Origin of the sequence: Pseudomonas sp. KBS0707, from assembly GCF_005937945.2 — a bacterium.
GTDB lineage: Bacteria > Pseudomonadota > Gammaproteobacteria > Pseudomonadales > Pseudomonadaceae > Aquipseudomonas > Aquipseudomonas amygdali.
This window is the reverse complement of the sequence record NZ_CP041754.1, coordinates 5,636,374-5,694,044: the sequence shown is the minus strand read 5'-3', so window position 1 is coordinate 5,694,044 and position 57,671 is coordinate 5,636,374. Positions and strand designations below refer to the sequence as shown.

Annotated in this window: 45 protein-coding genes and 8 pseudogenes (2 of these 53 only partly in view); 28 read left to right on the top strand and 25 right to left on the bottom strand. The window is 55.5% G+C overall.

Annotated features, from left to right (window positions below; all coding sequences use genetic code 11):
- Together FFH21_RS27465 and FFH21_RS27460 are read right to left on the bottom strand one after the other, a co-directional pair.
- Nucleotides 1-809: the 5' portion of an aldo/keto reductase gene (locus FFH21_RS27465; RefSeq protein ID WP_011169888.1), read on the bottom strand. It extends 199 nt beyond the left edge of the window; only the first 809 of its 1,008 coding nucleotides appear in the window; its start codon is at nt 807-809; the stop codon falls past the left edge of the window.
- Nucleotides 810-829: 20 nt separating this feature from the next.
- Entirely contained in the window at nt 830-1,519 is a 690-nt protein-coding gene (locus FFH21_RS27460; RefSeq protein WP_004660956.1) for an HAD-IA family hydrolase, read from the bottom strand.
- 153 nt (nt 1,520-1,672) lie between these two features.
- Between FFH21_RS27460 and FFH21_RS27455 the strand changes: the two genes are divergently transcribed.
- Entirely contained in the window at nt 1,673-3,154 is a 1,482-nt protein-coding gene (locus FFH21_RS27455; protein ID WP_004660953.1) for a YdgA family protein, read from the top strand.
- 63 nt (nt 3,155-3,217) lie between these two features.
- Here FFH21_RS27455 and FFH21_RS31205 read toward each other — a convergent pair.
- The 4 genes and pseudogenes from FFH21_RS31205 to FFH21_RS27440 form a co-directional block, all read right to left on the bottom strand.
- Nucleotides 3,218-3,574, bottom strand: a pseudogene (locus FFH21_RS31205) (methyl-accepting chemotaxis protein); the annotation flags it as partial.
- 555 nt (nt 3,575-4,129) lie between these two features.
- Nucleotides 4,130-5,236, bottom strand: a pseudogene (locus FFH21_RS31200) (FIST signal transduction protein); the annotation flags it as partial.
- Nucleotides 5,237-5,338: 102 nt separating this feature from the next.
- Entirely contained in the window at nt 5,339-6,151 is an 813-nt protein-coding gene (locus tag FFH21_RS27445; protein WP_011169885.1) for a mechanosensitive ion channel family protein, read from the bottom strand.
- A gap of 172 nt (nt 6,152-6,323) precedes the next feature.
- Nucleotides 6,324-6,560, bottom strand: coding sequence for an acyl carrier protein (locus FFH21_RS27440; protein WP_004660945.1), 237 nt, complete (start codon nt 6,558-6,560; stop codon nt 6,324-6,326).
- A gap of 279 nt (nt 6,561-6,839) precedes the next feature.
- Here FFH21_RS27440 and FFH21_RS27435 point away from each other — a divergent pair, with 279 nt between their 5' ends.
- Both FFH21_RS27435 and FFH21_RS27430 read left to right on the top strand, forming a co-directional pair.
- Entirely contained in the window at nt 6,840-7,322 is a 483-nt protein-coding gene (locus FFH21_RS27435; protein ID WP_004666581.1) for a hypothetical protein, read from the top strand.
- Entirely contained in the window at nt 7,315-9,759 is a 2,445-nt protein-coding gene (locus FFH21_RS27430; protein WP_011169884.1) for an alpha/beta fold hydrolase, read from the top strand. The genes FFH21_RS27435 and FFH21_RS27430 overlap by 8 nt, the downstream gene beginning before the upstream one ends.
- Before the next feature lie 292 nt (nt 9,760-10,051).
- Here the strand turns inward: FFH21_RS27430 and FFH21_RS27425 are convergent, their stop codons facing one another.
- From FFH21_RS27425 to tssI, 11 genes and pseudogenes are all read right to left on the bottom strand, one after another.
- Entirely contained in the window at nt 10,052-10,603 is a 552-nt protein-coding gene (locus FFH21_RS27425; RefSeq protein ID WP_011169883.1) for a hypothetical protein, read from the bottom strand.
- A 63-nt stretch (nt 10,604-10,666) separates the two neighbouring features.
- The gene (locus tag FFH21_RS27420; RefSeq protein ID WP_011169882.1) at nt 10,667-11,377 is read right to left on the bottom strand and encodes a hypothetical protein; all 711 of its coding nucleotides are present in this window, start codon (nt 11,375-11,377) and stop codon (nt 10,667-10,669) included.
- A 291-nt stretch (nt 11,378-11,668) separates the two neighbouring features.
- Nucleotides 11,669-12,397: pseudogene (locus FFH21_RS27415) on the bottom strand (RHS repeat protein); the annotation flags it as partial.
- A gap of 380 nt (nt 12,398-12,777) precedes the next feature.
- Nucleotides 12,778-13,098: a hypothetical protein gene (locus FFH21_RS27410; protein ID WP_004666577.1), complete on the bottom strand. Its 321-nt coding sequence runs from the start codon at nt 13,096-13,098 to the stop codon at nt 12,778-12,780.
- 390 nt (nt 13,099-13,488) lie between these two features.
- A complete protein-coding gene (locus FFH21_RS27405; RefSeq protein ID WP_230383579.1) occupies nt 13,489-13,905 on the bottom strand; it encodes a hypothetical protein in 417 nt (138 codons plus the stop codon).
- Between the two features lie 349 nt (nt 13,906-14,254).
- Nucleotides 14,255-14,674, bottom strand: a pseudogene (locus tag FFH21_RS27395) (type IV secretion protein Rhs); the annotation flags it as partial.
- Between the two features lie 186 nt (nt 14,675-14,860).
- Nucleotides 14,861-15,211 carry a hypothetical protein gene (locus FFH21_RS27390; RefSeq protein ID WP_004666572.1) on the bottom strand — a complete coding sequence of 117 codons (351 nt, stop codon included), beginning with the start codon at nt 15,209-15,211 and terminating at the stop codon, nt 14,861-14,863.
- 11 nt (nt 15,212-15,222) lie between these two features.
- Nucleotides 15,223-19,428, bottom strand: a complete 4,206-nt coding sequence (locus tag FFH21_RS27385; protein ID WP_004666571.1) for an RHS repeat-associated core domain-containing protein — start codon at nt 19,426-19,428, stop codon at nt 15,223-15,225.
- Nucleotides 19,429-19,432: 4 nt separating this feature from the next.
- Entirely contained in the window at nt 19,433-19,897 is a 465-nt protein-coding gene (locus FFH21_RS27380; protein WP_002551405.1) for a DcrB-related protein, read from the bottom strand.
- Nucleotides 19,898-19,927: 30 nt separating this feature from the next.
- Nucleotides 19,928-20,509, bottom strand: coding sequence for a hypothetical protein (locus FFH21_RS27375; protein WP_004661657.1), 582 nt, complete (start codon nt 20,507-20,509; stop codon nt 19,928-19,930).
- A gap of 1 nt (nt 20,510) precedes the next feature.
- On the bottom strand, nt 20,511-22,370 hold the full coding sequence (tssI, locus tag FFH21_RS27370) for a type VI secretion system tip protein VgrG (RefSeq protein WP_011169879.1): 1,860 nt from the start codon (nt 22,368-22,370) through the stop codon (nt 20,511-20,513).
- A gap of 653 nt (nt 22,371-23,023) precedes the next feature.
- On the opposite strand from tssI, the gene FFH21_RS27365 reads away from it, so the two are divergent.
- The 8 genes and pseudogenes from FFH21_RS27365 to FFH21_RS27325 all read left to right on the top strand — a co-directional run bounded on the left by FFH21_RS27365 (nt 23,024) and on the right by FFH21_RS27325 (nt 29,502).
- Nucleotides 23,024-24,490, top strand: coding sequence for a polymorphic toxin type 46 domain-containing protein (locus tag FFH21_RS27365; protein ID WP_011169878.1), 1,467 nt, complete (start codon nt 23,024-23,026; stop codon nt 24,488-24,490).
- Nucleotides 24,487-24,813 carry an immunity protein Tsi6 family protein gene (locus FFH21_RS27360; protein WP_004661649.1) on the top strand — a complete coding sequence of 109 codons (327 nt, stop codon included), beginning with the start codon at nt 24,487-24,489 and terminating at the stop codon, nt 24,811-24,813. The genes FFH21_RS27365 and FFH21_RS27360 overlap by 4 nt, the downstream gene beginning before the upstream one ends.
- 23 nt (nt 24,814-24,836) lie before the next feature.
- A pseudogene (locus FFH21_RS31195) lies at nt 24,837-25,353 on the top strand (hypothetical protein).
- 360 nt (nt 25,354-25,713) lie between these two features.
- The gene (locus FFH21_RS27350; protein ID WP_054073228.1) at nt 25,714-25,992 is read left to right on the top strand and encodes a hypothetical protein; all 279 of its coding nucleotides are present in this window, start codon (nt 25,714-25,716) and stop codon (nt 25,990-25,992) included.
- Nucleotides 25,993-26,421: 429 nt separating this feature from the next.
- On the top strand, nt 26,422-26,727 hold the full coding sequence (locus FFH21_RS27340) for a hypothetical protein (protein WP_019741723.1): 306 nt from the start codon (nt 26,422-26,424) through the stop codon (nt 26,725-26,727).
- A 693-nt stretch (nt 26,728-27,420) separates the two neighbouring features.
- Nucleotides 27,421-28,520 (top strand): annotated as a pseudogene (gene tri1 / locus FFH21_RS27335) (ADP-ribosylarginine hydrolase Tri1).
- 76 nt (nt 28,521-28,596) lie between these two features.
- Nucleotides 28,597-29,151 carry an HD domain-containing protein gene (locus FFH21_RS27330; RefSeq protein WP_004663106.1) on the top strand — a complete coding sequence of 185 codons (555 nt, stop codon included), beginning with the start codon at nt 28,597-28,599 and terminating at the stop codon, nt 29,149-29,151.
- 3 nt (nt 29,152-29,154) lie between these two features.
- Nucleotides 29,155-29,502: a hypothetical protein gene (locus FFH21_RS27325; protein WP_011169876.1), complete on the top strand. Its 348-nt coding sequence runs from the start codon at nt 29,155-29,157 to the stop codon at nt 29,500-29,502.
- Nucleotides 29,503-29,665: 163 nt separating this feature from the next.
- Here FFH21_RS27325 and FFH21_RS31190 read toward each other — a convergent pair whose 3' ends face one another.
- Together FFH21_RS31190 and FFH21_RS27315 are read right to left on the bottom strand one after the other, a co-directional pair.
- Nucleotides 29,666-31,603 carry a DUF2345 domain-containing protein gene (locus tag FFH21_RS31190; protein WP_011169875.1) on the bottom strand — a complete coding sequence of 646 codons (1,938 nt, stop codon included), beginning with the start codon at nt 31,601-31,603 and terminating at the stop codon, nt 29,666-29,668.
- Between the two features lie 63 nt (nt 31,604-31,666).
- Nucleotides 31,667-32,164 (bottom strand): annotated as a pseudogene (locus FFH21_RS27315) (DUF6396 domain-containing protein); the annotation flags it as partial.
- On the opposite strand from FFH21_RS27315, the pseudogene FFH21_RS27310 reads away from it, so the two are divergent.
- From FFH21_RS27310 to FFH21_RS27290, 4 genes and pseudogenes are all read left to right on the top strand, one after another.
- A pseudogene (locus tag FFH21_RS27310) lies at nt 32,164-33,129 on the top strand (IS256-like element ISPsy17 family transposase); the annotation flags it as partial. The pseudogenes FFH21_RS27315 and FFH21_RS27310 sit on opposite strands and share 1 nt — an antisense overlap.
- A 342-nt stretch (nt 33,130-33,471) precedes the next feature.
- A complete protein-coding gene (locus tag FFH21_RS30905) occupies nt 33,472-35,019 on the top strand; it encodes a M10 family metallopeptidase C-terminal domain-containing protein (protein WP_011169873.1) in 1,548 nt (515 codons plus the stop codon).
- Nucleotides 35,020-35,461: 442 nt separating this feature from the next.
- Nucleotides 35,462-35,827 (top strand): histone-like nucleoid-structuring protein, MvaT/MvaU family, encoded by a 366-nt coding sequence (locus FFH21_RS27295; RefSeq protein ID WP_002555840.1) that lies wholly within the window; start codon nt 35,462-35,464, stop codon nt 35,825-35,827.
- A 147-nt stretch (nt 35,828-35,974) separates the two neighbouring features.
- Nucleotides 35,975-36,274 (top strand): hypothetical protein, encoded by a 300-nt coding sequence (locus tag FFH21_RS27290; protein WP_004659550.1) that lies wholly within the window; start codon nt 35,975-35,977, stop codon nt 36,272-36,274.
- 129 nt (nt 36,275-36,403) lie between these two features.
- Here FFH21_RS27290 and FFH21_RS27285 read toward each other — a convergent pair whose 3' ends face one another.
- Complete coding sequence (locus FFH21_RS27285; RefSeq protein ID WP_004667174.1) at nt 36,404-37,294, bottom strand: hypothetical protein; 891 nt, start codon at nt 37,292-37,294, stop codon at nt 36,404-36,406.
- A 460-nt stretch (nt 37,295-37,754) separates the two neighbouring features.
- Between FFH21_RS27285 and FFH21_RS27280 the strand changes: the two genes are divergently transcribed.
- The 3 genes from FFH21_RS27280 (at nt 37,755) to FFH21_RS27270 (ending at nt 40,285) form a co-directional block, all read left to right on the top strand.
- The gene (locus FFH21_RS27280; RefSeq protein ID WP_011169872.1) at nt 37,755-38,429 is read left to right on the top strand and encodes an HAD family phosphatase; all 675 of its coding nucleotides are present in this window, start codon (nt 37,755-37,757) and stop codon (nt 38,427-38,429) included.
- Nucleotides 38,430-38,660: 231 nt separating this feature from the next.
- Nucleotides 38,661-39,797 carry an XRE family transcriptional regulator gene (locus tag FFH21_RS27275; RefSeq protein ID WP_004663135.1) on the top strand — a complete coding sequence of 379 codons (1,137 nt, stop codon included), beginning with the start codon at nt 38,661-38,663 and terminating at the stop codon, nt 39,795-39,797.
- Complete coding sequence (locus FFH21_RS27270) at nt 39,797-40,285, top strand: DUF4411 family protein (RefSeq protein ID WP_019740645.1); 489 nt, start codon at nt 39,797-39,799, stop codon at nt 40,283-40,285. The genes FFH21_RS27275 and FFH21_RS27270 overlap by 1 nt, the downstream gene beginning before the upstream one ends.
- Here FFH21_RS27270 and FFH21_RS27265 read toward each other — a convergent pair.
- Nucleotides 40,282-40,536, bottom strand: coding sequence for a hypothetical protein (locus tag FFH21_RS27265; protein ID WP_011169870.1), 255 nt, complete (start codon nt 40,534-40,536; stop codon nt 40,282-40,284). The two genes, FFH21_RS27270 and FFH21_RS27265, sit on opposite strands and share 4 nt — an antisense overlap.
- Before the next feature lie 83 nt (nt 40,537-40,619).
- The gene (locus FFH21_RS27260; RefSeq protein WP_002555835.1) at nt 40,620-41,090 is read right to left on the bottom strand and encodes an Lrp/AsnC family transcriptional regulator; all 471 of its coding nucleotides are present in this window, start codon (nt 41,088-41,090) and stop codon (nt 40,620-40,622) included.
- 352 nt (nt 41,091-41,442) lie between these two features.
- On the opposite strand from FFH21_RS27260, the gene FFH21_RS27255 reads away from it, so the two are divergent.
- From FFH21_RS27255 to FFH21_RS27210, 9 genes are all read left to right on the top strand, one after another.
- Nucleotides 41,443-42,597: a cysteine desulfurase family protein gene (locus tag FFH21_RS27255; protein ID WP_004663138.1), complete on the top strand. Its 1,155-nt coding sequence runs from the start codon at nt 41,443-41,445 to the stop codon at nt 42,595-42,597.
- A 1,195-nt stretch (nt 42,598-43,792) separates the two neighbouring features.
- Nucleotides 43,793-44,587 (top strand): energy transducer TonB, encoded by a 795-nt coding sequence (locus FFH21_RS27245; RefSeq protein ID WP_162233784.1) that lies wholly within the window; start codon nt 43,793-43,795, stop codon nt 44,585-44,587.
- Nucleotides 44,588-44,661: 74 nt separating this feature from the next.
- Nucleotides 44,662-45,348, top strand: a complete 687-nt coding sequence (locus tag FFH21_RS27240; protein WP_003435083.1) for a MotA/TolQ/ExbB proton channel family protein — start codon at nt 44,662-44,664, stop codon at nt 45,346-45,348.
- The gene (locus FFH21_RS27235; RefSeq protein WP_011169868.1) at nt 45,348-45,749 is read left to right on the top strand and encodes a biopolymer transporter ExbD; all 402 of its coding nucleotides are present in this window, start codon (nt 45,348-45,350) and stop codon (nt 45,747-45,749) included. Before FFH21_RS27240 ends, FFH21_RS27235 begins: the two co-directional genes overlap by 1 nt.
- Before the next feature lie 99 nt (nt 45,750-45,848).
- Nucleotides 45,849-48,674, top strand: coding sequence for a TonB-dependent receptor (locus tag FFH21_RS27230; protein ID WP_041924679.1), 2,826 nt, complete (start codon nt 45,849-45,851; stop codon nt 48,672-48,674).
- A gap of 142 nt (nt 48,675-48,816) precedes the next feature.
- Complete coding sequence (locus FFH21_RS27225) at nt 48,817-50,700, top strand: extracellular solute-binding protein (protein WP_041924678.1); 1,884 nt, start codon at nt 48,817-48,819, stop codon at nt 50,698-50,700.
- Nucleotide 50,701: 1 nt separating this feature from the next.
- Nucleotides 50,702-51,769, top strand: a complete 1,068-nt coding sequence (locus tag FFH21_RS27220; RefSeq protein ID WP_005745742.1) for a microcin C ABC transporter permease YejB — start codon at nt 50,702-50,704, stop codon at nt 51,767-51,769.
- On the top strand, nt 51,769-52,791 hold the full coding sequence (locus FFH21_RS27215) for an ABC transporter permease (protein WP_004663151.1): 1,023 nt from the start codon (nt 51,769-51,771) through the stop codon (nt 52,789-52,791). The genes FFH21_RS27220 and FFH21_RS27215 overlap by 1 nt, the downstream gene beginning before the upstream one ends.
- 1 nt (nt 52,792) lies before the next feature.
- Entirely contained in the window at nt 52,793-54,376 is a 1,584-nt protein-coding gene (locus FFH21_RS27210; protein WP_011169865.1) for an ABC transporter ATP-binding protein, read from the top strand.
- Between the two features lie 15 nt (nt 54,377-54,391).
- On the opposite strand, the gene FFH21_RS27205 is transcribed toward FFH21_RS27210, so the two are convergent.
- On the bottom strand, nt 54,392-55,888 hold the full coding sequence (locus FFH21_RS27205; protein WP_011169864.1) for a methyl-accepting chemotaxis protein: 1,497 nt from the start codon (nt 55,886-55,888) through the stop codon (nt 54,392-54,394).
- A 397-nt stretch (nt 55,889-56,285) separates the two neighbouring features.
- Between FFH21_RS27205 and FFH21_RS27200 the strand changes: the two genes are divergently transcribed.
- Nucleotides 56,286-56,744 carry a transposase gene (locus FFH21_RS27200; protein ID WP_011169863.1) on the top strand — a complete coding sequence of 153 codons (459 nt, stop codon included), beginning with the start codon at nt 56,286-56,288 and terminating at the stop codon, nt 56,742-56,744.
- Between the two features lie 37 nt (nt 56,745-56,781).
- Here FFH21_RS27200 and FFH21_RS27195 read toward each other — a convergent pair whose 3' ends face one another.
- Together FFH21_RS27195 and FFH21_RS27190 are read right to left on the bottom strand one after the other, a co-directional pair.
- Complete coding sequence (locus tag FFH21_RS27195) at nt 56,782-57,270, bottom strand: Lrp/AsnC family transcriptional regulator (protein ID WP_002555947.1); 489 nt, start codon at nt 57,268-57,270, stop codon at nt 56,782-56,784.
- A gap of 47 nt (nt 57,271-57,317) precedes the next feature.
- Nucleotides 57,318-57,671, bottom strand: partial view of an HAD family hydrolase gene (locus tag FFH21_RS27190; RefSeq protein WP_005782377.1) — the 3' portion only. It continues 303 nt past the right edge of the window; the window shows 354 of its 657 coding nt (coding positions 304-657); its start codon lies off the right edge, out of view; it ends in the stop codon at nt 57,318-57,320.

The following is a 57,671-nucleotide window of genomic DNA, read 5'->3' as shown; positions in this document are numbered from 1 at the left end:
ACCCAGGCAATGGCGAACTCGACAATACCTACACCCTTGTCCTGCACGTACTCTTGAATTCGCTGCGCAATACACAGCGATTCCACGCGCCATTCGGTTTCCAGCAGCCGCTTGTCCTGACGTCCGGCCCGGCTTTCACTGTCGGGGGCGATGTCCGGTGCGTATTTACCGCTGAGCACCCCGCGTGCGAGCGGGCTGAAAGGCACCACCCCCAAGCCGTGATACGCCGCTGCCGTGATCTGCTCGACTTCGGCCTGACGGTTGACGATGTTGTACAGCGGCTGGCTGATGACCGGCTTGTCTACGCCCAGGCGCTGCGCGACGTTGACGATTTCAGCGATTCGCCAGCCGCGAAAGTTCGACACACCCCAGTAGCGGATCTTGCCCTGACGGATCAGATCGCCAATGGCCGAGACGGTCACTTCAAGTGGTGTGTCCTGATCTTCCTTGTGCAGGTAGTAAATATCCACATAGTCGGTGTCCAGACGCCGCAGGCTGTTCTCGATGGCATTGAAGAGGTGCTTGCGGTTCAGACCGGCGCGATTGGGTAGGCCGTCGGCTGGCCCGATGGCGACTTTGGTGGCCAGTACCCAGTCGCTGCGCTGGGCAGCGATGGCCCGGCCAACGATTTCTTCCGAGCGCCCACCGTTGTAGACATCCGCCGTGTCGATGAAATTGATGCCCTGATCCCTGGCCTTGTCGATGATGCGCAAGGACTCTTCGGCACCGGTCTGCTCGCCGAACATCATCGAGCCGAGTGTCAGGGTGGAAACCTTGAGGCCGGACTGGCCGAGGGTTCGATAATTCATGCTCAACATCTCCATGACATTCAGACGAGTTCAGGCAGCCCCCACGCTTTGAGCGGGAAGTCGGCCAGCGAGGCAAGCAGCAGGTCTGCATGCTCGTATTGCTCGACCGGCATATGCGAGTCCGGTACGGCAACAGCGTACATGCCCGCAGCCTTGGCGGCCGTCACACCGAACGGCGAGTCTTCGAAGACCAGGCAATCACTTGGCGAGACGCCAAGGCGGCGGGCGGCGACCAGAAAGATGTCCGGGGCCGGTTTGGCAGCGCCGACCTCCGGGTCGTCTGCGGTCACGACGGTATCGAACAGCTCGAACCACGCGCGGTGCAGCGTTGTTTTGGCTTCGAAGTAATGCACCGACGAGCTGGTGCCCACGGCGATGGGAATATTGTGGGCTGCCAGATGCCTGACCAGCGCCTCGGCTCCGGGCATTGCCGGCGCTTTGGGAAAACGCTCTTCGAGCATCGGTTCACGGGTTTCGAGAAACTCGTCGATCGACATCGGCAGTTCAAGCGTCTTGATCACGTAATCCGAGAAATCCCGGGCACCGCGGCCGATAGTGTGCTGTTTGATGGACCAGTCGAAAGTGCGCCCGTGGCGGCTGGCGATCAAGTGGGTGACTTCGGTATAAACCCCCTCGGTGTCCAGCAACAGGCCATCCATGTCGAAAATGACGGCCTTGATCGGGCCTCGTTCGGTGTGTTGCTCGCTCATGTGATTACATCCCGTTCTCAAATTCGTTTCAGCCTAACGTTTCCGTGAATACCGTGGCTACCCTGTGTTTCTGATAATCTTTCGCGGTTTTCAACTGTGCTGCCAGTCCCGGTACGACTTTCCCATCATCAGAACGGATATCTTCACGTCACTATGAATAAATCAGCAGGTATAGCGATTGGCGTCATCGTCGTAGCGGGCGCACTGGTTACGGCGGGCGCCTGGTACACGGGCAATCAACTGGAAGGCGCGCTGACCGACTCCATCAGCAAGGCCAACCAGGAACTCGCGAAGTCGTTCAAGGGCACCGACACCAGCGTCAAACTGGAAATGCTCTCGCTGGAAAAGCACTTCTTCAGCAGCACGGCGCACTATCGCGTGGACATCCAGAACCTGTCCGATAGCACCCAGGGCGGCCAGTTCCTGTTTGTCGACCAGATCGAGCACGGGCCCATTCCGTTGTCGCGCCTCAAGACCCTGAACCTGCTGCCCGTCATGGCCCTGAGCAATTTCCAGATGGAGAAAAGCCCCAGCGCCGAAAAGTGGTTCGCAATGAGCAAGGACGTTCCACCGCTCAAGGGGCAGGCCAGCATCGGCTATGACCGCGCCACCAAAGGCACGCTGCAGATGGCCCCGCTGGAAATGACCGACGTAGACGGTACGTTCAGGTTTTCCGGGCTCGACCTGAATGCAGAGTCGTCCGCCGACGCCGAAAAATTCAGTCTGGCCGGTAACATGGAAAACCTGCAGCTCAACGTCGCGTCGCCTGACGGCCCGGTCAGCATCGACGTCAAAGGCATGACCTTCGACACGGGCGGCACCAAAGGCCAGTCCGGTTTCTATCTGGGCCACACCAACATGAAAATCCAGAGTGCGGGTTTTCAGGTGGTGGGCAAGCCGCCGATGCAGATCAAGGACTTCACCAACACCAACCTGGCGCAGGAAGATGCCGGTAACCTGGCTGCCCAGATCAACTACGATGCCGGCATGATTTCCTACGCAGGCAAGGACGTTGGCTCAGCGCACATGGGCTTCAAAATAGCTAACTTCGATGTGGTGGCCACGCAGGCGCTGTATCAGTTGTATCAGGATAAAATCCTGCCTCAACAGCAGCAGGCCGCGCTGGAGAAACGTCCGTTTCGTCTTGAGCTGAACCCGGCTGATCAAGAGCTGATGAACACCCAGATGAAAAAGCTGCTGGTCGCCAAGCCGCATATCGAACTGGAAAAACTCTCGCTCAAGACCAGCAACGGCGAAAGCCACATGCGCATTGCAGTGGACCTGGCCGATCCAGGCCCGCTCGATCAGCCTTCCGATTCGCTGCTCTTGAAAAGTCTGGGCGAAGTCAACGCAAAGGTTGTCCTGTCCAAGCCGATGATCCGCGATCTTGCTACCCAGCAAGCCATTCGTGAAGGCCAGACCGACCTCAAGGTCATCGCCGAGCAGGCCAAGGCCGCTGGCGACATGGCCAGTGCCATGGCCGAGATGATGCAACTGGCCAAGGTCGATGGTGACAACATCGTTTCCGACCTGCGTTATGCCAACCAGATGGTCGACTTCAATGGCCAGAAAATGACCGTGCAGCAATTCATGAGCAACGTGATGGGCAAGGTCGGTGTGCTGGGTAACCAGTAAGCCGCCTGCAACACGGTCTGCTGTCAGGGCGGGCAATCTACCGTCCTGACAGCAGAGGCTCTGCTACCGAGTCAACCCGCGCAGGGTATCCGCCAGTTGCCGGGTACGTTGCGAGGTGCCCGCGGTCATGTCGCTGGAGCCTTCCAGCTCCGCCAGCAGGCTGGTGAGCGTGCCGACTTCCAGGGATTGCTCTTCGATATGCTGCGCAACCTTGCGAATCTCCTCGGCCAGACGCTCGATATCCGTGCCGATGTCATTCGCGTTTTGCGTGGTTTTCTGCGCCAGCTGACGCACTTCATCGGCGACCACTGCAAAGCCACGGCCCATTTCGCCTGCCCGAGCTGCCTCGATGGCGGCGTTCAGCGCCAACAGATTGGTCTGCCCGGCGATCTGCTGGATCATCTGCACAACTGACTGGATGCGCAGGCTGGACTTGGCCAGCTCCCGAGAGCCAAGCACTACCTCGTCGGCCTGGCTGACCAGGCTTTTGACGGTATTACCCGCCTTGTCGATGACCGTTTCCTGCTGCGTGATGGTCTGGGACAGTTCATCCATCGAAACATGCAGCTCGCCTGAATAGTGACGCAACTGATCGGCGATTGCTTCCTGATCCTGATGAGCCTTGACCAGTACATCGCCCAGATCGCTCAGGCCGCCGAACACCGGGCGGATCTGCTCGTCCAGACCACTCGGGTCAATGGTTTGCACAAAGTTACGCTGCTTGAACTGGTCGATCTGCTTGACCACTACATGGCTCAAACCGGCCAGCTTCTTGATCTGCCGACGCAGGAAGAACGCCTTGAATTCGCCGTAATAGGCAATGAAGTTATCGATGTAATCGTCGCGGAACGGCTGACCTTCCGGCACCTTGAAAAAGAACACTGCGGTAAGGGTCTGGTTGAGGTTCAAACCCAGAATCTCACCGAAGGTCGAGAAGCCCACTACTGGCGTCTCGCCGAACACATCATTCATGCGGCCCAATTCACTGCCGTTGTTCAGACGACGCAGAATGCAGTCGCTCAACAGGCCGAGCAGCGGCTTGCCGGACTTGCCCTGTAGAAAGCGCGTGAAGTCCTTGCGCGTGGTGTCGATCATCGACGTCCGTTTGACCATCACCAGTTCTTCGCCGGGTGCCACGTCGCAGAACAGATGAACCCGCTCGCTTTCATAATCGATGCGCGCAATGGAGCGTACGAACAGTTCCTCGCCCACCCGAATGGCGAACGAATATTGCGCCAGCTTGCCTTCCAGCTCATGCCGCTCGCACTTAAGCGCATCACACAGCGCTGCAACCATCGTGGCAATCTCGCCTCTGGAATTGACCACCTGGCTGATGTAGCGCTCTTCCAGCGAGGCGGTCAGGACACTCAGGCTCAGTGGCCTTGGCTCGAAGTTCTGGCTCTTGAAGACGCCAAAGCGCACATTCTTTGCGCTCTTGAGAAACACGACCTGAGCATGGTTCTCGTAGCTGCGTTTACCGTCGTGAATCAGCGTCTTCTTGAAGTCGCTTTTGCCGCCTGCAGAGCCACCCACGAACAGGCATGGGAAACGCCCTGACTCGTAGAGCGCTTCCATGAAAAACGACTCCGAGGCCGAAAGGCCGTCAAAGGTGACGTAGGCCAGCGTATCCCTGTGGTCGATAGGCGTGCTGACCTGAGTGCGCTTGATCGAGTCGGTCAGCCGCGCAATGCGCTCACGCATGGACAGTCGCTTGCCCGCGCCGCGAATATCTTCACTGTGCAGGGGAATATGCACCACCTCGGCACTCTGGATAACGCTTGAGTCGAACAGCGCCAGCACGATCCGGTCCCACTGATTACCCGCCGCGCAATACAGCGAATCATTGCTGGAGCACAGTTCGCCGGATGTCGTACACAGGCTGATCTTGGCGTTGGGAAAGCGTGCCGCGACAGACTGGGCAACCTGACCGAAGTCGACGTGAGGTGAAACGAAGCCTGTCAGGTAGACCGGGTCAAAACTTAACGCCGACAGCGTGTCGTTCAATTCCCGCGCGGACGTAATGACACTGAGTACGCCTCCGGTCCGCGAAGTGCCGGCCCGAAAACGAGATAGAAAGCTCATGGTTGAATCCGTAAGAGTAAAAGGCAGGGGCCGTAAAAAAGGCCCAGGTCTTTTAATCGGCTGCTGACGGGTTCAGGTTAGCCGGTGGGCGATGAATTTTGCCTATGCGTGCCGCTCAGACATGTTCAGCATAAACGCTCTGATCAGGGCAAGCGTCTGGCGATGCACTGAATCATAGTGATTATTATGGCAATAGGGGCGTACTGACAGGGTGATGGAGTCGGCTGTCGTAGAGGACAGATGCACATCGACCGCGGGGCTGCTCAGTACATTGGGGAGGCGGGCGATTTGATCCTTGAGGCGCGGAATGATCGCCTGCTCGTCGGCAGTGCCTGGCAATATTGCGGTCAGTTCGACGCTGCGGAAATCATTGCTGGAAAAATTGATGATCGTGTCAGAGAAGATCTTGTTGTTGCCCACCAGATTCAACACGTTTTCCGAGGTGTTGATCGACGTGACGAACAGTCCGATTTCGACCACTGTCCCGGTCACACCCGCAGCCGAAATCATATCGCCGACCTTGAAGGGCCGCAGCACGATGATGAAACCACCTGCCGCCAGATTGGCCAGCAAACCCGACCACGCCATGCCGATCGCCAGCGCCACGGCCGCCAGCAATGCCGCAAAGCTGGTGGTCTCGATGCCGCAATAGCTCAAGATGGCGATCACCAGAATGATATTCAGCGTCACCGTGATGAACGAGCCGACATAGCGCAGAACCGTCGGATCAAACCGCTGCCGCGTCAGCGAACGCTGCGCCATCCTCACCAGCACGCCGATCAGCCAGCGACCCACTATCCACAACAAGGCTGCGATCACCAGCCTCAAAACGACAGTTGTTCCGTACTGCAGAACGATATTGAACAACGAGTTGATCCCGTCAGTGCCGATATTGATGACATTCAGCGCATCCATCACCGCAACTCCCGACCGCAGGGCTCGCCCGGCAGATGGCCTGCGGAGCGGAGCCGTACATTGAAGGGCAAAGCAGGGCGGTGGCTACTGGTAGTTTTGACTGGAGGCAAAGGGCCTTCAAGTGGCGCTGGTCGCCGACTCGGTGATAGGCAGTAACCAGCGTACGTTGAGTTTATTTTTTGTTTTTTGATACGTAGTCAACGATGTCTTGTACAGTTTTCAATTCGAGATATTCTTTGTCCAGGATCATGAATCCAAACTCGACTTGTAGAGCCATAACGGCTTCTGCGAAATCCAGGTCGTCCGAATTTAAGTCTTCGACTAACCTGTCTGTCGGTTTTATTCTTGATTCTGATAGGCCAAGTTTCTCGGACAAAATTGCTATCACTTTTGCTTCAATGTCGCTCATGATCACGCGCTCCTTGCATGTAGATTTACAGCCATTCAAAAGAACGTTAGTCCACCTCAAAAACGCTGTCTACTGTCAGAAATAGCAGGTATTCGGGATTAATTCAGCATAGGCTTGAACCTCGATAGTCAGACGCATTCCAGCTGACGATCAGCCCTTGTACTGCATAGGCATGCAACCCTTCAATCTAAAACGGGAAAAGCGGTAAGGCGGTCAGTATTAAGCCCCTCCCGAAATCGCTACACTCGCCACCTCACAAGGACGAACCAAGGACCTGCAATGCCGCTCCCTTCTACCACGCTGCGCCACACGCTGGTGATCTGGTTGTATGCCGTCGCGGTCGCGCACGTGCTGGGCAGTATCGTGTTTACCTGGGCAGGTTTTTCCGGCTTGCTCGACGGCTACCTGACTACGCTTGAGCAGGCTTTCTGGACCGACGCCGTTCCTGCCGCTGCGCGTGCGCAACAGGTCTGGTGGATGGCGCTGTTTGGCGCCACCTTGCAAACCTATTCCGTATACATGCTGGCGCTTGTGCATTTGGGCAATCGTCTGAAAAGCGCCATGCCTTGGGGCTGGCTGATCGCAGGCCTGCTGCTTTGGGCTCCTCAGGACATAGCGATTTCCGTGCGCGGGGGTGTCTGGTCGCATGTGTGGCTCGATCTGGCGGCGCTGCTGGCGTTGCTGCCGCCGTTGTTCTGGCTGTATCGCCATGATCGCCGTACTTCTGCTGCCAACGCATTGAAGGAGCCCCGTCATGTCTGACCTGCCCCTTCTGTACCTGCTGGCGGGCAACGGCAGCAGTGCCGAATGGTGGGATGATGTGCTGCCGCATTTTCAGCAGCATCAGGTCGTGCCGCTGGAACTGCCAGGCTTCGGCAACAATCCTCAGCCTCCGTGCGAAGACCTCGCCGCCTACGCCGATGCGCTATTGGCAGCGACGGTCAGGGGCAGTGCCATCGTCGCCGTGGGCGTTAATGCTTTGCTGGTCATGCATGCCTTGCAGCGCCAGTCCGGACACTTCTGCAGAAGCGTGCTGCTGGCCCCGGTGGGGGCTTTTCTGTGGCAGCGGCGCTTGCCTGCGCTGATGTCGCCGCTGCCCATTCGCAAGACCATTCACTGGCTGCTGGCCAACAAGCCCACGCTATTTGCGCACAAGTTTTCCAGGCAGACCTGGCCAGCCGAGCACTACCAGCGCATGGGCTCCGGTTACGCCCGCTGCCGCGCCTTTGTACCGTATTGGGGCCTGTTGTGCGCCGACACTGCGCTGCCGCTTCTGGAATGGGTGCAAGACCCGATAGAGCTGGTCTGGGGCGATCAGGACAACGTGCTGGGTATCGAGCAGGCGGCAGCGTGGTCTGCCATTCTGGCGCGTGCTGACCTGAGCATCAGTCTGAAACCGGGTTGGGGTCATTACCCGTGGATTGACTCGCCGGCCGAGTTTGCGCAGTGGCTGGAGTCGGGCGAGCGCGGCTTCGTCGCACACACCAAAGGTGGCCGCCTGCGTCTGGCAACCATCGCCGGGCAACCGGTGCCCGCAGCACTGTCGTTGGTGCAGGGCGATGACTCGGCCTTGCCCGCGTTTCTGGCCAGCCAGCCGGAGGCTATCTGGGCGGTGCGCTCGTCCAGCTTCGGCGAGGATCAGGCCGATGCGGCCAACGCTGGCCTGAGCACCACTTTCCTTCGCGAGCCCACCCCAAACGTACCTGCACGTATCGCAGAACTGCACGGCGCTGGCGTCGAAGAAGTCGTGGTGCAGCGGTTCATCACGCCGGTGCTTTCCGGCATCGCGTTTGCGCGTCACCTGTCGGTCGAGCTGGAGTGGGTCGAAGGGCATCTGGAGTCGCTGGCTGACGGTCAGGCAAGCCCGGAGCGAGCGATCATTTCCCGCCTCGGCGATGTCTGGAACAGCGGCAGCTTCACGCCATCCCACGGTTTGACACAAGAAATGCTCTGGGACTTCCTGCAAGGCGTGCTGCGCGTTTTCCATTACGTGCCGGGCGATGTCGAGTGGGCGTGGGATGGCCGCCAGCTTTGGCTGTTGCAGTACCGCCCGATCAGTGATTACGGCTGGCGCCGACACCTGACCGCGGCCAACATCGCCGAGATCCTGCCGCCCCAGCCCAGCAGGCTGGTCGAGTACGCACAGCGGCGTGCTGCAGGCAGCATCCCGGCGATCATGGCGCGTTGGGATTCACGCGTGTTGCAGGACAACGAGCCATTTACCGCACTGTTTGGCGCAGCTTCCTACATCAACAACGACCTGTTTCTCGCACGTCTGGCTGATTGGGGCGTCGCGTCCAGCAGTTACGCCGATGAAGTCGGCGGCGCAGCACCGCATCTGCCTTGGCGACCTCTGCGTTTGCTGCGCTCGTTACCGGTATTCCTGCGCATGCAGCGTATCGCGCGCGGCCACCTGCTGACCCTGGAAAAGCAACTGCACCGTTTCGACCGAGAGCTGCATGCCTTGACGGCCCAAGGGGCTGACGGCCAGCAATTGGCTGATTGGTTCACGCGTTTCTACGTGTTCGTCGTGCAAGGTAACCTGTGCATCGCCACCTCGCTGGCCAGCAGCGGCGGTGATCTGCTGGGACGTCCGCCAACCGCTTACGACGACCTGGAGCACTGCCCGCACCGGCTGCCCTGGGAAACCGAACCCGCGACCCCACGCCCGGCAGCCACTGACCTGCCTTTACAAGCCTTACCGACCTGGCCGGGTTTCATTCGCATCGCCCACCGCGCAGGCCTGCCGGGCATGCGCGGCTACTACCTGCAAGTGCGCGAGTGGTATCGCGACAACCTGATGCGCCTGTTCTTCCGCCTGCATCACGCTATGCCCAGCGCCGACAGGGCACACTGGTTTGCGCCTCATCCAGACATTCGCAGCCGCGCAGGCAGTTTCTGGCAGGACGGCCGCGAAGGCACCGAGCAGGCCACCGGCTTCATGATCTATCCGGGGCAGGTCCAGGGCATTCTGGGCGACGACATCCTGCTGGAAGACACCCTCGACCCCGGACGCCACGCGCACTACCAGAACACACGCGCCGTGATCGCGCGCATGGGCGGGCGTCTTTCCCACGGGTCCACGTTGCTGCGCGAACTGCGCAAGCCTTCGGCGGTGCTGCCGAATGTTGATATGGCGTGGGTGGGGAAGGAGGTGCGGTATAGGGATGGGGAATTGCTGCTGGTCGAGGGGCAGTGATAAAGCCCGAGGGTGACTTATCCACAGCGAACCCGCACGCTCATTGAGGGGTGCGGGTATGCTTCGCCAAGGTATAGCGAAAGGCTTACACGCGGTGGAGGGGTTTGGCCATTTCCGACCTGGTCCGTCCTCCGTAAGATTGGATCCATCAAGTGGTGAACAGGAGTTCACCAGGATCAAGGATGATCGACCATCGCCTCGGAGGCAGCCGACAGGGAGTCGGGATGGTCTTGGAAAAACCCGCTTCGGCGGGTTTTTTGTTGGGCGCGAGAAAGTCCTCGTTGAGCCTGGGCTACTTGCGCAGTGCCTTTCTCTTGCGCAGGCTTTCACGATGCACCTCGAGATCCCTGCGCCGCCGCATCTCCTGACGCGTCTCCTTGCGTTCGGATCGAATAATCCTCCATTGCATGCGCAACTCCCGGCCGCGCTCGCTGTTGAGCGATAAAAGGCCCAGCAACGGGAAAAGCAGCCCCAGCATGTAAAACATCAATTCAAAACGCCGCCAGTGCGTAGGGGCAGTGGGTAACACCGCGAAAAAGCAGCTCACCAGAATGGCCGCCAATATCCACATTCCGCAGGCATGCCCGCGACTCATCATGATGCCGCCGAAACTCAAAACCAGTGATACGCCCATCATGAGCATCATCGACTGGCCGGTTCTCTCCGGCTCATTTGGAAAGTACGCATCGACCACCGTGCCTGCGGTAATGGCGAGGGAAAATATGCCCATGAAGATCGGAGTCAGAAAGGACAGCAGATAACGAGAGCGGAAAGCGGCAACGTGGCTGCGGTAAATCACCATCGGCTCCGGCGAGGCCCGCTTGCTGCGAGATTGTTTACCCATTTTTCTTCCTTGGTTGGGTGTTGTGGTTAGTTGCCTTCTTCGCTGATGGTCTGCTACCTGGCTTCATTTACTGAGTGATATTACCCATTTCAAAAACCTACCCAGCCACCAGCGACTGCGTGCTTCACGAAGCTGTTCGATGTACTCGAACGTGTAAGACCGATTGTGCTTCTTTTCCAGCGTCAGAATTTTTTTCAGTATTCGGATGGCGTCCCTGTTCCAGTAAAGAAGGTAAAGATTGCTCAGTGCTATCCAGATACTGACCATAATGATCAGTTCTATATGCCATACGATCATTGCAGCGATTCCGGCCACAATGACGCCTCCGCTCAGTAAGTTTCCGTTTCTCGTGCTGACATAACCGTGCACCATATAGACCTTGTTATCCCTGGTCTCAAAAGACAGCTGACCTGATCTCGATTTTGTGAAGTAAATAAATAAAAATGAAACGAGCATCAGTAAGGCCGGAATCATCGCCCACGATAAAGCATCTGTCGTTGAAGCGCCGTATTCAGATTTTGCTATAAGATAAATAACGCTTGTATTCATGAGTAGAAATGAAGAGAAAAGGCCTGTGAAAGAATGAACTGCGATTGCAGTGAAGCTTTCGCTCAGGTAAATCAAATATATTGTTCGCATGAGCAGGGTAAAGAGACCGAGGCATACCAGCCAGAAAAAATCCGATTTAAACGTCGACATTGTGCCAAATAAGGCAATCAGGAAGAAAGACCCGTAAAGTCCCTTTTTTATTGCGTTGGGTTGTAGTTCGATCATGTTGTTAGCTCAAGTTTTAAAAGCGAAATATAGCAAAAGCCTAATGGCATAGTCTGAAAGATCATACATCAAATATTTAAGTGCCTGACTAGTCGTCCCACTATTTAGATGGTTGCCTTTTGACGTGTCACCTAGTCAAAGCGGCCGGTGCTGAGGTTCAGGCGGTTGCCGATGTCGTAATACGGATGGTTAGGTGCTGGTCTATGCGAAGAGGCAGTGAGGTCTAATTGCTGAGTTAATCGTCCTGGCAGCCTGCGCTCCATAAGTCACGGTCTTTCACATTATGGCCCACAGTTCGTGTGCGAAGTCTGTCTTCTCAGCGGTGACGCCCAGTTTTCTGCCGGTGTCCGTCGGCTTGCGCTCGATTGACAGCAGTCGGTCGCCTTCGTCGTAGGCGTAGTCCTGACGCGCATCGTCGTTAAGTCTTGCCAGCAGGCGACCAATCAGGTCGCGCTCCAGATGGGTGCTGCGCCGTGGCTGTTCGCCTTTCTCGCCGTAGCCGATTTCCTCGACCTGTGTCAGGTGCCCGCCGAGGTTGTAGCTGAAACGGCGGGTCAGGTTGTCGATGCGTTTTTCTTCGATCAGACGGTCTGCGTCGTCGTAGGCAAAGCGGTAGGTCGCATCGTTTTCGCTGGTCAGGGCGACGAGGCGAATGGTTTTGTCGTATTCGTAGGTGATGGTCTGCCCTTTGGCATCCTGTCGCCATTTGGGCAAGCCACGACCGTTGCGCAGCAGCTGGGTGGTCTGGCCTTTGCCATCGGTGTGTGTCAGGACCTGGCCCAGTTCGTTGTAGGTAAAGGTCTCGCTGGTGCCATCCGGGTGGTTGATGCGCAGCACTTCGCCGTCGGGCTTGCGTTCCAGCGTGGTGGTGTTGTTCAGGGCATCGGTGACGGCCACCAGATGAAGGCGCTCGTCATAACGGTAGTGCGTGCTTTTGCCCGAGCAGTCCTGAAAGCGCTGGACCTGGGCCAGGGTGTTCCACCACAGGTATTTGGACTTGAGCGTCGGGTCGACTATGGTTCCCCAGTAGCATGTTGCTGTGGCGGGTCACCACGTCTTCGGTGTAGGTGAGATAAAGCGCACTGAATCGCCGTTATCATTGAACACCTCGCCGAGCTTGCTGTTGCTGTCGGTAGTACAGCTTGATGTGGTGTAAGCGATAGCACAGCGCTAATTCAAGAGAAAGTGGCAGCTGACTGAGACAAAGTTGGCAGTCATGCCGCGGCATACCTTATTAAAGAGCAATAGAGCTTTTGGTATATGTGAAGTAGGTAGCAAATGCATCGTTACGACTAATAAATTATTTTTTACGCTTGCGGTATCTGTGCCTTTCGAGCTAATAACTAGCCATGCATAAAATACTGGCTAGATTATTTTATTTAAAGTTGCTTGTGGTTTTTCTAGGCTTTAAAGATCTTAAATGCATCATTTTCATAATAAAACTTAAACGCATCGAAGTAGTTCTCGACGCTTGGGTGAGGTAATTGTTCATTAACATTTGATATTATATCTTCGATAATAGGTGTTTCTAGGGTCTCCTTCCAACCCTCACCTAATACTTGCGGAGGCAAGTAGTCCGTGGAGTCGGGCGGAAAATCGCGACTATCTAGTGAAAATGCCCCTTTGGTATCCAATGTCCATGGGGTGTCAGGAAGATAAAACCATGAGTCTGGCATCTCTGATATGTTTAAAATAACTTCTTTAATGCTATAAGTCTTCATTTTCACCTCAACATGCTGAGTTTTGCAGCTTTTTAAATCCACCCTGCTGGTTAGGGTGGAGGCTGTTCTGTACGAGGGCTGGAGCCTTATGTTGCGCTCTAGGCATCAACTCAATATCTTTAGTGCTTTGAGCATTATGATGCCGCGAATGGTTTGGAGGGCTTCTATCACTGAAACCTCCTCTAGGACCAGGTTGAATGTGCTTTGCCGCTTCTGGAGGAAGAGCTGGCTTTAGTTGGGGGTATAATGCTATAGCATATTCAAAGCATATGGCTGGTTACTAATTTTTCTAGATCACTAATACTTATGCCGAAAGAGGTTTTTGTATTTGAGATTTTTGTGGCTAGATCTAATACAATGGCAATTTCATTTGAGGTTACTTTATTTTCATCATAGAGATTCGTCAATCTCATAGCTCAATAAGTCTATATTCTGCAGAGCCATGTCTACGCATTTATGAAGTTTGGAAGTGTCGGAGTCGATAAGAAATAATAAAAAATAATCTAATGCAATCATCAGGTTTTGTGCATAGCTACCTTCTTGCTCAGAAAACTCCTCAGTGTCTGGTATGTTTTTTTTTACAGTATGCTCAATTTTTATAATAGAATCTTTCTTTTCGGACAGCGAGGTTTTGAGCGCCGCTACAACTAAACCTTCAAGATTTTCTGAATAGCAATTATCAAAAGCTTTTATAAGGCGTATTTGCCTATACAAATAGCTTGCTATCAGCAAGGATTTTTGTTGAGGGTTAAGTTTTTCGATATAGGACGACACGGTGGCGTCCTCAAAAATCAAATTCCACTGCATGTGCTTCCTCCTAACCGTTTTCGACTCTTTTTACCAGTTGTATGTGTGTCAGTCTTAACGCCGTGCTCCTTCATTAAGTGTTCACAGTCCAAACATACCCCTCTCGATGCATCTATATTGATAGCGCCTTTACCTGCTTTTATTATAGTTTTCTCTGCATGGCCCTGCCCATTTACGACATTAATCCCTTTACCTTGGGCCCACTCTCGTTGAATTTTAGGCACGGTCTTATCGCTTGATGCAATGAATAATCCCCCTTTGCTATCCATTCCCAAAGCAGTAGTCTTGAGCTTTTGCGCGGTAGGATCAAGCAAAGCGTGAGCTTCATTCACAAGGTCTAGTAATTCAGATACTGGTAACGAATACTGCGGCCCAGCGGGTCGGTTTCCTTGAGCAGCCGGGCGAACTCGTCGTATTCGAAGGTCAGCTGGTTGCCGTCGGGCAGCGTCAGGCCGGTCATGTTGCCGGTGTCGTCGATCTCGATGACGTAGTGATCTCCGCTGTAGTCGCGGCTCGAGGTGACGCGGTGGTCCTTGTTGTAATGAATCTCCAGCTCGCGGCCCAGTACGTCGGTGACCCAGGTGGTGCGGGCCTCGCGGTCGTAGCGGAAGTGGAAATGCTCACCGTCGCTGGTCTGGTGTTCTACGACACGTGGCTGGCCGTCGATGGTTTCCCAGCGGTACTCGCAGGTCAGGCCCAGTGCGTTGCTGTGGCGGATCATGACGCCGTCGGTGTAGAAAAAGCTGCGTTTGGAATCTCCGTTGCGATGATGAAATAGGAAGGAGGCTAGACTAAATGTTAGTAGCCTCTCTTCCGGCTTGATTTTTAAAGAGCTTTAATTAATATCTAAAACTGCTATTTAAAAATTTGACCACCTAGCTAATAGCTCTACTTTGACTTATTAAAACAAGGATAAAGTAAAGCTTTAGTGTTTCTGCAGCTTACAGCTCACGAACTATTCGTAAACCCCAGCATCTTGTGATTTTTCAATGAAAATATCCATGAGATCACCTTGAATATCTTTGCCTTCACAAGAAAGTTTAAAATCTCCTTCTAAATTGTCGGGGAAATGTACGCCGTCCAAAGTGCCTAAAATTACAGAAGCACTATCTGCAATTACCACCCTAAAAAAGTTTATAACATCGGACCTTTCAGATTCACTCAAAGACGCTAGAGCATTTCTAGCCCTTGCGTAGGGGTCTTTACCATTATCAATTGGTTTGTTTAAAGCTGTTTTGTATTGATCGAAATTCTTTTCAAAAAGCTCGTCATATATAGCGTAAATAAAATCTTTATCTGAAGACATAAATACTCCGGTTAGCGCATCTCAGGATACATGGATTTGTTTAGTTTTATGAGTTCTTGAAGTTTTGTATTAGGAATGTCTGGGTAAACTCGCCTAAGTTCTTTAATGTCACGCGCCACAACGTCCCTTGCGCTTGTGAATGGTAGCCCGGTATTAGGGTTTATCCGGCTACGAGAAACTATTCCGACACCTTCTTTTGATACAGTATGTCCGACACGAGGCACCAACATTGCTGGAGCAGTTGCAGGGTCGTAACCTTCCACCAAATCCTTCATCAAGTCCTTCTGACCCACATGATGAGAATCCAAGCCGAGATTTTTGCCTTTCACGGAGCTTTTGTTTGCTTTATGTGAACTGACTGTCCACTTATCACACGCCAGCCCTAGAGCATCAATCCAAGATTGCGTGTTTGGAGCATATTGGTAAAGATTTTCCCCACCCAACAACCCAATCGGATCTTGCGTTATAAACCGCCCAATCTCCGGGTCGTAATACCGAAACGTGTTGTAGTGCAGCCCCGTCTCGACATCAAAATACTGTCCCTGAAACCGCAGGTTTTGCTCAACCTCGTTCACCACCAGCTTCTCAACCGCTCCCCAGGCCCGGTACTTCGCCTGCCAGACGATCTGACCTTCGGCATCGGTCATTTCCAGCGGTGTACCAATCTGGTCGGTATGGAAGTAGTAAACCTTGTTTTCTACCTCGCCCTCTTTCTCATCAACACGAGCCAACGGCGCATAGCTGCCGGGCTCGTAAAGGTACAGGCTGCTCTGGCCGGGGCTTTCTTCGCGCAGCATGCGCAAGCCTTGCCAGAGGAAGCGTTTGTGGTCGGTGCGGCCTTTGATCTCGGACTGTTTGGCGACTCTTCGGCCCAGGCTGTCGTATTGGTAGCTGCTGGTGCTTTCGACCTGCGTGCCAGCCATGGTTTCGGTTTTGACCAGGCGGTTTTCGCAGTCGTAGGTGAAGGTTTGCCAGCGCACGATGCCGACGACTTTTTCGATCAGGTTGCCCCAGGCGTCGTATTTGTATTCGTGGTTCGCCCACTGTTTTAGGCGGTTGTCTTTGACGTGGTCGAAACGACTGGTGTTGAAGTTCAGGCGATTGGCGGCGGCGTCGTAGCGGAATTCTTCGCCGTCAACGACTCTACCGGTGTTGCGCGCCAGCAGCTGGCCGTTGGCTTCGTATTCGTACTGGGTTTCGCCGCGCAGTTTGTCGAGGGTGCGGCTCAGTTCACCGGCCGGGTCGTATTCGTAGCGGCGGTGGACAGGGTTGTAGGCGTGCTCGACGTAACGTTCTGGCTTTATGAGCGGGTTCTGGATCTGCGACAGCTTTTCCGCGGGCAGAGTTGTGGCGTACTGCCACGCTTTGCGGCCCATGCTGTCGTAGCCGAAGCAACTGGTGAGTTTGCCCTGGGTACGGTAGACCTCGCGGTGCAGGTCGTCGCGTTCCATGTCGCTGATCAGCTGGCCATCGAGGTTGAGCTGATGTAGGTGACCGCTGCCGTAGTACAGGTGGTTCAGGTGTTGACCGGTGGGCAGGGTCAGCGTGGTCAGGTTGCTGAGCGGATCGTACTCGTAGGCCAGCGCGCCTTGGGGTGTGGTCTCTTTGACGAGGCGGCCCAGCAGGTCGTAGGCAAATTCCAGTTTTTCGGCGGTGACGCCCAGTTTTCTGCCGGTGTCCGTCGGTTTGCGCTCGATTGACAGCAGTCTGTCGCCGTCGTCATAGGTGTAGTCCTGACGCGCGTCGTCGTTGAGTTTGGCCAGCAAACGGCCTATCGGGTCGCGCTCCAGATGTGTGCTGCGCCGTGGCTGTTCGCCTTTCTCGCCGTAGCCGATTTCCTCGACCTGTGTCAGGTGCCCGCCGAGGTTGTAGCTGAAACGGCGGGTGAGGTTGTCGATGCGCTTTTCTTCGATCAGACGATCTGCGTTGTCGTACACGAAGTTGTAGGTGGCGTTGTTCTCGTTGACCAGTGCGGTTAAGCGAATGGCCTTGTCGTACTGGTAGGCTACGGCTTTGCCCTTGGCGTCCTCGCGTCGGGTTGGCAGGCCACGGGCGTTGCGGGACAACCGCGTTATCTGGCCTTTGCCGTCGGTGTGAGAAAGCACTTGGCCGAGCGCGTTGTAGGTGAAGGACTCAACGCTGCCATCGGGATGGTTGATGCGCAGCACTTCGCCGTCGGGTTTGCGTTCCAGCGTGGTGGTGTTGTTCAGGGCATCGGTGACGGCGATCAGATGACCGCGATCGTCATAGCGGTAATAAGTATCTTTGCCTGAGCAGTCCTGGAAGTGCTCAACCTGAGCGAGGCTGTTCCACCACAGGTATTTGGATTTATAGGTCGCATCAATGATGGTGTGTGGCAGGCCATCTTCACTGTTGAGGTATTCGGTCTTGTTCCCGAGTGCATCGGTTTCGACCAGAAGATTGCCTCTGGAATCGTAACGGGCCTTCCACGTGCTGCCATCAGGGAAAGTCGTCTGGGTCACCAGCGTGGTCGCCAGATGATGCTTGTAGGTGATCTTGCGCCCTAGCGGGTCGGTTTCTTCAACCAGTCGCGAGAGGTGGTCGTATTTGAAGGCCAGCGTGTTGTCATCGGGTAATACCAGCCCCGTTATATTGCCGCTTTCGTCTATCTCGATGGTGTAGCGCTCTCCGCCGTAATCACGGCCGGACGTGACGCGCCGGTCTTCGTTGTAATGAATTTCCAGTTCACGCCCGAGCACATCGACGGCCCACGACGTACGCTGCTTAAAGTCATAACGGTAATCGAAATGTTCACCATCGCTGGTCCAGTGCTCGACCACGCGAGGCTGGTCATCAATGGTTTCCCAGCGGTAGTAACAGTTCAGGCCCAAGGCGTTGCTGTGGCGGGTCATCACGCCGTTGGTGTAGGAAAAGCTGCGAGTGGAATCGCCATTACGGTTATAAACGTCACTGAGCTGGCCGTTGTCGTCGTAGTGGTAACGAACGAGGGTTTCAACAGCTTCCTTATTGACGATCCGCTTCACCGACGTCAGCCGGCCCAGCGGGTGCTCATACTGCAAATGCACATGTAAGTTGCCGGGTGCGCTGATGTCGGTGAGAGTACCTTCATCGGTACGGCTGAAATGCAGGTAATGGCCGAGCGCGTTTTCAATACGCTGCAGCGGAACGGGTTTGTTGTTATTCGGCACTTCGCCGAAGTAGAAGAAGATGTTGTCCTGGGTTTGGAGCATGTAATGGCCGCCTTGCGTGCGGACCAGATGCATCTGCTCGTAAGGGTTGTAAATGCTTTCCCCGGGCTCGACGTTGACGAAGGGTACGCTGCGCCCCTGATTGTCGATGAGGTAAACGAAACTGCCATTTCGGCGCAGGTTTTGCTCCCACGGCAGCACCCAGCCCTTGCCCAGAACGCTGTCGACGTTGAGGTCGCTGGCGTAAAAGCGCGACCACTCGATAGGCATCAGCCCCGGCAGCGCAAAGTCTGTTTCGCCTTCTTCAAGCAGTAATTTTCGCCCGCTGGTGAGGTCAACGGGGTTGCCGCTGAAGCCGCCTATCACCCCGCTTATTGCAGGCCCCGCAACAAAACGTCCAAATAAATAGGACACGCCTACCGTGGCAGCGAATTTCAGGGCGCAAGGTGCGACTGCCTTCAGGCCGCCACCGAGTCCCTTGGCTAACATGGGCAGTCCACCGCGCCCCATCGAGGCAATGATGATTGCGATATCAATACCGACACGAAGCGACTCGGATATCTCTTCGTTCACTTTCAGATAGCGTTTTGTCCCGCCGCCAATAAAGACGTTATTGGAACCTGTAGCGATTTTCGAGTCACAGGTGAGCTTGTCGCCCTTGCGGGCGGCCGGGTAGCCATTGATGAAAACGCTGGCAGAGCCATCTGCAATCTGTACCGGTGCGGGGTGATTCTCGCACTTGGCGATACTTTGTGTGGTAAGAGCAGCATTGCGGCCGTTGATAAAAACGTTGGGCGAACACCCAGTTTGCGTGATATCTCCCGCGGGAGAACTTCGTGCCGCGCCCCAGCTTTCACCCACCGCTGGGGCTGCGCCTGCGCCGACTGACAAAACAACACCCAGAAGAACAGCTCCCAACCCGGCGGTGCAGACAATCAGGGCCGCGCCAGCAACGGCCATTGCGATGCCGATCACAGCACCCGCCAGAAGCCCGCCCAGTGCGCTATTGTGCTCAATTCCATCGTGCAAACGCGCTGCTTCGAACATGGTTTTATTCCTGTTCGGTGTTTATTGGCCCAGCGTTATCCGGATGTGGCTGAAAACTGGCCAGCAATTGCAACCAGTCCTCGTCCTGCGTGGAGCTAAAGTCAGTCTGACTTGTTGCCGAAAACACCAGAATACGTCCCGGTATGACTTCAAAGGCCGCTTGGCGCTGGTAAATCGGTCTGCCTTCATGCATGTAGTAGGCATCTACTTGTATACCGGGGAGGGTGTGCCCAGTAGACAACAAGGCAGACTTCTTACCAAGCAGCGTGTAGCCCCGAAGTTTATTGGCGATGAGCTTTATCTGCCGGCTTATGTAGGTGCTCATGTCCTCAGCGGGCAGCATGTCATCACGTGAAATCGTGATATTGAGGGGCGCTGGAACGCTGTCGCCCAAGGTGAACATGTTCACCGTCCGGTCCTTGAAACCATCTGGTAATGCGATTGATCCTTCGTGAAGCTGATAGTCCATTGTGAATGTCCTGAACTCGAAAATAAAAAATCAATGAGCGACAATTGCTTCAAGCACTGCGTCGAAATCGATCAACCAGTCTGCCAGCGTAGCCGTGTCAGGATCAATCATTGTGGAGATGCAAAGCCATTGCTTATCTCCATTCTCTGCAGTGGTGATAGCGTTAATAGCTCTGCCGTGACTAAGCCCTTGCCTGGAGGTGAGTACGTAGTCGAGAGCCACAGCTGCATTTCCCGCCAGCAAGCAATCTCTCTGCCGCACAGTATCGATATCAGGGTGTCTCTCACGCAGGTTTGCCAAGTAGAGATCTGTATAGCGGTTCAGCGTCAGATCATCCCGAACCGGCCGACGTGTGATGGTGAGCGTGATGGGGTGTCCATCCTTTTCAAGAGTGATGCTGATCTCCTGAAAGTTCACCCGCTGCGGCATGACCAGTTTCAGCCCGGCAACCGTAATCTCATTGCGTGTCAATTCAAGCGGCAAAACCGGCACTGGCTCAGGCTCGGGAACGGTCGGCGGAGCACTTGCTGCGTGTAATGCTTTCTCACGCGCCAAAGCCTCATCGGCTAGACGCTTTTCCGAAATACGGTCATAAAGGCTGGTTCTGACCATCTCAGGATTTCTCGATATTGATATCGACACGGTCACCTTCGACAAAGGTGTTTTTGCCGAGAACCTTTATTTCGTCGCCCTTGATTTCGATGCTGCTCGGCTTGAGGGTAATGCTACTGGTACCTACAGTGAGGGTGATCTCCGTCATGGCCGTAATGTCGATAGACTGTTTGTCCACGGTAATCGTCAATGAGCCTTGCTCTACCTTGAGCAAAGTGTCGTTCTGAATAATTTCCGTATTCTTACCGCCGACAGTCACACTGCGGTTATTACCCACGTCATGCGTCTCATCCAGCTCGATCTCGGTGTCCATGTTGCGCTCGGCATGCACAATCACCTGTTCGGCACCGGCCTTGTCTTCAAAGCGGAAGAAGTTGGCTGTACCGCCATCACCCTTGGCCGAACGCGTCAGGAAACCGCTTTGGGTCTTGTTGGCAGGCAACGACCACGGCGGCGTATTCTGGCTGTTGTACAGACTGCCCATGACGAGCGGACGGTCGGGGTTACCATCAAGAAACACAACCACAACTTCGTCGCCGACGCGCGGGATCTGGATGCTACCAAAACCGCCACTTGCGCCGGATTGAGCGACGCGGACCCAGCAGGAGCTTTTGTCGTTGTGCTCGCCTTTGCGGTCCCAGTGGAACTGAATCTTTACGCGACCCAGTTCGTCGGTAAAGATTTCTTCGCCGGGCGGACCCACAACGATAGCGGTCTGCGGGCCGGAAATGACGGAGCGATTGGTTGTGAGCTGCGGGCGAAAAACTATCTTCTTGCGCACACAGGAGAAGGTGTTGAAGTAGCTGGCTTGCTGGCCGTTGAGATAATTGTTGTGGCCTTCACTATCAACAAGCACGAGCAGGAACTGGCGGTCTTCAGGTGAGCCCTGATCGTGGTCGTAATGCTGCAGCAGTTCGAAGGTGTAGCCAGGCTTCATGGCACGACAGTTACTGGTGCCCCTAAAGCTCTTGCCCCTCAGCTCAAGCGCTTCAACGCGCAAGCGCAACAGCGCTTCACCTTCATCGTAGGTGCCATGGGTGTACTGGCCGGGAAAGTCGTACACCTCGAAGTTCTCGACATCACCCTGCTGGTTCAGGCTGTTCATGGCGACCGGCAGCCTGTTGTTTGGCTGACGATAGTCGAACGTCTGAACCGCTATTTTCCCTGATTGTAGTTTGCGGTCGCCGTTCCATTCGATAATGGAGTCGGCTGTTTCGGTGACCGACGCCGAGTGGAAGCGTATCTGGGGCTGCTCCGGCAACGGCACCAGCGTGGTGGAGTCGTCGCAGATGATCATGGTGTGACCTTCGGCGGTGTGCTCGAAGTAATAGAACATCCCTTCTTCTTCCAGCAGACGCTGGACGAAGTTGAAGTCAGATTCGCGGTATTGAGTGATGTAGGTATAGCGCTTGAGAGGCTTGCTCAGGCGAAACTCATGCTTGGAGAACGCGGTACACATCGCGAACACTTGGGTAACGACTTCCTCAACCGTATTTCCCTGGAAGATACGTGTGTCGAAGCGGTTCTTCAGCATGGAGAACCAGGGGTTGAGCGTTGCCGTGTATTTGGCCATGCCGCCGTCGCTGCCACCGCTGGCAAAGCGCGTGAGATAGCCAGCGATATAGCGTGGCGAGCCATCGGCCAGCTCGATTTCGATAACCACGTGCTGGCCCATCATCGATTTCAGCTCGACTCCGGAGTCCTGGCACACCAGCAGCAGGTCAAATTGGTATGCACGTGACAGACCTTCAGACCCTCTAAAGGACTCCAGCAGCAGCTCCTGCTCGGGATTCGCGAGGTTCTTGAATTTAAAAAGGCGCCGGTTCTGCGGCGAAAGCATCGCGGCAAGGTCCATCAACATGTATATCTCCTTGAAGGCAGGGAGGCCAGCGCCGCCGGATTTAGCGGCTAACGGTTACAAACTGACAAGTCACGACACAGGTCTGGTGCATAAGCATCGACTATTTCAGGAGGGCTGCGATATCAAAAATCGACATCCACCGCTCATAAAATTCTGAAAATTTCGTAGGACCAGAGCTACAGACGCGTTCGGCATCTCGCAATTACTGCGAATGTGCGACCACAAAGCAATATGAAAGTGCCACTAGCTCAGTAAAAAAACAGCTAACATTTCTCTCAAAACCGTTACAGTTCTTAAGAGATGAAAGGAGACACCGAGGCGTTGCGCCGTGTCAACCACAACGACGGCCTCGGACGATCACCCTCATTTTGGGATGTGTCTGATTTAGCTGGACGGTCGTAGTTGTGGAGCACTTAGAGCGCGCATTAGTTGGAAGATTTTCAAGCGTAGCAATGAGTTAAGCAGGGACTCGAATAGGTGATGGCCTAATGGCATTGTTGCGATCTGTTTTTTAGGTGAGAAAAATGAGCATGTCCTGAAATTTAGCTTCAGAATTCAGGTCCCATGGAGCCATGTACATGGCTCGGATCACGTCAATTTGTAGCCGCGCGATTGGTGCAAGCCTCCTTCAACCCAGGGACAGTGATGTGTAAATGGACCTATTAGCCAACATTCCTAGCTGGGATGACATCGAGCGGAACCTTGATGATAAATTCAACACGCTGAATCAAGCCTACAGCGATGGGCTGCAGAGCACCTATGACAGCTGGAATGGCTTCACGCGACGCGTCAATACCACCGCGACTCAAGCCTACGGATACATGGGCGGCAACCGCATTGACTATGTGAAAGCGGCGATGAGGCTTTCCTATCCCATCATCGAGTCAAACCTCAAGCGCAAGTGGGCATCCATCGAGATCGAACAGATCCTCCCGGTGCTGCTGCAACTGGTTAAAGAAGTGGCGATGATTCTCGGCGGCAGCGTTGCGGTTGGTACGGTCGCTGGCGGCGTTGCTGGAGCGTTTTTCTTTGGTGTCGGCGCTGTGCCGGTAGCGGCAGTTGGAGCGGGTATCGGTTTACAGGTTGGCAACCTGATCCTGATGGCGCTGGGCCTCTCAGCTATAGCTGAATATTTCTATAAAGGTCTGCCTGCTTGCCTCTCTACCTTGCAGGAAGGCTTCGCCACTGCCTGGCACGCTGACGAAGGGCTGAAACCCGAGGGCCTCGACCCCACTGGTGGTTCGGCATACGAAATCCAGGAGCGGATTGATCGTGCTGCCCGCCAAATTGCAAAGGGCCAGGAGCAACTGGTGCTGCTGCTCTTTACTGCCATCGTGACCTACATGACACGTGGGCAGGTCAAGGCAGGCATCATAGGGAGCGTGGATAGCATCGCAGCGCGCAGTGCCAAGCTTCAGGCAGATATTTCGAACAAGCAGTTTGCGAATTGGTTGGCGCGTAATGAGCAGAAGTTGTTGGCTCAGCCTGAGTTGCGGGTTAATGAGCCGGCGCAGTTTAGAAAAGAATCACCTGACTTTGATAGTCGATATGAAGAGCCTAAACCGCAACCTGAACCCATGCCTGGGCCGCCGGAGCTAGATACTGAAAAATTGGCAAAGCTACGTCGCGAATACTTAAATAAAAAATTTGGACGAACGGGCGACGTACTAAAGGATATTTCGATCCGAGAAAATAAAGAGATTGCTTCGAGGTATTTTGAATCCAGAGGCTTCACTGAAGAGCACTACAAGCCGTACATGGAAGGTATAGATTTTACGAAGCCCGTCACTTTAGAGACAATCAACTCAGGCAAGAAGCTATGGCAGTTTCAAGTTCCAGGAGGAAGGCAGGGTATGTGGTATTCTCTCACTCCAAATGTGAAGCCTACAGAGCTCGGAATTAACCCTAATGCATTAATGTATAAAACAAATTATGAGGCGCAACGAGTTTTAAATATTTATCAGAGCACAGAAAAAGTCACAGTGCTTCGTAGCACCGCTGCTCCGATACTAGATAAATTTTCTATACCCAAAGAGCCTTATGATGCTATAGGCGGCGCCAGGCAATTGACCTCGGATCAACGAGAATTATTCAAACTAATAGACTCGGGTGAGCTATGAAATTTAATACTGCAATTGAATATATAAACCACGCTCTTCTACTTGCTAAGGATCGGTGTGCGCGTAATCCCCAGTTTCCAGTTTATACATCGGTAATTAATCAACTCCTCTATGTCAAAGCAGTTTTCGAGGGAGTTGAGAAAGACAAGTCGAGGCTTCATGATTTGTCACTTGGCGCTCTAGGAGCTAAGGAGTTTGAAGACACTGACTACGAGCTAGCTCGAGCCATTATGGATGTGAGCTATATAGCGTCTCAATCAGCTAGTGGGCTAAAAGTAAAACTACCCACAGGGGTCTTATACCAAAAACCACCCGTTAGGTGATGATTCAGATAGGGACGAGCTCTATGTCACATACACTGTTCAGAGTGGGGGCGGCGATATTCGTTTTTTTTATGTTGTTGGTCGGTGTGTTTTCAATTTACTGGATTTGGGAACATGTGCTGCATTTGTATGGGCGCCTATACAGAAATGCACCTGTCGTAGAAACTTCTTACCTTGCCTTTGCCCTGCTAATGGTTCCGCCGACCGTGTTGCTGATCACAGTTGGAGGCGCTATAGCAATATGGACAGGAAGGAAATTTGACCCTCCCAGCAACTCTTTCTTGCATCGATTTCAAAGCTTGATGCTCTACCTTTCTGTCAAGATAATAATCTATGTTGTGCCCGCTATAATTATACTAACCACGACTTGCTAAAGACTACACGCCTTGTCCTAAACTACTTATTTCTGGTTCGGCATGGCAATTATTTTGGGTGAACGATGAGCGGGTTTGCTTCAAGCCTACGCGCTATATCAATGATCATTGGCCTTGCAAAATGGTTGGCGATCAAGAGTATTGTGTACAGGTGGATGGACTGTAAATTTTGAGTTGTGGTGCGCTTTTAGCTGATGGTTAAATTGTTCGTGTTGGTTTTGCCTTAATTTTTATAAGCCTAGAAAATGTTTTTATGCCTTCCGATGAACATTGAGGTCTTGTGGCTATAGATGAAGTGGGAAATGAAAAGCAGAGAGGCAATAGGGCGTGCTAGATAAATGATAGTTCGACATGGCTCTCTGATGGGGTTAAAAGCCGCCATATAATTTCCAACATGAAAACTCCAGTAGAGACTGAGGTGTGCCTAGGTAAAATTGGTTGCCGGAATGGTTTTCATGGGTGTGGCGCTGTGTTGTCAAATCACGGCCCATTAAAGATAAATAAGTAATGAGTTAGCCCCTTTGAAATGAACAAAACTCAAGAAATAAACGCTCTTATCAAAAAAGCATCATGTCTGCTAAGGCAGTATGAAAGATCAGAATGGGCCGATAAGCTAGATGCATACGCCGAAGCACTCTTTGATGATGCGGATTATGCGCTGTCTAAAATAATTTCACTGTATGGCGGTTCGGGGTCAATAAATGATCTTGTTTTGTACAGTAATGGAAAGTTTTTATTTGAGAAAAATAATAGGTTGCATGAGCTGCTTTCTAAGATATACAGTTTGTGTTCAGGTGCAAATTAGCTAATGCCAGAATACGATTGTTAAGTCTGGGGTGTAGTGGCTAATTGCAGTGAATGGTCTGCGCCTAGGTTGAGGTGCACAAGCATGAACACTAATCCCTTTAAGGCTGCATCCATAAAGCTCACAGATAAGCTTGATTTCTACAAGAGTCATGACTCTGATGCTTCAACATTGTTATTGAATATTTGCTTTTCCTCGCAGAGCGGGGCCAAATAATGAAAGGCGTTAGCTGATAGCTGATTATTTGGGCTTTCCTTGTATATATGAAATAAAGTCGCTCAAACCTACCAGAGGTTACGTCAGCGAGTTCGCTCCGACGAGCGAGTTAGGAGGTCTAGTTAAACGCTCTGCCGGAGCAGTGCATTATGTGGTGCCTGATCGTGGTAGCTGGGCTCCAGCTGTAAGAATTAGGATAATAGGGAACTAGAAATGAATATAGATAAAATCGAATTTTCAGCAAAAGTTTTGGAAGAAAAATTAAAGGAATATGCTGTAAAGGATAATGAGGCTTCACGTCTCTATGAAGATTTAAAGCCGTTGTTGGAACTGGCAAAATCAAGACGTATTCTATCACCAGTACAATGGGGGAAAATCCCGGGGCGCTATCGCTTTACCGAGAATGGGCTTCAAGAATACAGCGATTTAGAGGAAGCATATGCTGTATTTTCAATTGAGATTACGGGCGGGGAACCTCCGTTTCTAAAGATGCTTCGTACAGAGAGAAATCAAAAATAGCTTATTGAACAAAGTGGCAATAAAATTTATACTGCATATTAGTTGGCGATAGTTAAATTTCATCGACATGTTCTATTGAACATGTTCAAAGCTCCGGAGTGTAGGTTACGAAACTGTTCACCCCGAGGGGACGTAAGCCACGATCCAACGACTCTCGAATGAAAATTTTAGATGAGTTGGCGATAGACAAAACGTCATTTTTACTTGTCATTTTCGGTTAATAATGACTTGGTTGGCTATGAAGAATATTATGAAATAGTCCAAAGTGGCTACGAGCTTTTTCAAAAAACTCCTGAAGTTGAGCTCGTTTTCGTCATAAAATTTAGACTCAGAGAGTTGGGTGATTTGCTTACTGTTCAGCCCAGTTAAAATAGGGGGCTACAAGTTAGGGAAGCAGACCCAAAGTAATTGCTCCACGAGCATGAAACTGGTGGCAGCTTAGTGTGCATGTGCGCCCGCAGGCTAATGCTCAAGGTTTATCTGAACTTCTCCGCTTATGGGAAAACGCACTTATAGAGGGCAGACCTCCCTCAAAGCGTTCTTGACAGGATAGCCGACGGAGCGGTATAAGTGGGCAAGGGTTTTTAGGACCGTAGCAAATACATCCTTCTTAGGCATTGCTTAAATAACGATGTAAGGAACGTCTGTAAAGAATATTTCATTTCTAAACTACGTGTCTCTGAAAAAAGGCCCATGATAAATCTACATACCCCGTTAGACATCGTTACTGACTATGCTGAACGGTATAGAAGCTTTAGGCCTGCGCCTACTTCTAGAGTATCTACCTCAAGTGGAAGATCTTCAGGGGTTGATAGTCTCACAGACTCCTCCTTGGTTCCGGGCTGGCTAGCATCTAGAATACCTACGCTAACAGCCTCTCAGGCACTTGACCGATCAAAAGGCGCCTTGCTATTGGTGATGCAGTCGGTACAACTCTGGAGTTTACTAGTCGCGATTCTAACACTGTGACAGACATGCAAGGCGGGGGGCCATTTAGACTCAACGCGGGTGAGTGGACAGATGATACCAGCCTAGCTCTTTGCTTGGCTGACTGTTACCTTGCGAATGGAAAACTGGATTACGCAGACTATTTGAATCGGCTGTGCCGCTGGTATAAAAAAGGGGAAAATAGCGTCAACGGTGTTTGCTTTGATATTGGTAATGCGACATGCAACGCACTTGAAGGTTGGCTAAAGGAAGGATTGAGTTGGAACGGTAACTGGGAGCCTAGTACCGCAGGCAACGGCTCAATAATCAGATTAGCACCGACAGCTATTTTTCGGCGAAACTCTCTGATCACTACATGGATGGAAAGTCAAACGCAAAGCAGAACTACGCACTGCGCGGTTGAGGTGATTAGCTGTTGCGAACTTCTAGGGGCAAAATTACACCTTGCTCTAAATGGGGCCAATAAGCAGGAGGTTTGTTCTCCCATGATCGGCCCATTCCAGCCTCGAGTAATGATCATCAACGCCGGTGAATATAAAGAAAAAACTAGAGACCAGATCCGCTCCTCAGGCTATGTCATCGACACACTGGAAGCAGCGCTTTGGGCTGTATGGAATACCGACAATTTTAAAGACGCCATTCTGCTGGCTTCCAACCTGGCTGATGATGCCGACAGCGTAGCCGCCACTGCCGGACAAATCGCCGGCGCGCTTTATGGGGTGTCGGGCATGCCGGAGGAGTGGGTCAAGAACGTCGCATGGTCCGAGCATATTCAAGGGCTGGCTCAACAGTTGTTCGAGCGTGCGCCGCTGCAGGACCCTTTGGACGAGTCTATCGGCGGCTGATAGGGAAACGCGCGTACTTTATCTGAGATCAGCCCGCGATCCCTGATTTTTATCGCGTCTCAAGGAATCTAACCCCATGCCCAAATCGTGTCCGCAACAGCTCTACAACAAAGCCTGGCTATTCGCATCCCAGGCCCACGTCGGCCAAAAAATGACAGGCTCGGACCTTCCTTACACCACCCACGTGGCGATGGTTGCCAACGAGTTGATCTTTGCCCATCGCGAAGAGTCCGTGGGCGCGCTTGAGATAGCCTTGCCTACAGCGTTGCTGCACGACGTGCTGGAGGATACGCCGGTGACTCAGAATGAGTTGGCTGAAGCGTTCGGTATGGAGGTCGCCTCAGCCGTGGCGTGCCTGAGCAAGAACCTGATCGTGCCGTTTTCCGAAGCGCTTTATTTCGCCGGGATCGCCAGGCATTCCAAAGAAGCTGCGTCGGTCAAGTTGTGTGATCGCATCACCAATCTTCAGTCAGCGCCGTCCACCTGGAAGAAGGCAAAGCGAGCGTCTTATCTGGTGGAGTCGGCGCAGATCCTGGCTGCCTTGGGGCATGCGAACGTGTATCTGCGGCAGCGGCTCATCGATACGATGGCGCGTTATGAGGCGCTTTATGTTGATGGCTTTGAAGGCTGAATAATGAGCTCTCATCATTGTCGTATCGAGAACGGGAGTCTCTGGATAGAAAGTCAGCGAGTCTGCCTTCCTTACCCGGCGGACACGTTTCTGCTGTTTCAGAGGATAGTGCTAATCAGGCTTGAATCCCCGCCGGGCGAGGGCTTCAACCGGAACATCTTTGCTGTCTCGATGGCTGGCGAAGTGCTCTGGCAGATCGAGGAAAGCCCTCACGGTGCGCAGGCGGACAAGCCGTTTATGAGTCTTCACTGCGATGACAACGCTCAGGTCATCGTAGGTTGCTGGAATGGTGTGACCTACTCGGTGAATGTGGAGAGCGGGAAGATTCAAGTTATCCAGTTCGACAAATAGCCGCGCTTCCGGGCCGGCTTTTTGTGATGCCGAATATCAGGCGACCTACTACTTGTGCCAAGCCGCTATCCACTTGCACAGCCTGCCCAACCACCATCTCCTACAAGCCTCACGAATGTCATCGATTTGCACGATAGGGTAGAGCGTTGACACGCCAAAGCAATCACGCGTCCGACTCCGGGTTGCTCAACTGGTCATACCTGTTACGGAACAGACTGCGATTGTCACTCGGTTTGACGTCTGGGTGCGAAGCGCTTTCGTGGCGGTGAAGCCCGCGGTTGGCCAGTTCCGCATTTTTGGGATCACCTTTGTAATCGGCGGCTACTGGCAGGTCATAGCTGACGCCGTTACTCAGGTCAATACGGTACTGGCTGGTTGTAACGTGATGGTCGATGCCGATCTGTCCGCTGGCGTCCATCACTCCTTTTTTGATCTCGGCCCCGTCTGCAAAGATGGTATACGGCTGACCTGCCCATGCCTGATAGCCCGCCGCACTACTAAGCCCTGCGTAGGCCGTAAGCTTCTGTTTGATCGCGTCGGTTGGCCACGCCGGGTTATCCCGGTTGAGTTGCGCCGGGCCGCTGAAGGTCTTTTTCACGCCTTTTACATCGATGGTTCCGGGAGCATGAATCTCGATATTGCCGCCCTTGATGCGGATGTACGCCGCGCCGCTGGTCAGCAGGATTGCTTCCTGCGCTGCAATCTCGATGGTGCGAGCGGTGGAGGTGATACGCACGCTTTCCTTCGCGGTCAGTTCAATGCTGTCGTTCTGCGCCTGTATTTCAACTTTGCCCTTTGCTGCAAACAGCTTGGCGCCCGCCGCTTGGGCGAACAGGCTGATGCTTTGCGCGACACTCACCAATAGCGACTTGCCACTGGCCAGGTTGGTGTCTTCACCGGTTGAAAGCGTTAACTGTTTGCCGCTGTGAATGTGGGTATTTTGTGGCGTAACGGTCACGATGTCGGCGGGCGAGGAGGCGACCAGCAAGGGCTTTTTATAGCCCGACGTCTGGCCCCGGCCGCCGCTCATGATCACCGCTTTGGTGTCTCCGCCGTTACGCTGCTGCTGGCTACTGCTGACCGGGCTTTCGCCGCCGCTGCCGTAATTGGCTTGAGTATCGGCGTTGAGCTGGTCGAGACTGTTGATACCGCCCGGCATTGGCAGCGCATTGTGCTGCTCGGCAATTTCCGACAATGCCTTCAAAGAGGATCTAGCGTAATGATGAAGCTGCTGCAAACGTTGCCCATCGAAAGCGCCATCACCGATCAGCACCTTGATTTTCTCCGCGTCGAAGCCGGTTCGGGCGCTTAGCCCGGCCATCAGGCTTTCCAGCACCTGCGTGTCGTTGCGGGTCTGTGAGTAACGGCTGACATGGTGTTCAGTGACGGGCGCAAACAGTTTCAAAGCGCCTTCGCGCAGCGCTTCAGGAGGGCTGGATTCGCGTTGCAGCAGAACCGCGCTGACCGCCTCCCCAGCCATTTCGCCGGGTCCGCCGACCTTCATCTGCTCCTTGCACGCCCAGGTATCCAGGCTCAGGCACAAGAGGTAGGGTGCACCGTAGCTTTGCCCCAGAACCTCGGGCAGCCATTGCGCCAACGGCTGAGTGGTGACTTCAAACGCGTAATAAGGCAAACGGTCGCGAGGCCACAATCTGCAAACGGCGGCCAGCCAGTCCAGCTCACTGAGTGCCGTAGGTGTAAACAGCATGACCTGAGTGTTCGCCCAGTCGACCTGCGAACAGAACGCCTCATCCCACTGGGCAAACATCGCCATGAGAATCTCGACAGCCCGCCCAGCCGCATCGACGGCAGGCGACCGAACAGCCGGTGTATCCAGGCGACGCAGAGGCCGTCGCAAATTGCGCGAGTCCACCAGGCGTGGATCATGATCAAAATCCGAACGGCGCAGCGCCAGCTCATCAGCCGTCAGCGGCGCGTCGAATACACCGCAAGGCAACCACACCCAGGCATTGACCACCGCCACAGAGCCAGAGGTGAAATTGCCCTTCGGCACCTGCGCCTCGACAACGCGCTGCCGCTCAAGATCAGCCAGACGCTTTTCGGACAGGCGATCATAAATACTCCTACGGGGACCAAGCATTTCTTTTCCTTAAGAGCGCGCGCGAGGTTTTGGATATCGCGCTGTGGTGCAAGTAGAGATCGTTTATTTTTTAACGGCTGCCAAAGGCATGCCTGTAGCGGGGTCGAGGTTCTTTTCAGCCGCAACCCGTTGAATCAGTTCTTCCGATGGGGGCGAAGGTGGAGCGGCGGAATCACGATCACGCTTCCATTTGAATGTGCCGTCCCACTCGGGTAACGGTGCTGGGGGAAGTGGAACGATATCGTCCAGATCTGGGACTTTTGCCCCAAGATGCTCATGGCGCGAGAGAAACATATTTATTTTATCCAATCGCTTCACACGCTCCTCATCTCTCTGCAAGGCCATATAGTAAAGCTCTTCCGATGGTGGCGGGCCTTCAAAAGCACGGGCCAGATTGCGTGCTCCACCGCTATCACCATTTCGGATTGCAATATGATAACCATTAACGGCGTCCGCATACTGCCCCAAAACCTTTAGATAGCTCGCGTAATAAATTCCGGCGGGCCGATTGCCTTGCTCCATTGCACATTTGTACATTGCTTGCGTGACATCGGCTGTATCGCGATGGTAGCTTCGCCCCGATCCTGATTCCCAAGCACGAACGACGTTTTACAGGCTTCGACGACAAGATAATTGCCATGTACGCCCGGGGCATGACGGTGCGTGAGATCCGCGCTTTTCTATCTGAGCAGTATGGAACTGACGTGTCCCATGACTTCATCAGCTCAGTCACCGATGCGGTCATGGAAGAGGTGGGCGCTTGGCAGCAACGACCCTTGGAACCGATGTATCCGGTGATCTTCTTCGATGCGTTACGGGTCAAAATCCGGGACGAGGGGTTAGTGTGCAACAAGGCTATTTATCTGGCGCTGGGGGTATTACCTGATGGCACGCGCGACATTCTGGGTATATGGATCGAGAGCACCGAGGGTGCCAAGTTTTGGATGAAGGTGTTCAACGACCTCAAGACTCGTGGCGTTGAAGATGTTCTGATCGCCGTCACGGATGGCCTCAAAGGAATACCGGAGGCGTTGGGGGCGGTTTTTCCTGCCACGACGCTGCAAACCTGCATCGTGCATCTGATCCGCAACAGCTTGGACTATGCCGCTTGGGATAAACGTCGGGCACTGGCCAAAGCACTCAAGCCGATCTACCAGGCGATCAATGCCGATGTGGCTGAGCAAGAGCTTAACGCCTTTGAAGCGGGCCCCTGGGGCAAGCAGTATCCGACTGTAGTTGCTGCATGGCGTCGCGCCTGGGATCGGGTTATACCGTTTTTTGTTTTTCCGGCGGGCATTCGCAAAGTGGTTTACACGACCAATGCCATCGAGAGCATCAATGCCCAGTTACGCAAGATCATCAAGACTCGAGGGCACTTCCCGACCGATGAGGCTGCGACGAAACTGATATGGCTTGGGTTGCGCAACATCACCGCCAACTGGGGTCATGCGGCACACGACTGGAAAGTGGCAATGAATCAATTTGCGATCCTGTACGGAGACCGATTTACCAGACCGAGCTGGTAAAACAAGGGCCTGCCTGACGGCAGGCCCTAACCAGCCCGAACACAAAAAAACTGATACTCCCGTTTCGACAGATGCATTTTCTCAATCACGGCGCCCTGAAGGGCTTTCAGCGGTTATTGCCTGCACTTCAGCGATAAGCCCTGACACTTGGCTCAGTCAGCAACAATCCATCCTTGCTCAGCCCCTCACCCAAACTAAAACTAACGGCTGCCGCGCAACGACGTACATCAACCCCGCCGCTTATAACCCCTTCGTCGGATAAGGCCCACTGCTATCAACGAGACGGCATTACTGGCGTCATACCCCACTCCCAGTGGACCAACTGCAAGTAAGGAGCACGGCATGACCCAGGTATTCAACATCAAGGACGCCACCAACCCTACGGCGCTTGGGAATTTGCAGGTCAAAAGCGCCAGTAGCCAGGTCAGCAATAACCCGATCGAACTCATCGTGCAGGGCACTCCTGGCAACGACTATATACGTGGTGGGCTGGCCAATGAACTGCTGATGGGTGGGGGCGGCAACGACCAGCTAGTCAGCGGGGGTGGCAACGATGTGATGGTCTCCAGTGCCGGATACGACGGTATGGACGGCGGCGCCGGTAATGATGTATTCCGCTTCGACCGCATCGGCGACAGCTATATCAATGGTGGAGGCGAGCACACCGATTCCATCAGCCATTTTGACCCCGCCCACGATACCCTCGACGTGTCGGCCCTGGGCTATAGCCATTTAGGCGATGGCTATGGCGATACCTTGCACATCCGTAGCGAGCCTCTGCGCGGCATTTACTTTTTGGAAAGCTACGAGCGAGACGGTAATGGCAAACATTTTGCCGTGCAGTTCCTGGCCAATAGCGGCCTTATTACCGATGCCAACTTTCAGCCGCTGATCAACGGCACTTCGCACAACGATCAGCTCGAAGGCACAGACGCCAGCGAATCCCTGAAAGCCGGCGCTGGCCGCGACAACGTCGAAGCGGGTGCGGGCAATGATCGGCTGTTCGGTGGCACCGGCGGCGACACTCTGAGCGGCGGCGCGGGTGCCGACAGCTTCGTTTATACCCGGCTCAGCGACAGCTACCGCAACGATGCCAGTGGCAGCTATAGCAGCCGCGACCTGATCACCGACTTCAGTGGCAACGGCCATGACATGATCGACGTGTCAGCCTTGGGCTTCACCGGGCTGGGTAACGGCTACAACGGTACGCTGAAGGTGGTCCTCAACCTGGCCGGCGATGCCACCGCGCTTAAATCATTAGAGGCTGATGCCAACGGTAACCGCTTTGAAATTCTGCTCAGTGGCAACCATGTCAATGAACTCAACGCCAGCACTGTGCTGTTCGCCCCTCCCAGTGATGCGACGGTTGTGACTACTCCGCAGCCGATCACCTCGGTGAGTCTGGTAGGCGGTGACAAGTCCGACACCCTTTATGGTTACTGGGGCAACGATACCCTCGTCGGTGGTGCCGGAAACGACACCCTCGAGGGTAACGCCGGCGACGATGTGCTGACCGGTGGGGTGGGCGCGGACAAACTCACCGGCGGCACAGGCAACGACCGTTTCGTGTTCACTAGCAGCGCCGACAGCCATGCTGGCAGCAGCGACCTGATCACTGATTTCATCTGGGGCCAGGACAAGCTCGACGTCGCTGCGCTGGGCGTGACCGGTTTTGGCAACGGCCGCGACGGCACCTTGAGCATGACCTACGATGAAAACACCGACCGTACCTACCTGCGCAGTAGCGAGCCAGGCGCCGATGGGCATGCGTTCCAGGTCACGCTAGCAGGGTTCGACTACACGCGAGAGCTCACCAACGCCGACCTGGTGGTTGCCGATACGGCAGACGTGACGCTCGTGGGTCAAACCGCCGTCGACCTCGCGAGCTGATATCACCTGAACAGCTAGCGTGTGGGCACCCCTGCCCACCTTTAGTTGTCTGGACGCCTACAAGGCAGGAACAGTGAGCGGTATTGATGCTCACTGCTCCTGCATTTTCAACGCGACCAGGCCTGGTTCGCTGTCAAAGCGCTCGCCTTCCGCTCTTTCTTTTCGCTGGCGCGCAGTCAATAGGTAGAGTCGCCGTTTTATTGCGTCAGGAAATAGACCAATCAAAACTTTTCACTGGCTTGCAGAACAGATGGGCAAAAACCGCTGTTAATTTTGTGCGCGAAAAACCGCATTTTTGAAAATAACCGGAAGCCTGGGCAAGCCGGCTTATGGCGTTACTCCGACGTATTTAAATCCAGCCGACCTGCAGAAAATAGGCTGAACTTGTAACGGGCGCTATCTCTCTCAATAACTACGCCCACCTGTTTATAAGGAAAACACCATGTCCAAACTCGCAGAATACCGTCAGCTGGAAAAACACCTCGCCGAGCAACTTCAGGCACTGGAGACCATGAAAGGCAACGAGGGCCTGAAGAAAGAGATCGAGTTCGAAACCAAGCTGCGCAAGCTGCTTGAGCACTATGGCTTCAGCCTCAAGCACATTGTCAATCTGCTGGACCCACAGAACTCGTCGCGTCGCCAGGTCGCGGATAAACCTGCGGGCACGCGCAAGCCGCGTGAACTCAAGGTGTACAAGAATCCGAAGACCGGTGAAGTGATCGAAACCAAAGGTGGGAATCACAGAGCCTTGAAAGAGTGGAAAGCAGAGCACGGTGCTGATGTCGTCGAGAGCTGGCTGAAGAAATAAGCCTTGCGCCATGCAACGGTTGATTGACCGGGGTTAATCTGGAGCATCGGCTAATCACCGTTCGCGCGGTCGAACTGCCGATGTCGGGAACGACCCGCTTCGCCAGTACGTCAGACCTCTATCGACTCACTGAAAAGGTACAGCGCAATGGAAAAGACAATCACCGTGGACCAACTGGCTAAAACTGACCTCAGATCAGTTAAAGAGATATGGCTTGGTGATACCCATACTCAGCTATGTCTGTGGCGTGGCGAACAAGTCGTCACACACGACATGCTCAGCGAGGGTACCCACGATCAGAACAATAGTCGCCTGCACTTGCAACTGGTCAACCCTGACGACCGGGCTGCAGTGGCCAGCGTCGAGGTGCTCGTTCGTGAGCGGCTGGAAAGGATGGGAAGCAAGGGTGAGTTTTATCCAGCTGAGAATGCGGACACTCACCAGTAATCACGCTGATTACACGCGATTCTGTAGGGGCCTTGGGCTGCGTTGTCAGACTGTAGATGTGTGACGCAGAGCGTCACGAACGGCATGCCAACGCGGAGCATTGGCACGATAGTCAGCTCAACGTCTCATTCAGGCCCCGGCTGCCGAGCCTGCCATAAAGCGAGCCCGCACCTTCGCCAATATTTCTCCAACCGGCATAAAAAACACCGAAATCAGCTTCAGCACTCCAGGCACATCTCTGCGAATGGTCGTAACAGGCTCACTCGCATCATGGACGGCAAGCAAATACCGATACACCCGACGGCTACTCATCGGCAGCAGCCCGATCTGCTCAAGTATCGAAGGGCCTACCTCGCGGACCATGCTGGTGACCATGATCCAGAGCAATATGATTTCGCCACACAGGAAGGTGACAATCACAACAGTGGCGCCTATCGTTCGCCAGTCTTGCAAGGCCTCGAAGATAGCGTCGATGCTGCTGCCCAAGGTCACCATCGTTGTAAATATCGCGGCGATAGTGAAGAGTGCTGCAATGAATCTGCCAGGGTCAGGTAGCCGGAAGAACGCAGCAATACGTGGCCCCATTGTGTCGTGACTGGCCAGTTGCTTGAGCTCCTGACGCTCCTCCCACAGATGTCTAAGCGCCCTCGCTTTATCGACAAGCTTGCCGGGTCCGCAGTTATAGCGTGTGCATAGCCAGTCCTGTTTCAGCTTTAACCTTTCGGAGGGCGTAGTAATTGAAGCGGCGCCCATCCGCTCTGCTCTGATCCGCGCGTACACCTCTCCCAGATGTACTGTGCATATCAGGGAAGTCAGCAGGACTGGCAGCAAAGCGGGAACGTAGTCAGTCAGGGTAGGCGCAGGTAAAAATATCAGCGCCCCTGAAAATGCCAATATCAACGCAGCCATCCAGATCAGACAGATACGGGCATCACGCCGACGCCAAGCCTCTTTGAAAGGTGCCCGCTCAAATCGCTGAAAGTGTTCTTCTACATCTTTACGCAGCTGGTTGATGCTCATCGTTTGCTTCCCTTGCATGGCAAACGCACGAGTTTAAGCCGCCTGTTGGGTAACGTAATTAAACGAATTGTAAAAAGCAGCGTGCCTGCGGGCGTTCTGTCGATGATTGTTTATAACCCGGTTATCCATGATGAGACGGCGCGGATAGGCGCTGGTGAACGGTTACTTAAAGCGTTAACGCGGCTGGAGAGTCTTCAACGCGGCTGAAAAGCCATCAGGATTTTCTGCTACCAAGCTGCCCCCCCGCGCGAAAGATCGAACCGCCACTCCCACGCACACTCGAAAGTGTGTGACCTCAAAAACCAGCCCTTTCCCTCCATCTGGCAATTCCGTGTTCGAAGCCCCGGTACAGCCCTCGCTTCATTGATGAACGCCACATTCCGATACCGCCGATCAGGTGTCGACCACAGCGCTCCGGACCTCGCCAGATGGTCAACCCGAATTCAAAAAGAGTAACCCTATGAGACCGCAAACCTCCTTCATCTTCGACCTGGACGGCACGCTGACCGACAGCGTTTATCAAAACGTTGCTGCCTGGAAAGAAGCGCTGGATGCAGAAAATATCCCGCTTGCGATGTGGCGTATTCATCGCAAGATCGGCATGAGCGGCGGGCTGATGTTGAAGTCGTTGTCGCGTGAAACCGGCTTGGATATCAGTGAAGAACAAGCCGAACGACTCAGCGAAAAACACGCTCAGGCGTATGAGCGGCTACAGGGGCAGATCATTGCGTTGCCCGGCGCCGTCGAGTTGCTGGAGACGCTCGACAAGGAAAACCTCAAGTGGTGCATCGCCACTAGCGGCGGGATTGATACGGCGACGATCAACCTGAAAGCGCTGAAACTGGACATCAAAAAGATCAACATTGTTACGCGCGATAACGTGAGCTATGGCAAGCCTGACCCCGACCTGTTCCTGGCTGCAGCGAAGAAGATAGGCGCCCCGATTGAAGAGTGTCTGGTGATCGGCGATGCGATCTGGGACATGCTGGCGGCGCGCCGCTGCAAGGCAACCGGCGTGGGCCTGCTTTCGGGTGGTTATGACATCGGCGAACTTGAGCGCGCGGGTGCCTTGAGGGTATATGAGGACTCGCTGGACCTGCTGAATCATCTGGACGAGATTGCTTCTCGCCCTTGAATGATCGGCTGGCGTGGCAAATGAGGTAATTATTTACCTACATGCCCGCGAAAATCGGGTTCATCATTCCCATATCACTCGCTGCCGTCATTGACCGTAGCGTTGCGAGCCCATAGTGTACGTGCACGCGCTGTATTCTGCGGTGCTCGTCATAGCCAAGGAAAAGGCAATGCACAGTAGCCCGCGCTTGCACTGGCCCGACACACTCCTCTCTGATATTCCAAATTTGCCATGAGCCAAGCCGCGTTCGTTAACCCAAGCATCCTCACGTGGTCCCGCGAGCGGGCAGGCCTGTCTGCCGCCCAGGTCGCCAGAAAGCTGCCTGTGAAACCTGAGCGTATCAAGGAGTGGGAAGCAGGAAAGGCGAGACCAACCTTTTTGCAAGCCCAGAAGTGGGCGAGCGTTGCGCATGTTCCCTTTGGGTTTTTGTTCTTGCCTCAGCCTCCTGTCGAACAGCTGCCGCTACCAGACTTGCGCACAGTCGGTAACTCGGCACCCTTGCGGCCAAGTCTGGAGCTTGTGGACACAGTAAAAGACGCAATTCGCAAACAGGACTGGTATCTGGAATACCTTCACGTACAAGAGCACCAGCCTCTTCCGTTCGTCGGTCGCTTCGACAGCCGGACTCCGGTGAAGACGGTTGTGAGTGATATTCGGCAAACTCTCGGTGTCGATCCGGAAAAGTCCCGCCTTGATTACGATAAATACAGCCGCGCGCTGATTGATGCTGCCGAAGTGGCTGGTGTGCTTGTCATGCGCAGTGGCATCGCGCTGGGCAATACCCATCGCAAACTGGAGGTCAGTGAGTTTCGAGGCTTCGCCATCAGTAATTCGCTGGCTCCAGTGGTGTTTATCAACAGCTCGGATGCTCCGACAGCTCGCTTATTTACGTTAATGCACGAACTCGCTCATCTCTGGATTGGCAGCAGCGGCGTTTCTGACGCGGGTACTGCGAATGGTCGAGAGGAAGAGCGATTCTGCAACGCCGTGGCGGGTGAGTTTCTTGTGCCCGAAGAGCTTTTTCGAGCTGTATGGAACGCTGGTATTGAATGGGAAAGTAATCTGGCCCCTCTCGCTACGAGGTTTCATGTCAGCAAGCTTGTTATTGGCCGACGCGCGATGGACCTGGGCTACGTTACGCAAGAGCAGTACGGCCTCTATTACCAGAAGGTCCTAAAGGCATTCCGGGAAGAGAAAGGCGGTGCCGGGGATTACTACCGCAATGCAACGGCCAAAAACAGTACGCGGCTGAGTAAGGCTGTACTGACCGAAACCCTGAGTGGGCGGATGCTGTTGCGTGAGGCAGGTAGTCTTCTCGGTGTACAGCCAGCCAAGTTAAGAACGCTGGCGGAGACACTGGGCCGGTGATGTTTCTGATGGACTCCAACACCCTGATTGAAGCCAAGAATCGCTATTACGGCATGACGATTTGTCCGGCTTATTGGCAATGGTTGCTGCTTCAAAACCAGACATTTTTCTTGGCCAGTATCGGTCCTGTTAAAGACGAACTTACCAAAGGCCATGATGAGCTGGCTGACTGGGCAAAAAATAATTCGACTTTTTTCCAAAGCATTTCGGATGAAAAGACTCAGGCCGAATTCGTGAAAGTCGCTACGTTGGTAGCACAAGCGCAAGGCATGAAGACTGGAGCAATGGAGGAGTTTCTTAAGGGGGCCGATCCATGGCTGATCGCCAAGGCCCTGACATCCGGAGCAACCGTAGTTACGCATGAGGTGCGTAATCTGGACGCAAAGCGAAAGTTCATCATCCCCAACCTGTGTGAGCAGCTCAAAGTCCCTTATATGAATACGTTTGAGCTGTTACACCACCTCAACGCCAGGTTTGTACTTCCTTAACCCGGCGTAACACCACCACCCTCATCTGCCACGATATCCGGGTCATCCGAATAGACTTCCGGCTCATCGTCCTCGTAGGCCTCGTCATTTTCCGTACGCTTCTTCACTTCATCGCCTTTGGCAGAACCGACGCCGGGCTTGTTTGAGTTCATGGCGAGTACCGGGTCGGCTTCGCGGTCGTATTGGCCGAGTTCCGGGCTGGCGGGGTCTTCTTTGGGCACGCTGTTTGTGAGTATGTGATCGGTTGTCATGTCAGCCACCTTTTTCGTTTGCCAAAGAAAGTGGACGTGGCATCGGGCTGAGGGTTCGATTCAATCGATGAGCGTGGCTGCGCTCAGCCGCCAAACGATGCGTATTGCAAGGGCAGGCCGGTGGTGAACTTGATCTGTTCCATGGCGAAGCTGGAGCTTACGTCGCTGATCCCGGGGATGCTGATCAGTTGTTTGTACACCGCGTCGTACCCTGCGATGTCAGCCACGACGATGCGCAGCATGTAGTCGGTGTCGCCTGCCATGCGGTAGCACTCGACCACTTCAGGCAGTTCGCCGACGGCAGCGTGGAACTGTTCAAGCCAGGCGGCGTTGTGCTGGTTGGTGCGGATGGCTGCAAAGACGCTGACCGACACGTTCAGACGTTGCGGATTGAGCAGGGCAACCCGGCGGTCGATGATGCCGGCCTCTTCCAGCTTCTGGATGCGTCGCCAGCACGCGGTGCTGCCCAGGCCGATGCGCTCGGCGATGTCCGCCACCGAGCGAGTGCAGTCGGTTTGCAGGATGTCGAGAATTGCCCGGTCGAATTTGTCCATTAGCGGTTTCCTGCGTTAGTCGCTCTACACTAATCGTTCCTCACGCGTGAGGAACGATCGATGTCTGGGCGATGACTATCGTGCCAATGCTCTGCGTTGGCATGCCTTTCGTGACGCTCTGCGTCACACAACGGTGAGGAAAGAGGGGTGTCTGGATGCGATTCTGCGTCTGAAACAGCATCCTAGGATTTTTAATCGTTTAAATCCAATTGAAAGCGAATAATTTTTCGCATTGAGCGCTCATACTCGGGTAAATATCAATAAATTTTCGCGTGCGCATCAGTAATCTTTCAAGCAATCGGCCTTGTACCGCCAGCCCTTGATTCTGACTCGATTACAAAGTGAATTGCCCATGACCACCTCTGCGCTCTACTTGGATTACGCCGCTACCACGCCTGTCGATGAACAGGTCATCGAAGCCATGGTTGCCTGTATGGGCCGCGAAGGTCATTTCGGTAATCCGGCATCCAGCGGGCACGGTTATGGGCAGGTGGCGCGGCAGGCCGTTGAACAGGCACGCGCGCAGGTGGCCGATGCGGTGGGTGCGCCTGTCGACACCATTGTCTGGACCTCCGGCGCAACCGAGTCCAACAACCTGGCGATCAAGGGCATCGCCTATGATGCCAGCGCGCAGCGCCGTCACATCATCACCAGCGTGCTGGAACACAAGGCCGTGCTCGACACCGTCAGCACGCTGGAGCGTCAGGGCTTTCCCGTCACCTGGCTGAAACCGGACGCCCAGGGCCTGATCCAGCCGCAGGCGGTTCAGGCTGCCCTGCGCGAAGACACGCTGCTGGTATCACTGATGCTGGTGAACAACGAGCTGGGCACGCTGACCGACATCGCCAGCATTGGCGCCTTGGTGCGCGAGCACGGCGCGCTGTTTCATGTGGACGCTGCGCAGGGAGTCGGCAAGGTGAAGGTCGATCTGGCGAGTCTGGCCGTCGACCTGATGTCGTTCTCGGCGCACAAGGCCTACGGCCCCAAGGGCATTGGCGCGCTGTACGTGGGCCCGCGTGCTCATTCGCTGCTGAAAGCGCAGATTCACGGCGGCGGACATGAAGGCGGCTTTCGGTCGGGCACACTGGCTACGCATCAGATCGTCGGCATGGGTACAGCCTTTGCGTTGGCGATCAGCCAGGCCGAAACTGAAAACCGCCGTATCGAAGAGCTGAGTCGCCACCTGCGCGAAGGCCTGTTGAGCCTGCCGGATGTGCAGCTCAACGGCTGTCCGCAACAACGTATCCCGCACACCCTGAACCTGTGCATCACCCGGAGTGGCTTCACCAGCTCGCAGCTATCCCACAGCCTGGCATTGTCTTCTACATCCGCATGCAACTCGGCCAGCAATGCACCCTCGCATGTGCTGCTCGCTCTGGGGATGGATTCAGCCAAGGCTCTGGCCAGCGTGCGTGTCAGCCTTGGCCGCTACACCACGCAGGCAGACGTCGAGCGTGCCATTGAGATATTCAGCAAGGCGCTCAGCGCACCTGCTGCGTTCTGGTAATTTGCAACGCCTCTCAAGCCGCCCTTTCAGCGGGCGGCTTGCTGCCATTTCTTCCCTTCCCGCCAAAGCTGCTGCCTTGTAGCTCGCCACTTGCAGCGTGCCGCTAAATAAAATGTACCCCTCCAGATACAAAAAGACACAAATTGGCACAGTTCTTTCAAATGGAACGGTCGTGCCATAAACCATTGGTGCACGCTGCATTCAAGGGGTGCCTACACGCACCAAAGTGCAGTTAACGGATGCCAGAGCGTCCACAAACAGTGCAGGAGGGCAGACCACAAGTCTTTCTCCTCGCCAGGAAAGGAATCTAGCCGTGCTCTATCAGTCTTGTGTCAGACCACCGTTACGCTGGCTGCTTACCCCTGAGGCATTGCCTGCCTTGGACGGTGCCTGCCCGGTCGCCTTCGCGTTATCCAGATCTGCATGTTGTTTTTCGACGGCTCTGCACGTCTGGACGTAAGTCATTTTGCGTGTGCCCTTGAATGTTCTGACGATTAATCAGGGCCTTGCAGAACTGTGCGCGCAATAAGGATAAACCCCCTGTTTTTAATTAACGGGCAACCCACATATAAAGATTGTCCGACACTTTATTTGAGGTGGTTTCATTTGGCCATCATTCGTGCGATGGCTTTTGTTTCTTCAACGGTTACTGATCATATAAACACGGACCCACATGGAGCAGTCCTTTATGAATTCTTGAGTAACTAGCGCACCAACTTGATCCTCGTTACACAGTATTGGTGCATCCAGGAAAGTGACTAGCAGGTCACGAGTTTCGAACGCGTCTGGCACAGCAGAGGGTACGAATTTGTCTGCTGTTTTGTTTAAGGAGTTCTTCATTCGAATGCCTTCGAAGTCGATGAAATAGGGATTCGATAAATAGTTACATGAATGCGACACCCGCTCTGAATCAACGGTCTCCGCGTGGGCTTTCTGGCACAGCGGTTGCAATGTAAGCATTCAGGAACATCGCTGTACGTCCCCGTACATGACGATAAGAAGCAAGGATCAGCAATGCCAGCGCCCTGATGTAGACCGCTTTTCCCTGTTTAAGCCTGCCGTGCGCAGGTACCGCGGTGCGCTGCATATAAACAGTGTGCAGGCCGCCCTCAGTCGAATATTCACAAAAATATTCGAACGGATTTTTATTGCCCTTTAACTACCCGAGGGAGCGTTAATGAATGATGCGGTAATAATGAAAGCGGTTCCCTCTCCCTCGCCCGATGACACTTCGACGGCGTGGCAGGGCATTCCTTTCAGCGCCAATACGTCACGACCGGGTGGCCTTAACAAGCCACAAGTAATGGTGTTGATTGCTGCGTCAGTACTTATCCATGGTGTGATCTGGTGGTACATGCAAACTGCCCAGCCAGACCTGCCGGAAGTTGCACCACAAGTTCCGGAAATGACTATTGAGCTGACCAGCCCGACACCTCCCGCCCCGGAACCGCCGCCGCCCGAGCCGCCACCTCCGCCGCCACCACCCGAGCCGGAACAACCGGTCGAGGACCCGGACGCGGTAGAGCCGCCGCCAAAACCGGTGGAGAAGCCAAAGGTCGAGAAGCCCAAGCCGGTCAAGAAAGTCGAGCCGGTGAAAAAGCCGACGCCACCTGCGCCAACGCCTGCTGCCGCGCCGAGCCCGCCTGCGCCGCCAGCACCTGCGCCCGCACCTCCGGCACCTGCCGCGCCACCGGCTCCGGTCAAGGAAAGCGCTGCCGTATCCGGGCTCGCCAGCCTGGGCAACCCGCCGCCGGAATACCCGGGGCTGGCCTTGCGTCGCAGTTGGGAAGGTCGCGTGATTCTGCGCATCAAGGTGCTGCCAAACGGCCGCGCTGGCGCTGTCGAGGTGACCAAATCCAGCGGCAAACCGGTATTGGACGAAGCCGCCGTTGAGGCCGTGCGCAACTGGAAGTTCATTCCGGCCAAACGGGGTGACACGCCGATAGAAGGCTTCGCGACGCAGACCATCGACTTCAAGTTGCCGGAATGATCCGGCACCTGACAACCGACACTTCAATTATTAAAGCTGGTGAGGTTTAAACCATGAACGCATCGCTCTCTTCCATGATTGTCCCGGCCGTGCTCTGGGCATTGATTCTGTTTTCCGTATTGAGTTGGGCACTGTTGCTGATCAAGTCGGCGCAGTATGTCCGCCAGAAGTCCCAGAACAAACAATTCACCAAAGCCTTCTGGAGCGCACCGGACCTGCTCACCGCTGCCGAGCATTCTGCGCAATACCCTGGCGCGCTGGCGCGTATCGCCAATAGTGGCTTCGAAGCCATGGCGGTCGATGAGTCGCCGCGCACCACGCAACAACTGGCGCACACCATCAACCGCTCGGACCGTCTGGAGCGCAACCTGCGCCAGCAGATACAAAAAGAGCGCCGCGCACTGGAAAGTGGTCAGGCAATTCTCGCCAGTATCGGCAGCACCGCGCCCTTCATCGGCCTGTTTGGTACCGTCTGGGGGATCATGGAAGCACTGCAAAGCATCGGCGTGACCGGCTCGGCCAGCCTGGAAGCGGTCGCCGGCCCTATCGGACATGCGCTGGTCGCCACCGGCGTGGGTATCGCCGTTGCGGTGCCTGCGGTGCTGATTTACAACTTCTTCCTGCGCCGCCTCAAGCTCGCCGTGGCCGACATGGATGACTTCGCCCACGACTTCGACGCCCTCGCCCAGCGCAGCGCCTTCGCGGTCACCCGTCAGCCCATCGCCAGCAAGAATGGCCATGCCGTTCGGGAGGCCAGCTAATGTATTTCTCCACTCAGGACAGCGATGAAGTACTCAGCGAAATGAACGTCACGCCGTTGGTGGATGTGATGCTCGTACTGCTGGTGGTGTTCATCGTCACCACGCCGCTGATGACCAACGCGATCAAGGTCAACCTGCCCAAGACTGATGCAGTCGCCCCTGCCGAGAAGAAAAACCCGGTGGTGGTCAGCGTCGATCAGGACGGCAAGTTCTACCTCGCCAAATCGGAAATTGCCCCGGAACTGCTGGAAAAAAGCCTGCAGGACGAAAAGGCCAAGGACCCGGAAATCCGCGTCCAGTTGCAGGCCGATACCGCCGTGAATTATGGCCAGGTGGCCAAGGCCATGGCGTCCATCGAGCGTTCGGGCATTACGAAGATATCCGTCATGACGGCGAAATGACCCTCAGGTGATTTGACGGCTTCGCCGCGCGAAGCCTTCTGACCCGACCCCCGTAAATGCGGTTGTCCGTGGGCTGAAAAGCCTCTGGAGGGGAGCGGCTTGCTGGAAAAAGAAGAAGTGGAACTCCCGCTCGGCACAACCGCGTCGGGAACAGAGGGCTCACAAGGCCATTTCAATAACGTCTGGACCAAGTCGGAACTAACCATGCTGATGAATCTTCCCGGTTGCACCCTCAAACCACTGGCCCTAGCGGTCCGGCGTCATCCACGTGCCCTGCTTTGTGCATTGGCCATGGGCATGAGCGGTGCTCAGGCGGCAGACGCCGTCGACGCGGACACAAGCGGCTCGGCCGTGTCCACCAGCGCAGCGGTTGTGCCTGCCACGACCCAGCTGCAACGTGTAGAAGTGACCGGTTCGGCGATCCGCCGGGTCGATGCCGAAACCGCAGTGCCAATTACCATCCTGCGCGCTGACGACTTGAAGAAACAGGGCGTGACCACCACCCAGGAAATGGTCCAGCGCATCACCGGCAGCCAGTCGATCAACAACAGCGCAGGCTCGGTCGGTGCAGGAACAGGAGGTGCCTCGTTTGCCGATATGCGCGGTATCGGCGCCAACAAGACGCTGGTGCTGCTCAACGGCCGCCGTCTGGCCAATAACGCACTGTCGGGTGTGGGCACGCCCAACGGCAGCGCCATCGACCTGAACATGATCCCGTTTGCCGCCATCGACCGTGTGGAAGTATTGCGTGACGGCGCGTCGGCGCTATACGGCACTGACGCCATTGGCGGTGTGATCAACTTCATCACCAAAAAATCCCTGACCGACGGCAGCCTGACCCTGGGTGGAGAAACCCCGACCGCCAGCGGCGGCGGTGCCACCAAGGACATGAGCGCCAGTTGGGGCTTTGGCGATCTGGAGCAAGACCGCTTCAACGTCATGGGTGTCTTCAACTACAACAAGCAGCAAAACCTGGACGCCAACGACCGCTCGTTTGCCAGAGATTACGTGCCAGGACGCGGGCTCAATCAGACCTCCGGTACGGCCTATCCCGGCAATTACTTCCAGGGTGACAACTCTGCCAACCCGCTGGGCAGAAACTGCAGCGGCCCTAACCTGATCGCCAGCAACGGCATCTGCCGGTTCAGCACCCGTGAATACATCGACCTGATCCCGCAAACCGAAAAGACCTCGTTTTTTGGCAAGGCCACCGGCAAGCTGGCAGACGATCATAACGTCAGCCTCGAATACTTCTGGGCCCGTAACAACAACCATACCGATATCGGGCCAGCGCCTCTCACCGGCCTGTCTCTGGACTCATCGTCGCCTTTTTATCCCGGCAACGGCATCACTCCGGCACCGACCGACTTTACTCTCGACCCGACCCAACCGATCAGCACAGCCTGGCGAGAAACGGCGGCCGGGCCACGCGGGTCCAGCGACCAGAACACCAGCCAGCGTTTTCTGCTGAACTTCGACGGCCTGGTGGGCGGCTGGGACTACAACGTAGGTGCTTCTTACAACCAGAACAAAGTCCTGTCATCGCTCACCAACGGGTATGTCAGTGACGCTGCAATGCTCAACGGCCTGGCCAATGGCACCCTTAACCCGTTCGGCCCGCAGACCACTGCCGGTCAGGCGCTGATCGATGCCAGCGAATATCACGGCCAGTACTCCAGCGCTGTGGGCCGGGTGGCCGGGCTCGATGCGCGCATCAGCCGGGAAATCGGTGACTGGTTCGGTGCAGGCCCTGCGGGTCTGGCGTTGGGCGGCGAATACCGCAAAGAGAAAATGCATCAGCAGTACGAAGCCTACGTCAACGACATCAGCAGCCTGGGCGCAGATGCCGCCGGTAGCGTCGAAGGTGACAGGAGCGTCAAGGCGCAATACGCCGAACTGAATGTCCCCGTGCTGGACAGCCTTGAACTGACCGCCGCCGTTCGTCATGACAAATACAGCGACTTCGGCAGCACCACCAATCCGAAATACTCGTTCCGCTACCAGCCGTTCAAGCAACTGGTGGTCCGTGGTGCCTACAGCGAAGGTTTCCGCGCGCCGTCGCTTTACGAGCTGTATGCCCCGCGCAGTACGACTTTCACTCAGGGCTATTACAACGACCCGGTTCTGTGTGCCGGTGGCGTCGTTCAGCCGGGTGGTAACGCCGGTCGTGATTGCCAGCAGCAGTTCCTCAACAATGGTGGAGGCAACACCGAGCTGGCCCCGGAAAAAGCCCGCAACATGACGCTGGGCTTCGTCTATCAGCCGGTCAACAACCTGTCGATGGGCCTGGATTTCTGGTGGATTCACATTTCCAACCAGATCCAGGCGTTCCCCGAGTCGACTGTGTTTGATGATCCGAACACCTACGCCGACCGCTACGTGCGCGCTGCTGATGGTTCGATTGCCAATATCGTTACCGGCAACGCCAACCTGGGTATCGTCAAGACCAGCGGTGTCGACGTAACGCTCGACTATCGCTTTCCGAACACACCTTATGGTCAGTTCGGTCTGGGCATGACCGGCACCTATGTGACCCGTTATGACTTCCAGAACATCATCGACGGCCCGTACACCGACAAGGTCGGCGACTTCCAGGGCGACGGCGTGATCTCGCGCTGGAAACACGTTCTGACCGGCACCTGGGCACTGGGCGATACCCGCGCTTCCATCACCAGCCGCTTCACCAGCGGCTACAACGACTACGACCGCACCACCAATGCGCGCGTCGCATCGTATGCGTTGTGGGACATGTCGGTGGGTCATACCTTCGACAAAGTGCTGGATATCGACGCCGGTGTGCGCAACATGTTCGACCGCAACCCGCCGTTCTCCAACCAGGCCTACAACTTCCAGTCCGGCTACGACCCTCGTTACGCCGACCCGCTGGGCCGCACCTTGTTCGCCCGCGCGACTTACCACTTCTGAGTGTGACGACGTGGCCCATAACGCTCCGTGGGCCACGTCAGATTGCGAGCTCGCCCCTCCGGCCCAGGTTTCATCCACCTTCCCCGGCCGGGGGCTTTTTCGCAGTGTTCCGTCATTCAGTGCGTACGAGGAAAGCCCCACCATGTCGCGTCTTAACCGTTTTCTGCGGCGCCTGCTTCTGGGTGTTGCACTGTGCAGTGGCTGGCAGACTGTGCTGGCGACGCCGACCCACGCCTTGACCGTCTATGGCGAGGCACCGAAATACCCGGCTGGCTTCCAGCACTTTGACTACGTCAACCCGAACGCCCCCAAAGGCGGTTCACTAAGCCGCTCAGCGGAAGAAATCGGCCAGTTCAACTACCTCAACCCTTATGTCGATCAGGGCATCAATGTGGTGCAGGTCGATACCTGGGTTTACTCACCATTGGCTTATCGCTCGCTGGATGAGCCGTACACCGTTTATGGATTGATCGCGGAAAAGATGGAGATGGACCCGAACGGTCTGTGGATTCGTTTTTTCCTCAACCCCAAGGCGCGCTTCGAGGACGGCAAGCCCGTCACCGCCGAAGACGTGCGCTACACCTTCGAGCTGATGACCACCAAGGCCAGCTTCAGCTATCGCCCCATGTTCGCCGACGTCAAACAGGTGACCATCGAGGGGCCGCTACAGATTCGCTTCGACTTCAAGAACAACCTCAACCGCATGCTGGCGCTGGACATTGCCAGCCTGCACATTCTGCCCGAGCACTGGTGGAAGACCCGCGACTTCGCCAACGGCGGCGGTTTCGAGCCACCGCTGGGCAACGGGCCCTACCGGGTCGCCAAGGTCGATGCCGGGCGCAGCGTGGTCTTTGAACGGGTCAAGGACTGGTGGGGCAAGGACCTGCCAGTCAGCCATGGCCTTTACAACTTCGACACGCTCACCGTGAACTACTACGGCGACACGGAAATCGCCCGCCAGCTGCTGCAGGCCGGGATGTTCGACTACAACCGAGAGTTCTCCTCCTCCGGCTTTGTGGTCGGCTACAGCGGCCCGGCGATTGACGATGGGCGTCTGCAAAAGCGCATTCTCGCCCGGCAACGCCCGGTCGCCGCGCAAGGTTTTGTTTTCAATCTGGACAACCCGATCTTCAAAGACCGCCGCGTGCGTGAGGCGCTGTCATTGCTGTGGGATTTCGACTGGATCAACCGCCGGGTCATGCGCAATTTCTACGTGCGCGAACAAAGCTACTTTCCGAAAAGCGACATGGCTGCTACCGAGCTGCCGACCCCGGCCGAGCTGAAGATTCTCGAACCCTTGCGCGGTCAGGTGCCGGACGAGGTTTTCACCACGGTGTATCAGCCGCCGAAAACCGACGGCAGCGGTTACATCCGTGACAAACAGTTGCAGGCCCTCAAGCTGCTCGCCGAGGCGGGCTGGCACCCGAAGAACAACAAGCTGGTGAACGCCGCTGGCGAGCCGATGGTGTTCAGCTTTCTCGATGGTCAGGGTGGTTTCGATCGCCTGATTCTGCCCTTCAAACGCACGCTGGCGCAGATCGGCATCACCCTGGATTTCCTGCGCATCGATTCGGCGCAGTACATCAACCGGCTCAATGCGCGGGACTACGACATGATCGTGGTCAGCCTGCCGAAAAACGGTAATCCGATCATTTCCCCTGGCCGTGAGCTGTACAACCTGTACGGCTCGCAAAGCGCCACCGAAGTGGGCAGCTCCAACGCGATGGTGCTGCGCAACCCCGCGGTGGATACGCTGATCGACGGGCTGGTGAGCGCCAATACGCGCAACGATATGGTGCTCTACGCGCGGGCGCTGGACCGGGTCCTGCAATGGGGCTACTACATGATTCCCAACTACTACTCCAAGGGCACGCCACTGGTGTTCGCCAACCGTTTCGGCATGCCTGATGTGGCACCGACCTATGACGTTGGTCTGGAAACCTGGTGGCAGATCAGCCCGACCCCGCTGACCAACGCTCAGGCTGCTGCATTGACCGGCAAGCCCGCCGCTGCCAAGGAGTACTGAAATGCTGGCTTATGTGATTCGACGCCTGCTGCTGATCATTCCCACGCTGCTGGCCATTTTGATCGTCAACTTCCTGATCGTGCAGGCCGCCCCCGGTGGCCCGGTCGAGCAGGCCATTGCGCGCATTCAGGGTTTCAGCCCCAATGGTGTTGGTGGCGGCGGTGGCGAAGTAGCCGCAAGCGGCACCGCCAGCCGCAGCACGCGCGGGCTCGACCCGGCGCTGATCGAGCAGATCAAGGAACACTACGGTTTCGACAAACCGATGCACGAACGACTCTGGCTGATGCTCAAGAATTACGCACAGCTGGACTTCGGCACCAGCTTCTTCCGCGGCGCGCCGGTCACCGAACTGATTGCCCAGAAGCTTCCGGTGTCGCTGTCACTCGGGCTTTGGGCGACGCTGATCACCTACCTGATTTCCATCCCGCTCGGCATTCGCAAAGCGGTGCGGCATGGCAGTGCGTTTGATGTCTGGAGCAGCACGCTGGTGATCATCGGCTACGCCACGCCCGCGTTTCTGTTCGCCATTCTGCTGATTGTGGTGTTCGCCGGAGGCAGCTACCTGAGCTGGTTTCCGGCGCAGGGTTTGTTCTCGGAGAACTTCGACAGCCTGAGCACCTGGGGCAAGGTGAAAGACTATCTGTGGCACCTGGTGTTGCCGGTCAGCTCACTGGTGATCGGCGGGTTCGCCACGCTGACCATCCTCACCAAGAACAGCTTCCTCAACGAAATCAGCCGCCAGTATGTGGTCACGGCCCGCGCCAAGGGCCTGACCGAGCATCGCGTGCTGTACGGCCATGTGTTTCGCAACGCCATGCTGCTGGTCATCGCGGGCATTCCGCAGGCGTTGATCGAAGTGTTTTTCGCCGGCTCGCTGCTGATCGAAACCATCTTCGGTCTCGATGGGCTGGGGCGCATGAGTTACGAGGCGGCGGTCTCGCGGGACTACCCCATCGTGTTCGGCACGCTGTTCCTGTTCACGCTGTTCGGCCTGCTGATCAAACTGATCGGTGACCTGTGTTACACGCTGGTCGACCCACGCATCGACTTTTCCGCGAGGAGCGCCTGATGTTCGAGTTCTCTCCCCAGACCCGGCGCCGCTTCGACCTGTTCAAGGCCAACCGTCGCGGTTGGTGGTCGCTGTGGATCTTCATCGGCCTGATGCTGGTCTGCCTGTGCGGCGAGCTGATCGCCAACGACAAGCCGCTGCTGGTCAGCTACGACGGGCAGATGTATTACCCGGTGTTGCGCACCTACATGGAAACCGATTTCGGCGGCGAACTGCCCTTCGAACCGGACTATTCAAGCGACTACGTGCGCAAGCTGATCGCCGCCAAAGACGGCTGGATGCTGTTCGCACCGATCCCGTTCAGCTACGACACCATCAACTACGACCTGGACGCGCCCTCGCCCAGCCCGCCCGACGGCACTAACTGGCTGGGCACTGACGAGCAGGCCCGTGACGTGCTGGCACGTGTGCTGTTCGGCGCGCGAATTTCCATTCTGTTCGCGCTGCTGCTGACCGCGATTAGCACGGTGATCGGTGTCTGCGCCGGGGCCATTCAGGGTTACTACGGCGGCATGACCGACCTGATCGGCCAGCGCATTCAGGAAATATGGTCGGGTTTGCCGGTGCTGTATCTGCTGATCATCCTGTCCGGCTTTGTGTCACCGAGTTTCTGGTGGTTGCTGGGCATCATGGCGCTGTTCTCCTGGCTTTCGCTGGTGGACGTGGTGCGTGCCGAGTTTTTGCGCGGGCGTAATCTTGAATACGTGAAAGCCGCCCGCGCACTGGGCCTGACCGATGCCGCGCTGATGTGGCGGCACATCCTGCCCAACGCGATGACCAGCACCCTGACGTACCTGCCGTTCATCATCACTGGCGCCATCGCCACGCTCACCGCGCTGGATTTTCTCGGCTTCGGCATGCCCGCTGGCAGCGCTTCGCTGGGCGAACTGATCGGCGAGGCCAAGCGCAACCTGCAAGCGCCCTGGCTGGGGCTGACCGCGTTCGTAGCGCTGGCTCTGATCCTTTCTCTGCTGGTGTTCATCGGCGAAGCCTGCCGCGACGCGTTTGATCCTCGGAGCTGACATGCAAGACAACCTGATTGAAATTCGCGACCTGCGGGTCGCCTTCAACGGCCATGAAGTGGTGCATGGCGTCAGCCTCGACATCCGCCGTGGCGAGTGCCTGGCGCTGGTCGGCGAATCCGGCTCTGGCAAGTCGGTCACTGCGCATTCGATTCTGCGTCTGTTGCCGGCGAAAACCGTCAGCACCCAGGGCTCGATTCGCTATGACGGGCTTGATCTGGTCCACGCCAGCGACAAGCAATTGCGCAGCCTGCGTGGCAACCGTGTGGCGATGATTTTTCAGGAGCCCATGAGCTCGCTGAACCCGCTGCACACGGTCGAAAAGCAGATCGGCGAAATTCTCGTCAGTCACAAGGGCCTCAAAGGCAAGGCCGCGCTGAGTCGCACCCTGGAGCTGCTGGAACTGGTCGGCATCCGCGACCCGCTGTCACGTCTCAAGGCATATCCGCATCAACTGTCGGGTGGGCAGCGCCAGCGCATCATGATTGCTATGGCACTGGCTAACGAGCCCGACTTGCTGATCGCCGACGAGCCGACGACCGCGCTGGACGTGACCGTGCAGGTGAAGATTCTGGAGTTGCTCAAGTCCCTTCAGCAGCGGCTCAACATGTCGTTGTTGCTGATCAGCCACGACCTCAATCTGGTGCGGCGCATCGCTCAGCGGGTCTGCGTGATGCGTGAGGGCGAGATCGTCGAGCAGGCCGATTGCCAGACGCTGTTCGACAATCCGCAGCATCCTTACAGCCGCTTGCTGATCAACGCAGAACCAGACGGCGAGCCGGTGCCGTCCACGCACAGCAACACGCTGTTGTCGGTGCAGGACCTGAAAGTCTGGTTTCCGCTGGGCAAAGCCTGGTTCAAGCGCGAGCCGCAGTATGTGAAGGCGGTGGATGGGGTGAGTTTCGAGCTGCTCAAGGGCAAGACACTCGGGATTGTCGGCGAGTCCGGCTCGGGCAAATCAACCCTGGGCCAGGCGATTTTGCGTCTTGTCGATTCAGAGGGCAGCATCCGTTTCGGCACCAAGGAGCTGAGCCTGCACAGTCAGCACCTTATGCGCCCGTTGCGTCGTCAGTTGCAGGTAGTGTTTCAGGACCCGTTCGGCAGCCTCAGCCCGCGCATGACCGTGGAGCAGATCATCGCCGAGGGGTTGGTGACGCACAATATCGGCACGCCGAAAGAGCGTGAGCAGACGGTGATCCGCGTGTTGCAGGAAGTCGGGCTGGACCCGGCCACCCGGCATCGTTACCCGCACGAGTTTTCCGGTGGCCAACGCCAGCGCATTTCCATCGCCCGGGCGTTGGTGCTTGAGCCGGATCTGATCCTGCTCGATGAGCCGACGTCAGCGCTCGACCGTACGGTGCAGAAACAGATCGTCGCCCTGCTGCGTGACCTGCAAATCCGTCATGGCCTGACGTACCTGTTCATCAGCCATGACCTGGCGGTTGTCCATGCGCTGGCGCATGACCTGATTGTGATCAAGGACGGTAAGGTGGTCGAACAAGGCCCGTCCCGCGAGATCTTCGCCGCGCCGCAGCAGGCCTATACTCAGGAACTGCTGCGTTCTTCCGGGCTGGTGTTTGCCTGAGCCTGGCCTTAAACGTTACGAGTGAAAGCTCTGGCCCAGTGCCTCCAGGCGTATGGCCAGCGGCGAAAGGCTCTGGCTGCTGGTCGCCAGCACACCGATATTGGCGGCGGTGTGCTCGGCGATGGTCTGCACCGAACGTAATTGATCGGCGATTTCCCGGCTGGCGGTGGACTGCTGTTCAGTGGTCGTGGCAATCAGACCGTTAAGCTGGGTGATATGCCCGATACCTTCACCGACTGCGCGCAGGGATTCCGACGCGCGCTGGCTGTTTTCCACACAACGCCCGACGCCTTGCAGGCTGTCGTTCATGGCTGTAGCGGCCTGACGGCTGCCCCTTTGCAGGTCTTCAATGATTGTCTGGATTTCCTTGGTCGACGACGCTGTGCGTTGCGCCAGATTGCGCACCTCGTCGGCCACCACGGCAAAGCCCCGGCCCTGCTCTCCGGCTCGTGCAGCTTCAATCGCTGCGTTCAGCGCCAGCAGGTTGGTTTGCTCGGCAATACTGCCGATCACGTCCAGCACCTTGCCGATCTGCTCTGACTGGTTGGCGAGTGCCTGCACGGTTTCATCGGTGGTGTTGATGCGCGCGGCAAGCTGAGTGATTTCGCTCTGCGCACGGTCGACGCTGTCGCGTCCGTGAGCCACTTGATCGCTTGCATCACCGGCACGCTGCACGGCTTGCGCAACATGGCTGGAGATATCGTTCATTGCATCACCCATGCGCTGCATTGCGCCGGTCATGCGGGCGATCTCGCTGAGTTGATGCTGCGCCCCGGTTTCCAGCGTACCGCTGGCCTTGGCAAGGTCATGATCCAGCTCGCCGAGCCCGCGTGTGTCGCGCACCACGCCGTCGACAAGGCTGGTGATCTGCTCCAGAAACTGCTCGAAACGTTGCGCCAGCGGCACGCGTTTGGCCGAACGCTCGCTTGTCTGGCTATTGGGCGAAAACTGATTGGTGGTGGCCAGCATTCGATCGAGCATGTCCTGATTCTCGACCGCTTCAGCCTGATTCTGCACGGCCAGATAGACCAGAATCGCGCTTTCTACAACGACGTACACCGCATGCACCATTACCATGCTCCAGCCGCCGCCGTGGTGCATGACGTAAACCGGGAAGCCTGCATGCTGCAAGGCGTGGAAACCGATATGGTGGATGGCAATGGTGACGGCAGCGACCAGAATCGGCAGCCAGTCACGGTAGAAGGTCAGCACGGCGAGGAAGACGAAGATGCCGAAATGTATTTCGATCAGCCCGTGCGCCTGATTGATATGCAGCGCGGCCATGACCATCAGGCCTACACCCACACAGCAGCGCATCAATCGGGTGCCGCCGATGGCACGATACAGCCCGGTCAGCACCACCGCGGTGCCGCCACCGACCACGACTGCCTGGGTGAAGGTGTCGAACCAGAACGCCAACCCGAGCGCGTAGATGAACAACAGCCAGATCAGACCCAGCATGATCCGGTCGGCCTTGCGGTAATGGTCCAGGAAACGAGGGGCTACGGGCATCGAACACATCCTTTTGAAATCCATGGCGACAGGGGGCCCCGTCGGTTTTCAGATCTGCACGAGCAAAACCCCGGCCAACGTGCCAGCTGGATGGTGGCCTCGTGCCATAAATTCAGAAATGGATTATTTACCCGGTGTTGAGGCGCGATTATGGAGCGGGCATCCGTTGGTAGCAGGCCGGACCTCTTCGCGGACAAGTCCGCTCCCACCACATCAATCGGTGATCCTGGTCCTGGACTCCTGGACTCCTGCACTCCTGTGGGAGTGGACTTGTCCACGAAGGCTGATCATCAAACACCGAATGATTCATTGAAATTACATGCTGTAAAGCATTACTCAGCTGCTCCACGTGCCACGCACTAAAGTTCACCGGTGAAGTGATTTCAGGGGCAAGGGAATGCATGTGTACTCTGCGTCAAAACGTTTACGTACAGGCCGATATTCCGCAATAGGCCAGATATATATGGTGACTTCAGTGACACGAGGACGCGAACCGGTATTCGCCGATGTTCGTCTCGGGCGTTTGCTGGTTCGAGAGCTGGGACGATGCGAAGAGCAGGAACTGGTCAAGTCGCTTGCCTGGGTCGTAATGCCTGACCACTTTCACTGGCTTTTTGAGCTCAAAAAGAATGATCTGCCCATGTTGATTCAACAACTTAAAGCACGCAGTTCGATAGCCATCGGAAAAATCAGAGTACATCCCGACACCTTATGGCAGTCCGGGTATCACGACCAGGCTGTGCGCAACGAACAGGCCATGGTCGGTCTGGCTCGCTATATCGTCGCAAACCCGCTACGCGCAGGACTGGTCAAGAAGATAGGAGATTATCCACTGTGGGATGCGATATGGGTTTGAACCACACATCAACGCAGTGAAATTTCTTTACGCCGTTTCAATGGCGCAACAGTTTGCGCAGTGGCACGCCGTCTTTCATGACCGGGGATTTGATGACGATGTAGCTGAAGTACTTGGAGATGCCGATGTTCTTGTCCAGCAGCTCTTCGATCACTTCCTGATAGTGCTGAATGCTGCGGGTCATGAAGCGCACTAGGTAGTCGTAGCCGCCGCTGATCAGGTGGCACTCCAGGACTTCGTCAACGTGACGGATGTTGGCTTCGAATTTGGCGAAGTCTTCGCGCTTGTGGTCGCTGAGGGAGATTTCCGTGAACACGGTGACCGATTCGGTGATCTTGGCCAGATTGAGGTGCGCCTTGTAGCTGGAAATGTAACCTGCCGACTCAAGACGTTTGACGCGCTGCAGGCAAGGGCTCGCGGAAAGCCCGACGGCGTCGGCCAGGCTGACGTTGGTCATGCGCCCGTCTTTCTGGAGTTCTACCAGGATATTGATATCAATCCGATCCAGTTTGACCAAGCCTTCCATTACCTACCTCTTGTATTGCCATTCACGGTGCCTACCTTCTAGCAAAATCAGCGCCGTAAAGACAGCTGATGCTGAGCGACGAGATCGGCCATGCTGTTGATGCACAGGTCGGCAGTGCATGGCTGACGGTGCTGTTCGCGGCTGCGGCGGATCAGACACAGCCCACCGGTGCCAAGCGCCGAGGCGGGCGGGCGAGACACAAGAAGCGTTTCACGCGGTTCCAGATCCATCCCGGCGAGCCAGTCCGGATTGTCCAGCGGGTGAGTGGTCAGGGACAGCAGGCTGTCAGGTTCAAGCCCCAGCCGTTCGCACAGGATGCCGCGATCCTGCAGGTCCCGGTCGGCGTACACCAGCAGCCGATAGAACTTGCGCAGGTAGAGCATCGCGCCGGGTGCATCCTC

What these genes read in the sequence shown, in the direction of transcription:
- FFH21_RS27460 (WP_004660956.1), bottom strand. Translation starts at nt 1,519, where the DNA reads ATGAGCGAGCAACACACCGAACGAGGCCCGATCAAGGCCGTCATTTTC.
- FFH21_RS27455 (WP_004660953.1), top strand. Translation starts at nt 1,673, where the DNA reads ATGAATAAATCAGCAGGTATAGCGATTGGCGTCATCGTCGTAGCGGGC.
- FFH21_RS27445 (WP_011169885.1), bottom strand. Translation starts at nt 6,151, where the DNA reads ATGGATGCGCTGAATGTCATCAATATCGGCACTGACGGGATCAACTCG.
- FFH21_RS27440 (WP_004660945.1), bottom strand. Translation starts at nt 6,560, where the DNA reads ATGAGCGACATTGAAGCAAAAGTGATAGCAATTTTGTCCGAGAAACTT.
- FFH21_RS27435 (WP_004666581.1), top strand. Translation starts at nt 6,840, where the DNA reads ATGCCGCTCCCTTCTACCACGCTGCGCCACACGCTGGTGATCTGGTTG.
- FFH21_RS27430 (WP_011169884.1), top strand. Translation starts at nt 7,315, where the DNA reads ATGTCTGACCTGCCCCTTCTGTACCTGCTGGCGGGCAACGGCAGCAGT.
- FFH21_RS27425 (WP_011169883.1), bottom strand. Translation starts at nt 10,603, where the DNA reads ATGGGTAAACAATCTCGCAGCAAGCGGGCCTCGCCGGAGCCGATGGTG.
- FFH21_RS27420 (WP_011169882.1), bottom strand. Translation starts at nt 11,377, where the DNA reads ATGATCGAACTACAACCCAACGCAATAAAAAAGGGACTTTACGGGTCT.
- FFH21_RS27410 (WP_004666577.1), bottom strand. Translation starts at nt 13,098, where the DNA reads ATGAAGACTTATAGCATTAAAGAAGTTATTTTAAACATATCAGAGATG.
- FFH21_RS27405 (WP_230383579.1), bottom strand. Translation starts at nt 13,905, where the DNA reads ATGCAGTGGAATTTGATTTTTGAGGACGCCACCGTGTCGTCCTATATC.
- FFH21_RS27390 (WP_004666572.1), bottom strand. Translation starts at nt 15,211, where the DNA reads ATGTCTTCAGATAAAGATTTTATTTACGCTATATATGACGAGCTTTTT.
- FFH21_RS27385 (WP_004666571.1), bottom strand. Translation starts at nt 19,428, where the DNA reads ATGTTCGAAGCAGCGCGTTTGCACGATGGAATTGAGCACAATAGCGCA.
- FFH21_RS27380 (WP_002551405.1), bottom strand. Translation starts at nt 19,897, where the DNA reads ATGGACTATCAGCTTCACGAAGGATCAATCGCATTACCAGATGGTTTC.
- FFH21_RS27375 (WP_004661657.1), bottom strand. Translation starts at nt 20,509, where the DNA reads ATGGTCAGAACCAGCCTTTATGACCGTATTTCGGAAAAGCGTCTAGCC.
- tssI (WP_011169879.1), bottom strand. Translation starts at nt 22,370, where the DNA reads ATGTTGATGGACCTTGCCGCGATGCTTTCGCCGCAGAACCGGCGCCTT.
- FFH21_RS27365 (WP_011169878.1), top strand. Translation starts at nt 23,024, where the DNA reads ATGGACCTATTAGCCAACATTCCTAGCTGGGATGACATCGAGCGGAAC.
- FFH21_RS27360 (WP_004661649.1), top strand. Translation starts at nt 24,487, where the DNA reads ATGAAATTTAATACTGCAATTGAATATATAAACCACGCTCTTCTACTT.
- FFH21_RS27350 (WP_054073228.1), top strand. Translation starts at nt 25,714, where the DNA reads ATGAACAAAACTCAAGAAATAAACGCTCTTATCAAAAAAGCATCATGT.
- FFH21_RS27340 (WP_019741723.1), top strand. Translation starts at nt 26,422, where the DNA reads ATGAATATAGATAAAATCGAATTTTCAGCAAAAGTTTTGGAAGAAAAA.
- FFH21_RS27330 (WP_004663106.1), top strand. Translation starts at nt 28,597, where the DNA reads ATGCCCAAATCGTGTCCGCAACAGCTCTACAACAAAGCCTGGCTATTC.
- FFH21_RS27325 (WP_011169876.1), top strand. Translation starts at nt 29,155, where the DNA reads ATGAGCTCTCATCATTGTCGTATCGAGAACGGGAGTCTCTGGATAGAA.
- FFH21_RS31190 (WP_011169875.1), bottom strand. Translation starts at nt 31,603, where the DNA reads ATGCTTGGTCCCCGTAGGAGTATTTATGATCGCCTGTCCGAAAAGCGT.
- FFH21_RS30905 (WP_011169873.1), top strand. Translation starts at nt 33,472, where the DNA reads ATGACCCAGGTATTCAACATCAAGGACGCCACCAACCCTACGGCGCTT.
- FFH21_RS27295 (WP_002555840.1), top strand. Translation starts at nt 35,462, where the DNA reads ATGTCCAAACTCGCAGAATACCGTCAGCTGGAAAAACACCTCGCCGAG.
- FFH21_RS27290 (WP_004659550.1), top strand. Translation starts at nt 35,975, where the DNA reads ATGGAAAAGACAATCACCGTGGACCAACTGGCTAAAACTGACCTCAGA.
- FFH21_RS27285 (WP_004667174.1), bottom strand. Translation starts at nt 37,294, where the DNA reads ATGAGCATCAACCAGCTGCGTAAAGATGTAGAAGAACACTTTCAGCGA.
- FFH21_RS27280 (WP_011169872.1), top strand. Translation starts at nt 37,755, where the DNA reads ATGAGACCGCAAACCTCCTTCATCTTCGACCTGGACGGCACGCTGACC.
- FFH21_RS27275 (WP_004663135.1), top strand. Translation starts at nt 38,661, where the DNA reads ATGAGCCAAGCCGCGTTCGTTAACCCAAGCATCCTCACGTGGTCCCGC.
- FFH21_RS27270 (WP_019740645.1), top strand. Translation starts at nt 39,797, where the DNA reads ATGTTTCTGATGGACTCCAACACCCTGATTGAAGCCAAGAATCGCTAT.
- FFH21_RS27265 (WP_011169870.1), bottom strand. Translation starts at nt 40,536, where the DNA reads ATGACAACCGATCACATACTCACAAACAGCGTGCCCAAAGAAGACCCC.
- FFH21_RS27260 (WP_002555835.1), bottom strand. Translation starts at nt 41,090, where the DNA reads ATGGACAAATTCGACCGGGCAATTCTCGACATCCTGCAAACCGACTGC.
- FFH21_RS27255 (WP_004663138.1), top strand. Translation starts at nt 41,443, where the DNA reads ATGACCACCTCTGCGCTCTACTTGGATTACGCCGCTACCACGCCTGTC.
- FFH21_RS27245 (WP_162233784.1), top strand. Translation starts at nt 43,793, where the DNA reads ATGAAAGCGGTTCCCTCTCCCTCGCCCGATGACACTTCGACGGCGTGG.
- FFH21_RS27240 (WP_003435083.1), top strand. Translation starts at nt 44,662, where the DNA reads ATGATTGTCCCGGCCGTGCTCTGGGCATTGATTCTGTTTTCCGTATTG.
- FFH21_RS27235 (WP_011169868.1), top strand. Translation starts at nt 45,348, where the DNA reads ATGTATTTCTCCACTCAGGACAGCGATGAAGTACTCAGCGAAATGAAC.
- FFH21_RS27225 (WP_041924678.1), top strand. Translation starts at nt 48,817, where the DNA reads ATGTCGCGTCTTAACCGTTTTCTGCGGCGCCTGCTTCTGGGTGTTGCA.
- FFH21_RS27220 (WP_005745742.1), top strand. Translation starts at nt 50,702, where the DNA reads ATGCTGGCTTATGTGATTCGACGCCTGCTGCTGATCATTCCCACGCTG.
- FFH21_RS27215 (WP_004663151.1), top strand. Translation starts at nt 51,769, where the DNA reads ATGTTCGAGTTCTCTCCCCAGACCCGGCGCCGCTTCGACCTGTTCAAG.
- FFH21_RS27210 (WP_011169865.1), top strand. Translation starts at nt 52,793, where the DNA reads ATGCAAGACAACCTGATTGAAATTCGCGACCTGCGGGTCGCCTTCAAC.
- FFH21_RS27205 (WP_011169864.1), bottom strand. Translation starts at nt 55,888, where the DNA reads ATGCCCGTAGCCCCTCGTTTCCTGGACCATTACCGCAAGGCCGACCGG.
- FFH21_RS27200 (WP_011169863.1), top strand. Translation starts at nt 56,286, where the DNA reads ATGCATGTGTACTCTGCGTCAAAACGTTTACGTACAGGCCGATATTCC.
- FFH21_RS27195 (WP_002555947.1), bottom strand. Translation starts at nt 57,270, where the DNA reads ATGGAAGGCTTGGTCAAACTGGATCGGATTGATATCAATATCCTGGTA.